This is a genomic window from Nocardia sp. NPDC050630, from assembly GCF_044457245.1.
Lineage (GTDB): Bacteria > Actinomycetota > Actinomycetes > Mycobacteriales > Mycobacteriaceae > Nocardia.
The window spans coordinates 230,687-288,357 of record NZ_JBITGN010000009.1 but is presented as its reverse complement, the minus strand read 5'-3'; the positions used below and the strand labels follow the sequence as shown (position 1 = coordinate 288,357).

47 protein-coding genes, 1 tRNA gene and 1 pseudogene (2 of these 49 running past the window's edge) are annotated in these 57,671 nt (G+C 65.8%); 33 read left to right on the top strand and 16 right to left on the bottom strand.

The genetic code is table 11. The annotated features are described in order from the left end of the window. The 7 genes from ACIBG0_RS23985 to rdgB all read left to right on the top strand — a co-directional run. Window positions 1–295, top strand: partial view of a Mov34/MPN/PAD-1 family protein gene (locus tag ACIBG0_RS23985; protein WP_397035191.1) — the 3' portion only. It extends 128 nt beyond the left edge of the window; only the last 295 of its 423 coding nucleotides appear in the window; the start codon falls outside the window, past its left edge; its stop codon occupies window positions 293–295. A gap of 33 nt (window positions 296–328) precedes the next feature. After that, on the top strand, window positions 329–601 hold the full coding sequence (locus ACIBG0_RS23980; protein WP_397035190.1) for a MoaD/ThiS family protein: 273 nt from the start codon (window positions 329–331) through the stop codon (window positions 599–601). 8 nt (window positions 602–609) lie between these two features. Then, complete coding sequence (locus ACIBG0_RS23975) at window positions 610–1,572, top strand: PLP-dependent cysteine synthase family protein (protein ID WP_397035189.1); 963 nt, start codon at window positions 610–612, stop codon at window positions 1,570–1,572. 106 nt (window positions 1,573–1,678) lie between these two features. Next, window positions 1,679–2,383: a rhomboid family intramembrane serine protease gene (locus tag ACIBG0_RS23970; protein ID WP_397035188.1), complete on the top strand. Its 705-nt coding sequence runs from the start codon at window positions 1,679–1,681 to the stop codon at window positions 2,381–2,383. A gap of 149 nt (window positions 2,384–2,532) precedes the next feature. After that, window positions 2,533–3,297 carry a cyclic nucleotide-degrading phosphodiesterase gene (locus ACIBG0_RS23965; RefSeq protein ID WP_397035187.1) on the top strand — a complete coding sequence of 255 codons (765 nt, stop codon included), beginning with the start codon at window positions 2,533–2,535 and terminating at the stop codon, window positions 3,295–3,297. Window positions 3,298–3,339: 42 nt separating this feature from the next. Then, window positions 3,340–4,110 (top strand): ribonuclease PH, encoded by a 771-nt coding sequence (gene rph / locus ACIBG0_RS23960; protein WP_397035186.1) that lies wholly within the window; start codon window positions 3,340–3,342, stop codon window positions 4,108–4,110. Continuing rightward, window positions 4,110–4,721, top strand: coding sequence for an RdgB/HAM1 family non-canonical purine NTP pyrophosphatase (rdgB, locus tag ACIBG0_RS23955; protein ID WP_397035185.1), 612 nt, complete (start codon window positions 4,110–4,112; stop codon window positions 4,719–4,721). The genes rph and rdgB overlap by 1 nt, the downstream gene beginning before the upstream one ends. 705 nt (window positions 4,722–5,426) lie before the next feature. Here rdgB and ACIBG0_RS23950 read toward each other — a convergent pair. The 3 genes from ACIBG0_RS23950 to ACIBG0_RS23940 are packed head-to-tail and all read right to left on the bottom strand — an operon-like array spanning window position 5,427 to window position 7,179. After that, on the bottom strand, window positions 5,427–5,801 hold the full coding sequence (locus tag ACIBG0_RS23950; RefSeq protein ID WP_397035184.1) for a DUF3817 domain-containing protein: 375 nt from the start codon (window positions 5,799–5,801) through the stop codon (window positions 5,427–5,429). Beyond that, complete coding sequence (locus ACIBG0_RS23945; protein WP_397035183.1) at window positions 5,798–6,253, bottom strand: transcriptional regulator; 456 nt, start codon at window positions 6,251–6,253, stop codon at window positions 5,798–5,800. The genes ACIBG0_RS23950 and ACIBG0_RS23945 overlap by 4 nt, the downstream gene beginning before the upstream one ends. A 50-nt stretch (window positions 6,254–6,303) precedes the next feature. Further along, a complete protein-coding gene (locus ACIBG0_RS23940) occupies window positions 6,304–7,179 on the bottom strand; it encodes an oxidoreductase (protein ID WP_397035182.1) in 876 nt (291 codons plus the stop codon). A gap of 151 nt (window positions 7,180–7,330) precedes the next feature. Between ACIBG0_RS23940 and ACIBG0_RS23935 the strand changes: the two genes are divergently transcribed. From ACIBG0_RS23935 to ACIBG0_RS23925, 3 genes are all read left to right on the top strand, one after another. Beyond that, the gene (locus ACIBG0_RS23935; protein ID WP_397035181.1) at window positions 7,331–7,978 is read left to right on the top strand and encodes a PadR family transcriptional regulator; all 648 of its coding nucleotides are present in this window, start codon (window positions 7,331–7,333) and stop codon (window positions 7,976–7,978) included. A gap of 224 nt (window positions 7,979–8,202) precedes the next feature. Next, the gene (locus ACIBG0_RS23930; RefSeq protein WP_397035180.1) at window positions 8,203–9,411 is read left to right on the top strand and encodes an FAD-dependent oxidoreductase; all 1,209 of its coding nucleotides are present in this window, start codon (window positions 8,203–8,205) and stop codon (window positions 9,409–9,411) included. 187 nt (window positions 9,412–9,598) lie between these two features. Next, window positions 9,599–9,820 carry a hypothetical protein gene (locus ACIBG0_RS23925; protein WP_397035179.1) on the top strand — a complete coding sequence of 74 codons (222 nt, stop codon included), beginning with the start codon at window positions 9,599–9,601 and terminating at the stop codon, window positions 9,818–9,820. Between the two features lie 15 nt (window positions 9,821–9,835). Here ACIBG0_RS23925 and ACIBG0_RS23920 read toward each other — a convergent pair whose 3' ends face one another. Further along, window positions 9,836–10,642 (bottom strand): helix-turn-helix domain-containing protein, encoded by an 807-nt coding sequence (locus tag ACIBG0_RS23920; protein WP_397035219.1) that lies wholly within the window; start codon window positions 10,640–10,642, stop codon window positions 9,836–9,838. 124 nt (window positions 10,643–10,766) lie between these two features. Between ACIBG0_RS23920 and ACIBG0_RS23915 the strand changes: the two genes are divergently transcribed. From ACIBG0_RS23915 to ACIBG0_RS23905, 3 genes are read left to right on the top strand one after another with little or no spacing between them, the layout of a single operon-like run. Beyond that, complete coding sequence (locus ACIBG0_RS23915; RefSeq protein WP_397035178.1) at window positions 10,767–11,198, top strand: hypothetical protein; 432 nt, start codon at window positions 10,767–10,769, stop codon at window positions 11,196–11,198. Further along, the gene (locus ACIBG0_RS23910; RefSeq protein WP_397035177.1) at window positions 11,195–11,587 is read left to right on the top strand and encodes a hypothetical protein; all 393 of its coding nucleotides are present in this window, start codon (window positions 11,195–11,197) and stop codon (window positions 11,585–11,587) included. The genes ACIBG0_RS23915 and ACIBG0_RS23910 overlap by 4 nt, the downstream gene beginning before the upstream one ends. Next, the gene (locus ACIBG0_RS23905; protein WP_397035176.1) at window positions 11,584–12,603 is read left to right on the top strand and encodes an NAD(P)-dependent alcohol dehydrogenase; all 1,020 of its coding nucleotides are present in this window, start codon (window positions 11,584–11,586) and stop codon (window positions 12,601–12,603) included. The genes ACIBG0_RS23910 and ACIBG0_RS23905 overlap by 4 nt, the downstream gene beginning before the upstream one ends. A 9-nt stretch (window positions 12,604–12,612) precedes the next feature. On the opposite strand, the gene ACIBG0_RS23900 is transcribed toward ACIBG0_RS23905, so the two are convergent. Both ACIBG0_RS23900 and ACIBG0_RS23895 read right to left on the bottom strand, forming a co-directional pair. After that, window positions 12,613–12,837, bottom strand: a complete 225-nt coding sequence (locus tag ACIBG0_RS23900; RefSeq protein WP_397035175.1) for a hypothetical protein — start codon at window positions 12,835–12,837, stop codon at window positions 12,613–12,615. A gap of 35 nt (window positions 12,838–12,872) precedes the next feature. Next, entirely contained in the window at window positions 12,873–13,652 is a 780-nt protein-coding gene (locus ACIBG0_RS23895; protein WP_397035174.1) for an HNH endonuclease family protein, read from the bottom strand. A gap of 616 nt (window positions 13,653–14,268) precedes the next feature. Between ACIBG0_RS23895 and ACIBG0_RS23890 the strand changes: the two genes are divergently transcribed. Together ACIBG0_RS23890 and ACIBG0_RS23885 are read left to right on the top strand one after the other, a co-directional pair. Beyond that, window positions 14,269–15,141 carry a haloalkane dehalogenase gene (locus tag ACIBG0_RS23890; protein WP_397035173.1) on the top strand — a complete coding sequence of 291 codons (873 nt, stop codon included), beginning with the start codon at window positions 14,269–14,271 and terminating at the stop codon, window positions 15,139–15,141. A gap of 82 nt (window positions 15,142–15,223) precedes the next feature. After that, window positions 15,224–16,093, top strand: a complete 870-nt coding sequence (locus ACIBG0_RS23885; protein WP_397035172.1) for an RNA polymerase sigma factor — start codon at window positions 15,224–15,226, stop codon at window positions 16,091–16,093. Here the strand turns inward: ACIBG0_RS23885 and ACIBG0_RS23880 are convergent, their stop codons facing one another. Further along, window positions 16,094–16,981 carry an oxidoreductase gene (locus tag ACIBG0_RS23880; protein WP_397035171.1) on the bottom strand — a complete coding sequence of 296 codons (888 nt, stop codon included), beginning with the start codon at window positions 16,979–16,981 and terminating at the stop codon, window positions 16,094–16,096. Between the two features lie 75 nt (window positions 16,982–17,056). Here ACIBG0_RS23880 and ACIBG0_RS23875 point away from each other — a divergent pair, with 75 nt between their 5' ends. Together ACIBG0_RS23875 and ACIBG0_RS23870 are read left to right on the top strand one after the other, a co-directional pair. After that, window positions 17,057–17,656, top strand: a complete 600-nt coding sequence (locus ACIBG0_RS23875) for a TetR/AcrR family transcriptional regulator (RefSeq protein ID WP_397035170.1) — start codon at window positions 17,057–17,059, stop codon at window positions 17,654–17,656. Window positions 17,657–17,680: 24 nt separating this feature from the next. Continuing rightward, on the top strand, window positions 17,681–18,505 hold the full coding sequence (locus ACIBG0_RS23870; protein ID WP_397035169.1) for an acyl-CoA thioesterase: 825 nt from the start codon (window positions 17,681–17,683) through the stop codon (window positions 18,503–18,505). Here ACIBG0_RS23870 and ACIBG0_RS23865 read toward each other — a convergent pair. Then, complete coding sequence (locus tag ACIBG0_RS23865) at window positions 18,495–19,640, bottom strand: TDT family transporter (protein WP_397035168.1); 1,146 nt, start codon at window positions 19,638–19,640, stop codon at window positions 18,495–18,497. The two genes, ACIBG0_RS23870 and ACIBG0_RS23865, sit on opposite strands and share 11 nt — an antisense overlap. Window positions 19,641–19,711: 71 nt before the next feature. Between ACIBG0_RS23865 and ACIBG0_RS23860 the strand changes: the two genes are divergently transcribed. Further along, window positions 19,712–20,653 (top strand): LysR family transcriptional regulator, encoded by a 942-nt coding sequence (locus ACIBG0_RS23860; RefSeq protein ID WP_397035167.1) that lies wholly within the window; start codon window positions 19,712–19,714, stop codon window positions 20,651–20,653. A gap of 90 nt (window positions 20,654–20,743) precedes the next feature. Here the strand turns inward: ACIBG0_RS23860 and ACIBG0_RS23855 are convergent, their stop codons facing one another. After that, a complete protein-coding gene (locus ACIBG0_RS23855) occupies window positions 20,744–21,403 on the bottom strand; it encodes a phosphate signaling complex PhoU family protein (RefSeq protein WP_397035166.1) in 660 nt (219 codons plus the stop codon). 159 nt (window positions 21,404–21,562) lie between these two features. On the opposite strand from ACIBG0_RS23855, the gene ACIBG0_RS23850 reads away from it, so the two are divergent. The 5 genes and pseudogenes from ACIBG0_RS23850 (at window position 21,563) to ACIBG0_RS23830 (ending at window position 24,691) form a co-directional block, all read left to right on the top strand. Next, window positions 21,563–21,958, top strand: coding sequence for a nitroreductase/quinone reductase family protein (locus tag ACIBG0_RS23850; RefSeq protein ID WP_397035165.1), 396 nt, complete (start codon window positions 21,563–21,565; stop codon window positions 21,956–21,958). Window positions 21,959–22,158: 200 nt separating this feature from the next. Further along, window positions 22,159–22,290 (top strand): annotated as a pseudogene (locus ACIBG0_RS23845) (ionic transporter y4hA); the annotation flags it as partial. A 180-nt stretch (window positions 22,291–22,470) separates the two neighbouring features. Beyond that, window positions 22,471–23,145 (top strand): hypothetical protein, encoded by a 675-nt coding sequence (locus tag ACIBG0_RS23840; protein ID WP_397035164.1) that lies wholly within the window; start codon window positions 22,471–22,473, stop codon window positions 23,143–23,145. A 47-nt stretch (window positions 23,146–23,192) separates the two neighbouring features. Further along, window positions 23,193–23,336, top strand: a complete 144-nt coding sequence (locus tag ACIBG0_RS23835) for a hypothetical protein (RefSeq protein ID WP_397035163.1) — start codon at window positions 23,193–23,195, stop codon at window positions 23,334–23,336. A gap of 323 nt (window positions 23,337–23,659) precedes the next feature. Then, window positions 23,660–24,691 (top strand): DUF418 domain-containing protein, encoded by a 1,032-nt coding sequence (locus tag ACIBG0_RS23830; protein WP_397035162.1) that lies wholly within the window; start codon window positions 23,660–23,662, stop codon window positions 24,689–24,691. Between the two features lie 130 nt (window positions 24,692–24,821). Here ACIBG0_RS23830 and ACIBG0_RS23825 read toward each other — a convergent pair whose 3' ends face one another. Beyond that, on the bottom strand, window positions 24,822–25,013 hold the full coding sequence (locus tag ACIBG0_RS23825; RefSeq protein ID WP_397035161.1) for a heavy metal-associated domain-containing protein: 192 nt from the start codon (window positions 25,011–25,013) through the stop codon (window positions 24,822–24,824). A gap of 141 nt (window positions 25,014–25,154) precedes the next feature. On the opposite strand from ACIBG0_RS23825, the gene ACIBG0_RS23820 reads away from it, so the two are divergent. Both ACIBG0_RS23820 and ACIBG0_RS23815 read left to right on the top strand, forming a co-directional pair. Next, complete coding sequence (locus ACIBG0_RS23820) at window positions 25,155–25,658, top strand: hypothetical protein (RefSeq protein WP_397035160.1); 504 nt, start codon at window positions 25,155–25,157, stop codon at window positions 25,656–25,658. Between the two features lie 11 nt (window positions 25,659–25,669). After that, a complete protein-coding gene (locus ACIBG0_RS23815; RefSeq protein ID WP_364355800.1) occupies window positions 25,670–25,828 on the top strand; it encodes a hypothetical protein in 159 nt (52 codons plus the stop codon). Between the two features lie 48 nt (window positions 25,829–25,876). On the opposite strand, the gene ACIBG0_RS23810 is transcribed toward ACIBG0_RS23815, so the two are convergent. Together ACIBG0_RS23810 and ACIBG0_RS23805 are read right to left on the bottom strand one after the other, a co-directional pair. Further along, window positions 25,877–26,599, bottom strand: a complete 723-nt coding sequence (locus ACIBG0_RS23810; protein ID WP_397035159.1) for a VIT family protein — start codon at window positions 26,597–26,599, stop codon at window positions 25,877–25,879. A 222-nt stretch (window positions 26,600–26,821) separates the two neighbouring features. Continuing rightward, a complete protein-coding gene (locus ACIBG0_RS23805) occupies window positions 26,822–27,211 on the bottom strand; it encodes a PPOX class F420-dependent oxidoreductase (protein ID WP_397035158.1) in 390 nt (129 codons plus the stop codon). 130 nt (window positions 27,212–27,341) lie between these two features. Here ACIBG0_RS23805 and ACIBG0_RS23800 point away from each other — a divergent pair, with 130 nt between their 5' ends. Beyond that, a complete protein-coding gene (locus tag ACIBG0_RS23800) occupies window positions 27,342–28,310 on the top strand; it encodes a sigma-70 family RNA polymerase sigma factor (RefSeq protein ID WP_397035157.1) in 969 nt (322 codons plus the stop codon). A gap of 397 nt (window positions 28,311–28,707) precedes the next feature. Here the strand turns inward: ACIBG0_RS23800 and ACIBG0_RS23795 are convergent, their stop codons facing one another. Then, a complete protein-coding gene (locus ACIBG0_RS23795; protein WP_397035156.1) occupies window positions 28,708–31,593 on the bottom strand; it encodes a BTAD domain-containing putative transcriptional regulator in 2,886 nt (961 codons plus the stop codon). Window positions 31,594–31,910: 317 nt separating this feature from the next. On the opposite strand from ACIBG0_RS23795, the gene bla reads away from it, so the two are divergent. Further along, window positions 31,911–32,810, top strand: a complete 900-nt coding sequence (gene bla / locus ACIBG0_RS23790; protein WP_397035155.1) for a class A beta-lactamase — start codon at window positions 31,911–31,913, stop codon at window positions 32,808–32,810. Here bla and ACIBG0_RS23785 read toward each other — a convergent pair. Then, entirely contained in the window at window positions 32,799–33,821 is a 1,023-nt protein-coding gene (locus tag ACIBG0_RS23785) for an AraC family transcriptional regulator (RefSeq protein WP_397035154.1), read from the bottom strand. The genes bla and ACIBG0_RS23785 overlap by 12 nt on opposite strands. Window positions 33,822–33,890: 69 nt before the next feature. Here ACIBG0_RS23785 and ACIBG0_RS23780 point away from each other — a divergent pair, with 69 nt between their 5' ends. Continuing rightward, window positions 33,891–35,447, top strand: coding sequence for a flavin-containing monooxygenase (locus ACIBG0_RS23780; protein ID WP_397035153.1), 1,557 nt, complete (start codon window positions 33,891–33,893; stop codon window positions 35,445–35,447). Window positions 35,448–35,513: 66 nt separating this feature from the next. Here the strand turns inward: ACIBG0_RS23780 and ACIBG0_RS23775 are convergent, their stop codons facing one another. After that, window positions 35,514–36,722, bottom strand: coding sequence for an FAD-dependent oxidoreductase (locus tag ACIBG0_RS23775; protein WP_397035152.1), 1,209 nt, complete (start codon window positions 36,720–36,722; stop codon window positions 35,514–35,516). Window positions 36,723–36,794: 72 nt separating this feature from the next. Here ACIBG0_RS23775 and ACIBG0_RS23770 point away from each other — a divergent pair, with 72 nt between their 5' ends. Next, window positions 36,795–37,262 carry a MarR family winged helix-turn-helix transcriptional regulator gene (locus ACIBG0_RS23770; RefSeq protein WP_397035151.1) on the top strand — a complete coding sequence of 156 codons (468 nt, stop codon included), beginning with the start codon at window positions 36,795–36,797 and terminating at the stop codon, window positions 37,260–37,262. Between the two features lie 50 nt (window positions 37,263–37,312). Next, window positions 37,313–38,032, top strand: a complete 720-nt coding sequence (locus ACIBG0_RS23765; protein ID WP_397035150.1) for a hypothetical protein — start codon at window positions 37,313–37,315, stop codon at window positions 38,030–38,032. A 1-nt stretch (window position 38,033) separates the two neighbouring features. On the opposite strand, the gene ACIBG0_RS23760 is transcribed toward ACIBG0_RS23765, so the two are convergent. After that, window positions 38,034–38,447, bottom strand: a complete 414-nt coding sequence (locus ACIBG0_RS23760) for a VOC family protein (RefSeq protein WP_397035149.1) — start codon at window positions 38,445–38,447, stop codon at window positions 38,034–38,036. Window positions 38,448–38,548: 101 nt separating this feature from the next. Here ACIBG0_RS23760 and ACIBG0_RS23755 point away from each other — a divergent pair. The 3 genes from ACIBG0_RS23755 to ACIBG0_RS23745 form a co-directional block, all read left to right on the top strand. Further along, window positions 38,549–38,622: transfer RNA gene (locus ACIBG0_RS23755), tRNA-Met, on the top strand. A 904-nt stretch (window positions 38,623–39,526) separates the two neighbouring features. Further along, window positions 39,527–54,136, top strand: a complete 14,610-nt coding sequence (locus ACIBG0_RS23750) for an SDR family NAD(P)-dependent oxidoreductase (RefSeq protein ID WP_397035148.1) — start codon at window positions 39,527–39,529, stop codon at window positions 54,134–54,136. A 52-nt stretch (window positions 54,137–54,188) separates the two neighbouring features. Beyond that, window positions 54,189–57,671: the 5' end (the start) of a type I polyketide synthase gene (locus ACIBG0_RS23745; protein ID WP_397035147.1), read on the top strand. Its footprint extends 7,338 nt past the window's final position; 3,483 of the gene's 10,821 nt are visible here — the first part of the coding sequence; the start codon lies at window positions 54,189–54,191; its stop codon lies off the right edge, out of view.

Genomic DNA, 57,671 nt, shown 5'->3' with positions numbered 1-57,671 from the left:
GGTCAATGCCGAGCGCTCGCCGACCTTCTACCGGTTCGATTCCGGTGAACAGCTCAAGGTGTGGCGGGCGATGGATGATGCCGACGAGACCCCGGTCGTGATTTACCACTCCCATACCGCCACCGAGGCCTATCCGAGCCGCACCGATATCTCCTATGCGTCCGAGCCGTTCGCGCATTACGTGTTGATCTCCACCCGCGATCCCGAGCAGCACGAGCTGCGCAGCTACCGGATCGTGGACGGTGCGGTCACCGAGGAGCCGGTCCGGATCGTTGATGCGTACGAGACCGTTTAGTACCCCCATGTTCGTCGAATTCGAGGAGTCCCCATGCCGGTAACCGTGTCCATCCCGACCATCATGCGTGGCCTTACCGGAGGCGAGAAGCGCGTCGACGCGCAGGGCTCGACCCTGTCCGCGCTGATCGAGAACCTCGACGCCAACCATCCCGGCCTCGCCGAGCGGCTGCTCAAGGACGGCAAGCTGAACCGCTACGTCAACATCTACGTCGACGACGAGGATGTGCGCTTCGCGGGCGGGCTCGACGCGGATGTGCCCGAGGGCGCGAGCGTCACCATCCTGCCCGCCGTCGCCGGAGGCTGATCGACCCCGTGGCACGCTATGAATCGCTGATCGCGACCCTCGGAAACACCCCGCTGGTCGGTCTGCGCAACCTCTCCCCGCAGTGGGACGGCGAAAATCCGGTGCGGTTATGGGCCAAGCTCGAGGACCGCAACCCGACCGGTTCCATCAAGGACCGGCCCGCTCTGCGGATGATCGAACAGGCCGAGGCCGACGGCCTGCTGACCCCCGGCTGCATGATCCTGGAGCCGACCAGCGGAAATACCGGCATATCGCTGGCGATGGCGGCCAAACTCAAGGGCTACCGGCTGGTCTGCGTGATGCCGGAGAACACCTCGGTCGAGCGCCGTCAGCTGCTGACCATGTTCGGTGCGGAGATCATCGATTCCCCGGCCGCGGGCGGTTCGAATCAGGCGGTCGCGCTGGCTAAGCAGATCGCCGCGCAGAATCCGGACTGGGTGATGCTGTACCAGTACGGCAATCCGGCCAATGCCTTGGCGCACTACGAGACCACCGGTCCGGAAATCCTCGCCGACCTGCCCGAGATCACCCATTTCGTCGCAGGTCTCGGCACCACCGGCACGCTCATGGGGACGGGCCGTTTCCTGCGTGAGCAGGTGCCCGGCATCGAAATCGTCGCGGCCGAACCGCGCTACGGCGAACTCGTGTACGGACTGCGCAATATCGATGAGGGCTTCATTCCCGAGCTCTACGACGAGTCGGTGCTGACCACTCGTTTTTCGGTCGGTCCATTCGACGCGGTGAAGCGCACGCGTGAGCTGGTGTTGGAAGAGGGCATTTTCGCGGGTATTTCGACCGGTGCGATTCTGCATGCGGCGCTCGGTGTCGCGCGCAAATGCGTGCGCGCCGATACCCGGGCGGATATCGCATTCGTGGTTGCCGATGGCGGGTGGAAGTACCTGTCCACCGGCGCGTACGACGGGACGCTCGAAGAGGCCGAGGAACGCCTCGACGGCCAGCTCTGGGCCTGAATTTTCACTGGCCGTTTGGTCGCGATTCGTCCCGGTATCCTCGAAAGAGCGAGTCCCTTGTCGCATATCGTCGGCGTTCGGGCCCTCGCTCGACGAGGAGGTTGCGATGACCGGTGGTTCGGGAATCGGTTCGTCGTTCGATCCGGAACGGATCGCCGCACTACGCGCCCAACTCGGGCAGTCGAGAGTGTCTTCCGGTCCGTCCGCCGAACCGAACAGCCTCAAACAGCTCTGGATGCGCGCGGGCGTCATCATCACCGCCTTCGTCGCTCTGCTCTACGGAGTCGAAGGTGTCGACAACCTCGACCACAACCAACTCGATGACAACGGCATCGAACCGCGCGATGCGGACGGCCTGTGGGGCATTCTCTGGGCGCCGGTCCTGCACCACGGCTGGGACCATCTGTTCGCCAATACGCTTCCGGTGATCGTCCTCGGCTTCATCACGCTGCTCGCGGGCATCGCCCGCGGACTCACCGCCACCGCGATCATCTGGATCGTGGCCGGAGTCGGCGTCTGGCTCACCGGCGCCACCGGATCGGTGCATCTCGGCGCGTCCTCGCTGATCTTCGGCTGGTTGACCTTCCTGATCTCGCGCGGTTGGTTCGCCCGCAATCTGGTGCAGATCGGCATCGGCCTGGTTGTACTGGCGATTTACGGCTCGGTGCTGTTGGGTGTGCTGCCCGGACAGCCCGGAATCTCTTGGCAGGGGCATCTTTTCGGGGCAATGGGTGGAGTGCTGGCCGGCTGGGTACTCTCTGGTGATGAACGTCGACACCGTCGCGGGGATCGAGCCGGAGTCAGTGCGTAACCGCGGTAATCGCGCGGTTCGCAGCGGAGTGTGGGGGATCGGCTCTTGAGCGAGCGAGTAATAGGCACTGCCGGGCTCTCGCTCGTGACAGCGCCGCGCGTTAGCGAGGCGATGTCATGAGCGCGAATTCGTCGTGGGAGCATGGGGGAATGCGCCTTACCGTCCTCGGGTGCTCGGGCAGTGTGTCCGGCCCGGACTCCCCAGCGTCGGGGTACCTACTGACCGGGCCGGATATGTCGCCGGTGGTCATCGATTTCGGACCCGGCGTCTTGGGCGCATTGCAGCGCTACGCCGATCCCGGTGAAGTCGATATCTTCCTCACGCATCTGCATGCCGATCACTGCCTGGATCTGCCCGGGCTGCTGGTCTGGCGGCGCTACCATCCGACACCCCCCGTGGGGCAGGCGATCGTACGCGGCCCCTCCGATAGCGCGGCGCGCATCGGCAATGCCTCCGCCGAGATCGGCGGCGAATGCGACGATTGGTCCGACGTCATCGATCACCAGACGTGGGTGGAAGGTGAGGCGGTCGAATTCGGGCCGGGCCATACGGTGCTCGCGCGCCGGATGTATCATCCGCCCGAGTCGTACGGGCTGCGTATCGACACGGCGGCCGGGCGGACCTTCGTCTACACCGGCGACACCGCGATGTGCGATGCGGTACTCGAACTCGCACAGGGCGCCGACATTCTCATGTCGGAGGCGTCGTGGACGCACGATCCGGCCAACCGACCGCCGGGCATTCATCTTTCCGGCGCCGAGGCGGGCATTATCGCCGCGCGCGCGGGTGTAAAAGAGCTGCTGCTCACCCACATTCCGCCGTGGACCTCGCGCGAGGATGTGATCGCCGAGGCGAAGGCGCAGTTCTCCGGACCGGTGCACGCCGTCGCACCGGGCGAAACCTTCGACATCTGACCGGCTGCCGAGCGCGGTAGGCCATGTGACTAGGCTTGGCGCGTGTCGAGACGAGCCGATGGCAGGGCGGACGATGAGCTCCGCGAGGTACGGATCACCCGTGGCTTCACCACGCATCCAGCCGGTTCGGTGCTGGTGGAGTTCGGGCAGACCCGGGTGATGTGCACCGCGAGCGTCACCGAGGGCGTGCCCCCGTGGCGGCGCGATTCCGGCCTCGGCTGGCTCACCGCCGAATACGCGATGCTGCCTGCGGCGACGCATACCCGCAGCGGGCGGGAATCGGTGAAGGGCAAGGTCGGCGGCCGCACCCAGGAGATCAGCCGGTTGGTCGGCCGGTCGCTGCGGGCATGCATCGACCTGGCGGCCATCGGCGAGAACACTATTGCCATCGACTGCGATGTGCTGCAGGCCGACGGTGGCACCCGGACCGCGGCAATCACCGGCGCGTATGTCGCGCTCTCGGATGCGGTCACCTACCTCGGTGCGGCGGGCGGATTGGCCGACCCGCAGCCGATCTCGTGTGCGATCGCCGCGGTGAGCGTCGGTGTCGTCGACGGCCGGGTGCGATTGGACTTGCCGTATGAAGAGGATTCGCGCGCCGAGGTCGATATGAATGTGGTCGCCACCGATACCGGCACCCTGGTGGAGATCCAGGGCACCGGTGAGGGCGCCACCTTCCCGCGTTCCACCTTGGACAAGCTGCTCGACTCCGCACTCGCCGGATGTGAGCGGCTGTTCGCTATCCAGAAAGAGGCGCTGGCACTGCCATATCCGGGGGTGCTGCCGCAGCCTGCCGAGTCGAAGAAGAAGTGATGTCGCGCCGCGTTCTGGTCGCCAGTCGCAATGCCAAGAAGTTGAACGAGCTGCGGCGGATTCTCGCCGACGCGGGTATCGCGGGCATCGAGATCGTCGGGCTCGGCGATGTGCCGGCCTACGACGAGGCGCCCGAGACCGGCGCGACCTTCGAGGAGAATGCGCTGGCGAAGGCGCGCGATGGCGCCGCCGCCACCGGATTGCCCTGTGTCGCAGACGATTCCGGGATCGCGGTGGACGCACTGAACGGTATGCCCGGCGTGCTGTCCGCGCGCTGGTCCGGGGTGCACGGTGATGACGCGGCCAATAACGCCCTATTGCTCGCCCAACTCGGCGATGTACCGGACGAGTGGCGCGGCGCGCGGTTCGTCTCCACCTGCGCGCTGGTGGTGCCTGGTGGCACCGAAATCGTGGTGCGCGGTGAATGGCCGGGCACGATCGGCCGGAAACCGGCAGGCGACGGTGGATTCGGCTATGACCCGCTGTTCATCCCGACCGGCAGCGATATCACTGCTGCTCAGCTGACGCCCGCAGAGAAGGACGCCGTATCCCATCGCGGTCGCGCGCTCACCCAGCTTCTCCCTGCCCTGGCGGCCCTCGCCGAGTCCTGAATCAGCGCATCGCTCGAGGCGCCGCAACCTGCGCGGATCCCGGCGACGCATGTGTGCCGCCGCGAGACGGTGTCGATTCCCCTTGGGCGGCGCGCCAGGGCTGATTCGCCGCATTCCTGAGGAGGGGTGCTGGTGCAGGTGTCATTATCGGACTCGGGAATGTGCAGCGGCAGTGCGAGGGTGCTGATCCGGCAATGGTGCGAGTCCCGAGATGGGTGTGGAAGCTGAGATGGGCGCTGTTCCGCGCCGGGTGTGGAACCTCGGACGGGGTCGGAGTCCGCACGGGTGTGGAACCTGAGATGGCGCTGTGTCCGCGCTGGGTGCGGAACCTCGGATGGGCGGAGTCCGCACGGGGGTGTGGAATCTGGGACGGGCGCTGTGTCCGCGCTGGGTGCGGAACTCGGATGGGGAGTCCACGAGGGTGCGGAGTCCGCACCGTGCGGAACCTGGGACGGGTTCGGACCAGCGACGGGTGTGGAACCTCGGATGGTGCGGAGTCCGCATGGTGTGGAACCTGGGACGGGTTCGGGGCCCGCATCGGTGTGGAAGCTGGGTCGGGTCCGGGGCCCGCGACGGTGCGGAACTTCGGTTGGGTGCGGAGCCCATGGTGTGGAGCCCGCGATGGGTGCGAAACCTGGGACCGGTCCGGAGCCCTCGACGGGTTCGGACCCTGGGATGGGCCGGAGTTCGCGGGCGCAGGGTGGGTCAGAGGTTGAAGTCCTGTTTGACCTTGTTCGCGTTGACGTGTTCGACGAAGAAGGACAGCAGGGGGATGGTGCCTGCGATGAGGGTGCCGACGGTGCGCGGGATCGGCCAGCGCACCTTTACCGCGAGGTCGGCGGTGACCAGTAGGTAGACGAAGTAGACCCAGCCGTGCACGACCGCGATCCAGTTGGGAGTGTGCACGTCGAAGCCATATTTGGCGATCATTTCGCCGGTGAGCAGCAGCAGCCACAGACCCGTCGTCCAGGCGAGTACCCGGTAGCGCAGCAGTGCGGGCTTGATCTTCGCGACGTTGGTGGCCGTCGGCTCGGGGGTGAGCGTCGTGGCGGATTCGGTCGAGTTCTCGCTGGTGGTCAACCGGCGCTCCTCTGTGTGTCGTGGGCGAGGCCCGCGTCCCGGACGTGTTGGTCGATATCTTGTGCGTGCAGCTCGGCCAGATATTTGTTGTATTCGGCGAGCACCGGGTCATCGTCGTGGGCAGCCTTGGGCCGCTCGGGCAGTAGTCCGGCCGGAATCTCGCGCGGCGCAATGACTTTCGCGCTTCGGCGTGTCTTCGCTGGAGCCGAATCAGCTTCCGGCTCCTTATCCGCTTCGGATTCCAGCCGCACGAACCGGAAGTAGGCGAACACCGCGAATCCGGCGAACAGCGGCCACTGCAATGCGTAGCCGAGATTCTGGCCGGTGCCGCTCGCGGATTCGAACCGCTCCCACTGCCACCACCCCAATGCCAAGCAGGCGAGGGCGGCCACGATCACCAGCACGATGAGGGCCGGGCGATTGTGTGCCGAGCGGCGAGGTGGAGCGGACACGCATACCACGGTACCCGTCTACTACACGGTACGTAGGAGGAGGTCGGGACTCAGAACTTGTAGGTGATTCCGGTCATGCGCTCGGATTCCTCCCACAGGCGGCGCAGCAGTTCCGGATTGTTCGACAGCTTGCTCGACGGCGAGGGCTCGACCGGACCCTGGCTCTGGAACAGCCGGTTCGGACCCCAGTAGGTAGTGGGATCGGCATCGGGCATGGTGGCCGCGAACAGGGTGGAATGGGCGGCCTTGGCGGGGGCGTGGCCGATGATGCGGATGAAGGGCTTGCTGATCCGGTCGAGTGGGGTTTCGGTCCTGGCGAACAGGTCGGTTGCCGAGACGCCCGGGTGGACCGCGTAGGAGCGCTTATCGGAGCCGGCTTCGGTCAGCCGCCGTTGTAGTTCGCGAGCGAACATGAGGTTGGCCAGCTTGGACTGGGCGTAAGCGAGGTTGCGCTGGTAGCGGCGGTTCTCGTAGTTGAGATCGTCGATCCGCAGCTTCGGGGTCTGCTTGTGCGCGATGCTCGCCAAGCTCACCACCCGATCCCGAAGGCGATCCAGCAGCAGTCCGGTCAGCGCGAAATGTCCGAGGTGGTTGACGCCGAACTGGGTTTCGAACCCGTCCTTGGTGCGCGAGAACGGGATGTTCATCAGCCCGGCGTTATTGATGAGCACATCGAATTCGTCGGTCTTGTCGACGAATGCGCGCACCGATGCCAGATCGGCCAAATCCAGCTGCGCCACCCGGACGTCACCATCGATACGGTCGGCGATCGGCTGCGCCTTGGCGACATCGCGGCAGGCCATGATCACGGTGCCGCCCTTGCTTGCCAGCGCCGAGGTCGTCTCGACACCGAGACCGCCATTGGCTCCGGTGACAATGAAGGTGCGCCCGCTCTGGTCGGGCATATCTTTGGGGTTCCACGCCATGAGCCGACCTTACTTCGGAGTAAGTTCCAGTGGAAGAGCGACACGCGAGCTGGACCAAGCTGCTCGACGAAGAGACAAGAGCCGATCACCGCCTAATACTTGTGCCCGAATACTCGCCCACGTATATTCGTATGCGAGTAAGGAGATGTCCATGGCCACGAAGCGCAAGGTGAACAATCTGCTGGCGCTGGCAGTCCTCGCGACTGTCATCGAACGGCCGATGCATCGCTACGAAATCGCCTCGCAGATGCGTGAGCGCGGCAAGGACCGCGATATGGACATCAAATGGGGCTCGCTGTATACCGTCGTGCAGAACATGGAGAAGGCGGGCTTCCTCGAGGTAGTCGGCAGTGAGCGTGACGGTGCTCGGCCGGAACGCACGATCTATGCGATCACCGATGCCGGTCGCGCCGAAATGGCGGACTGGACAAGGGAATTGATTGCCGAGCCGGAGCCGGAACACCACCGGTTCACGGCCGGACTCTCCGTCGTGGCGGCACTGCCGCCGGATGAAGTCGTCGAGTTGCTCGGCCGGCGCATCGACGCGCTGGGTCGCATCATCGAGGCTGCGCGCCGAGAACTCGATCAACTCGCGGCCGCTAATCTGCCCCGACTCTTCATTGTCGAAGCCGAATATGGCGTGGCGATGCTGGAGGCCGAGGTGGCGTGGGCCGCATCGCTGCGTGACGAGATCGGCGCGGGCACCTTCCCCGGCGTCGATCTCTGGCGGCATATGCATGCCGTCGGCATGACGCCCGCTGAGGTCACCGAGCTGGTGGAAAGGGGGATGACGGAATAACGTCCCGCGCTCGACCCGGTCTGTACCGGGCGGAGTGAATTGCCGAGACCGGGCCCGGCGGGGTGCGGCAACACCGCCGCCGAGTCCGATGTAACCGTCTCGAACCGCGTCCGCATGCGCGCACCCGGCTACAAGGCTGGCAACCACAGGATAACTGGGTGTGCGATGGGACGGTCGGTTCGGGCTTCGAAGAAACCCGTATCGCACATAATTGGAGTACACCCATGTCCACAACAGAAACGGCCATTGTTATCGGCGGCGGCATCGCCGGACCCGTCACCGCGACCGCATTGCACAAGGCGGGCATCGCCGCTCGCGTCTACGAGGCCTATCCGGGTCCGACGTACGGGATCGGCAGCGGGCTGGCATTGGCACCGAATGGTGTTGCTGCCCTTGATATTGTCGGTGCGGGTGACCGCATTCGCGAGATCGCGAGTCCGGTATCGCATATGCAGATGTCGGTCGGCGGCAAAGTGTTGCAGATGCCGGAAATGCCCGACGTGCCGTCGTTGAAAATGGTCGACCGCAACGAATTGCACCGGACGCTGCACGATCACGCGGTCGCCACGGGCGTTCCCTTCGAGTACAACAAGCGACTCGTGCGCGTCGAGGAGGACGCGGACGGTATCACCGCGCACTTCGCCGATGGCAGTAGCGCAACCGCCGATGTATTGATCGGCGCGGACGGTATTCGCTCGACGGTGCGCGGCCTCATCGACCCGAATAATCCGGGACCGGAGTACACCGGGATGATCGGATTCGGCGCGATGCTCGACAATGATTACGGAATTGCCCCGGAGACAATGGTTTTCGCATTCGGAAAGAAGGCGTACTACCTCTACGGAACCGTCGACGACAACAAGGTCATGTGGGGTGCCAATCTGCCGCACAAGGAGTATCTGTCGCTGACCGAGGCACGCGCGATTCCGGCCGAGCAATGGTTGGCCATCCTGCGGGAGACCTATGCCGAGGACACCCCGGGCGGTGAATTCGCTCGCAGAACTACCGCCGAAAACCTGGAAACGACTGGGGCCCTGCATATTATGCCGCCGGTGCCGACTTGGTATCGGGGACGCATGGTGTTGGTCGGGGATTCGGTGCACGCGCCGTCCAACAGCTCGGGTCAGGGGGCGTCGCTGGCCATCGAGAGTGCGGTGCAGTTGGCGCGCTGTCTGCGGGACCTGCCGGATCACACCTCGGCCTTCGCCGCCTATGAAGGGGTGCGACGGCCGCGGGTGGAGAGTGTCGCGGCTCGGGCGCGCAAGATCAACCACACAAAGACGCCAGGACCCGTGGCGCGCCGGATGATGTCCATGCTGATGCCGCTGCTGATCAAGGGCATGAACCCGGAGAAGACCATGGGTGTCGAGCAGCGGTATCGGATCGATTGGGATGCACCGGTACAGCAGGAGTTGGTGACTGCGAAGGCGTAGTGCTGATGCTGCCTGCCTCTTCCTGGGCAGGCGGCATTATTTCGAACCCGGAGCCGGTTCGTCCGTACCGGGCTGTCGTGGTTGGCGTCCTGATTCGGATGCGGTTGCTGCTGACGCGCCGTACCCGCTGCCACCGCGCACCGGAAACCCCTTCGCTTCCTCCGGAAACCCTGGCTGCTCAAAGGCTTTGGTTCAAGTCGCCATCAGCTTGGGCCAACTGGTCGCGCTGCTCCCGGTCCTGATCGTGCTGATCATCGGCCTTGCCCTCGACCTCACCGCCGTACTGTGGCTGGCCCTGCCGGTCGGGATCGCGATCGGGATCACCGGAGCTGTGCTCGGTGCACGTCTCGCCGAAGAACGGTTGTCCGCCCGTGGACGAGAAGTTCTTGCGGCTGTGCGGCCGCGTTGATGCTGGGCGAAAACGTCAGTTGGCTTGCGTCCGACGCTGTGCGGAGCGGCGGCGGAGGTATTCGGCGGTTCGGTCGTCGGCGGGCAGGAAGGCTTCCAGATGGAGTTCGGAGAGGGTTATGTCTACGGCGGTGGCGAAGCTGGTGATGGTGGTGATGAGGCGGAGTTCGCCGTCGGGGGCGGTCAGGCGCAGGGGAACGGCGAAGCCGAGGTGGTCGGGGCCCGGGGCGGTGGCGGGGAGGTAGCTTTCGAGTTCGGCTATGAAGTCGTCGAGGCTGGGGTCGGGGCTGCGTAGGGCCTTGGCGCGCAGGCTTTCGGTGACGTGGCGGCCCCACTCGGGAAGGTTCAGCACGCGTCGTGCCAGACCGTCGGGGTGTAGGGCGAGGCGAAGGACGTTGATCGGCGCGGTGATCAGGTCCGCCGCGGCGCCCTCGGTGAGGATGTCGAAGGCGGCATTGGCGGCGACCAGTTGGCCGTAAGGGCGGGTGACCACAGCGGGGTAGGGTAGGTGCCCTTCCAGAATGCGCTCCAATGCGACTCGCACCGGGCCCAATTCCGGTGTGTTCAAATCGGATTCGGGAAAGATCGGGGCATAACCCGCAGCGAGCAGCAGGGCATTGCGCTCGCGCAGCGACAATTCCAGCGATTCGGCCAGCCGCACCACCATGGTGCGTCCCGGGCGCGAGCGTCCCTGCTCCAGGAAGCTCAGATAGCGCTGGCTGGTGTCCGCGCGAATGGCCAGGTCGAGCTGGCTCACATGCCGTTGCGAGCGCCAGTGCCGCAACTGCTGAGCAAACGGATTCGGCTCCACCACTGTCGTCATGAATTCAGTGATATCCGACTCGCGGTATCCGCGCCATTCCCTGGAGGGAATCACCGAACCCGCATCAGGTGTCATTCCCTGGAGGGAATCGCGACACAACGCCGCGCCCGCAAAACTCGGTGCCATGAGCAACCAAGACCTGACCCGTTTCGCCGAGCGCTACATGTCCCAGTGGAACGAATCCGATCCGGAGATCCGCCGCAAGCTGATCCACGAGATCTGGGCACCCGAAGGCGCCCAGACCCTGGTCGACCCGCCGGTGGAGATCCGCGAGGCGGCGGCGAACCTGAACTTCGCCGTACCCGCCCTGCAAGTGCGCGGCCACGACGCCATGGAAGCCCGGGTATCGCGCGCCTACGAGATGTTCGTGGCTCCCGGCGAATACATCTTCGAGGTGGGTGCGGCCACCCCGCTGCCCACCGGGCTGATCGGCTTGCCGTGGTCGATGGTCTCGCGCGCCGACGGGTCCGTCGCGGGCGGCGGTTACGAGGTGATCGGGCTCGACCCGGATGGTCGGATCACCTCCGACCACCAATTCATTGAAGGCGTGCGATGACCGAAGCGACGACCTTACGGTTCAGCCGGATAGTGTGCACCGCCGACGGCGGCTCCCGATTCGTCGATGCGGAACTCGCGCTGACCGGTCGAACCGTTGCCGCGGGCGTACCCGCAATGGCGGTCGCCGGAATGTCGGCGGCGGCGACCGTAACCTACTTGCGCAGTTCGCGATTCGACAGCGAACCGCACCCCGCTCCGGCGCGCCAATGGGTCGTGATGCTGCGCGGCGTCATCGAAGTGACCACGAGCGACGGCGTTCAGCGCAGATTCGGCCCAGGCGACCTCGTCCATGTCGAGGACACCGACGGCCGCGGCCACATCACCACCGGTGTCGGAGAAGCGCCGTTCGAGGCGCTGTTCGTGCCTACCACAGAAAGCGGATCATGAACGCCATTGCCTACCACCTCGATCCACTACATGGCCTCGCCGGTTTGACCGTCCGGGACCAGGAGTTGCCGCAGCCGGGGCCGAATCAGGTGGTCATCAGGCTGCGCGCGGCCTCGCTCAACCGACGGGATCTGATGTTGATGGATGGCAGCTATCCGCTGCCCGCGACCCCGGACATCATCCCGCTGTCCGATGGTGTCGGTGAGGTTATCGCCGTGGGGGCGAATGTAACTCGCACCACACTCGGCGACCGGGTGACCGCGTCGTACTTCGTGCGCTTCGTCAATGGCCCGCAGCGGCTGGCGCATGTCGCCGAACAGTACGGCGCCAACTACAACGGCATGCTCGCCACCTATGCGGTTCTCGAAGAGGATTCGGTGGTGCATGTGCCCGAACATCTCACCGATGTCGAGGCGGCCACGCTGACCTGCGCGGGAGTCGTCGCATGGGCGGCGCTGACCACACCGGTACCGGTGTCTTCGGATCAGACGGTGCTGACCGTCGGTAGCGGTACCGTTGCGTTATTCGCCGTACAGCACGCGAAGATGCATGGTGCCAAGGTCATTTCGATTACCTCCGGCCCGGAGAAGGCGCAGCGGCTGCACAAACTCGGCGCGGACGAGACCATCGACCGCAATGCCACGCCGGACTGGGACCAGCAGGTACTCGAGCTCACCGACGGCAACGGTGTCGAACATGTGGTGGAGGCTGTCGGACTACCCACCCTGTCGAAATCGGTGCGCTCCGCGGGCTACAACGCGATGATCACCATGATCGGCGCGTCCCAGCTGCCGCCGGGACAAGCATTCGAGAATCCGTTCGTCGGACCGTATCTCGCCATCCGCCGGATAGCGGTCGGCAGCCGGGACGATTTCGAGGCGATGAACCGCGCCATCACCGCCCATCGCATGCGCCCGGTCGTCGATCGGACTTTTCCGCTCGATCAGGCAGTGCAGGCATACCGCTACTTCCGGGAGGACAATCCGTTCGGCAAGGTCGTCATCACCATGCCGTAGGCGTGCGAATCAGGCCTCGAAGGGCACGATATTGCCGGCCGCATCGCGGGTTCCGACGGTGGCTTCAATGGCGGCGGCCAACTCGGCGACGGTCGCCCAGGTGCGCGGCGGTTCCGCTTCGAGATTGCCGATGGTGTACCAGGTCTCGGTTTTGCGGTAGCGGACCAGACCTTTACCCGTCGCGTCGACGGTCACATCGAGCTCGCCGGAGACCGTCCCTTCCTCTTCGGTCATGACGGCCGCCTTGGCGGAAATCTCGATGATGTCGCTTATTTGAACTCTCCTCGACTGACGCAGTCGGCGACTGCGTTGCGCAGTGCGGTGTGTTCGGCGGGATCAACGTTCAGCGCATATTTTACTTTGATCTTGACGTAATGCTCGAGATAGCCACACCGGAATTTTCCCGGCGGCAGGTAGTTGGCGGCGTCCTGGTCACCCTTGGATCTGTTGGCCGAGGGATCGGAGGCGATCAGATTGACGGCGTCGTTGGCGATCCGGCGGCGGGTATCTTCATCACGCTTATTCGCACCCGAACGCCATGCCTCGGCCAGCGGCACGATGTGTTCGGCATCGACACCGGCCGGGTCGGTGATGAACTTGTACGGCTTGAGTTTTCCGGTCTTGGAATCCAGTACGCCGTACTGGTCCTGCCAGCCGCCCCCACGGCCGACGGTGAGTTCGCAGGTTTTCGGGTCGAGTTTCACCGAGCCCGTCGCATCGCGGAGCATCATCACGTCACGGCTGGTGCACTTGCTGTACTGCGTGAAGTCGGCGCCGAAGCCGTGCTCGGGCTTATTGGTATCCCAGTGCGGGAACTTCTCCCGGCTGTAGCCTTCCATCGACTCTTCCGGCGCATCGACGAGCTGGCCCAGCAGATCGTTGATGTCCTTGCCGGACGCCGTTGTGACATTCGCCGATCCGGACCCCTTGCCGGTCTTACCGGTCCACTCATCGAAAAAGGAATAGCCAACGGCGACAACGACAGCCAAGACAACGGGTGCGCAAACAGCGAGTACGCGACGCGCGGTGCGGGACGACAACCACTTCACAAAGATCGAACTTCCTAGTCTCGCACCGATGAATTTGTCGGGCGTCAAGCTACCTGCCGCTGATCATCCCGTATGTGATTGTCGCGTATGACGTTCGGTACAGCTAGTCGAAGAACTCGACAAGGGCGACTCGACGGTAGACACGGAACCACCCCTGACTCGGCGTGCCGGCGCTGATCCAGGGGTGGTCGTGTCACGAATGAGCTCGTGCGCGGCCGAATGAACGGGCCGGTTGTCCAGGCCGGGCGATCCGTTCTCGCGGCGCCACGAGGCTGATGAGGGAAGTCTCGTCGTGCCGCTTCGTACTGCGGATAACTCCTCGTGACGGTCTGTGTGAACTCCATTGTTCTTACGTAGAAAGACAGTAGATTATTATAGATTCCTTTGCAATCGCTTTACTTAAGTCTGAGAATCTCCTGAATGGTGCATTGGACAGTTGAAACATGTACTGCTCACATACGGAAGTTAGGTTTACCTGCGGTGGCGCTGAGCGCGGCCGTGCCCGCCCCTCCCGGATACGTGACGAGCATCACATTCAGCGGCGGTCACAACGAGGCTCAAACGTGTGTCGAAACGGATGCAGGCAGCAAAGCCGGATCCAGGAAGGACCCACATCATGGCTACCGTCGACGTTCTCGACTCGTTCATCCACTACACCGATCTCGGTGCCAGTTCGGTACCGGTGGTGTTCCTGCACGGCAACCCGACCTCATCGCACCTGTGGCGCAATGTGATCCCGCATGTCGCGGATCAAAACCGGGTGCTCGCACCGGATCTGATCGGCATGGGTGCGTCCGGGAAGCCGAACAGCGCCTACCGCCTCGCCGACCACGCCCGCTATCTGGATGCCTGGGTCGACGCGCTCGGCCTCGACCAGGTCGTCATTGTCGGCCACGACTGGGGTGGTGCGCTCGGTATGCACTGGGCGGCACGGCATCCCGAACGCATCCGGGGCATCGCGCTGATCGAAACGTTCCTGCGGCCGATGCGTTGGGACGAACTGCCGCCGCTCGGCGCCGAACTGTTCCGCAAATTCCGGACCGCTGAGGGGGAGCGAATGGTGCTGGCGGAGAATATGTTCATCGAATTCAACCTGCCGAAGGGCATTGTCGATCTGAAGCCGGAAGATCACGATGCCTATCGCGCACCCTTCCCGACGCCGGAATCGCGCAAGCCGATGTTGGCTTGGTCGCGCGAGTTTCCGCTGGACGGCGAACCTGCCGACGTTGTGGCGCTGGTGCAGAACTACGACCGGTGGGCGGCGGATTCGCCGGAGGTGCCCAAGCTCATCATGGCACTCGACAATGGTGTCGGCCTCGGTTCGCCGGAGGTTATCGCCTGGGCCGCCCAGACGTTCGCCAGCGCCGAGGTCGTCTCGGTCGGCGCGGCGGGACATCACGCACCGGAGGATCAACCCGATGCCATCGGGACCGCGGTCGCGACGTGGTTGCGCGCGCACTCGTTGACCACGGCGACCGCGAGTGCATGACTCCGGTGCGCCGCGCGGGTGCGGGGCACCCGCGCGGCGCATAGGACTTGCGTAACGCCGGATACCGCCGAAGGATTGTGCGGTGGAACCCGAGCTAGCGCACCCCGACCCGCCCACGGCCGAAATCCAGGAGCGGCGACTGGTCGATCGGGCGATTGCCGGTGACGCGGCCGCCATCTCGGATGTGGTGCGGCAGCTACAGGATCCGCTGTACCGGCTGGCGCTGCGCATGGTGTGGCGGCCCGCCGAGGCCGAGGATGCGACGCAGGAGATCCTGCTGCGCGTGGTCGGCAATCTCGCGACATGGCGGGGTGAGGCCAAGCTGCTGACCTGGGCCTACCGCATCGGTGTCAACTATCTGCTGAATCTCGAACGAAAAACGCCCCAGGAGGCGGCGCAGCTCAGCCTCGACACATACCGCGAGGGATTGGCGGACGGGCTCGCCGCCGACGACTATCGCGGACCCGAGGCCGAGCTGCTCTCCCATGAGGTGCGGCTGAATTGTAGCCAAGCAATGCTGCAGTGCCTGGTCCGCGACGAGCGGGTCGCCTTTGTACTCGGTGAAGTTTTCGAACTCGGCTCCGCCGATGCGGCCTGGATTCTGGGTATCACCGCATCCGCCTTTCGCAAGCGGCTGGAGCGAGCCAAGAAACGCATCGGCACATTCCTGAATTCGACCTGCGGGGTGGCCAATCCCGAGGCGTTTTGTCGGTGCTCTCGTCGGGTGGACAAGGCATTGGCGCTCGGCCGCGTCGATCCGAGGCGGCCGGTATTCGCCCGCCACGCGGTGAGTGCGGGCGGTCGCAGCGTCGCCGAGGTCGAACAGCAGATGATCCGACTGCACGACGCCGCCGCGGTAATCCGGCTGCACCCCGATTACGCTGCGCCGCAGGCGAAAATGGATGCGATCGCCGGATTACTGCATTCGGGCAGGTTCCCGCTGCTCGACTGACTACGCGTTGGCCGGAAAGCGGACATCGGTCAGTTCTTCGGATTTGGTCCACAATGCGGTGGCGAGGTCGGCATTCGCGGCGGCCGTGCTACGGCCGACGACCTTCGGGTGACCGCGGAATTCGAACCAGCTGTCCGGGCCGACATAGCTTCCCGGCGGCAACTCCTGGCTGGCGGCGAACAGGGTGGGCAGCGCACCGAAGCTCGCATCCTGGGCGAGCAGTTTATTGCCTACCCGCATGACCTCGTGCAGGATCCGATTGCCGGAATGGCTCTGCAGATTCGTTGCGGACCAACCGGGATGGGCGCTGAGCGCGAGTCGAGATCCCGATTCGGTGAAGCGCCGCTGTAGTTCCAGGGTGAACAGCAGATTGGCGAGTTTGGATTGCCCGTAGGCGGCGGCGGAGTTGTAGGTCCGGGTTTCCCAGTTGAGGTCGTCGAGCTCGATGCTGCCGCGGCGATGGGCCTGCGAGGAGACGGTCACCACGCGGTCGGTGATGTGTGGCAGCAGCAGGTTCGTTAGTGCGAAATGGCCGAGATGGTTGGTGCCGAATTGGCGCTCGAAACCATCCTTCGTGCGTCCGGCGGGGACCATCATGATGCCCGCATTGTTCACCAGCACATCGATATCACCGGACCAGTCCGCGGCGAAGCGGCGAATCGAGGCCAGGTCGGCGAGGTCGAGTTCGCGCACCTCGGTGCGTCCCGAAATGCTCTTCGCCGCCTCCTGGCCGCGCGCGATATCGCGCACCGCGAGCACGACTCGGGCGCCGACGCGGGCCAGTTCACGGGCTGTGACCAGGCCGATCCCACTATTGGCGCCGGTGACGATGACGGTGCGGCCGTCGAATCGGGGCAGATCTGCGGAAGTCCACTTGGGGTTCGTCATAGCGCCCAATGTAGGCAGTGACAACAAAGTAGTCAATGCCAACAATTGATTCGGATCGGATATCCTGCAGCAACCATGAGTTTTGTCCGCTCCCGCTCCTATCACCACGGTGACTTGCGCGCCGAGCTGCTGCAGCGCGCCGAGGCGACGTTGCGCGATTCCGGTGTGGACGGGCTTTCGCTACGTCAGCTGGCCCGCGACCTCGGGGTCAGCCATGCCGCGCCGAGCAGACACTTCCGGGATAAGCAGGCGCTGCTCGACGCGCTCGCACTGGTCGGCTTCGACCGGCTCGCCGGGCTGTACGGCGAGGTCGAAGCGACCGGCTCATTCTCCGAGCGGCTGCACGCCGTGGCGCGTTCCTACCTGGATTTCGCGATCGACAATCCGGCGCTGCTCGCGCTGATGTTCGCGCGCAAACACAGTCCGACCTCGGGCGAGGAAATGCTGGCGGCGGTGGGGCGGGCATTCACCGTGCCCATCGCCTTGATCGCCGAGGGGCAGGCGCGTGGCGAAGTCGTTACGGGTGATCCGATGCGGATCGGTATTGCCGCCATTGCCGCACTGCAGGGGTTGGCCACCTTTGTCGGGTCCGGGTTCGTCGAGGCCGAGAACGTGGAAGCGGCATTGACCGAAACGATTACCCAGCTGACCTATGGTCTGCGCCCCCGCGACTGAACTGCACCTACCCGAGGAGAATCGATGAGCTCGACCGTCACGGCACGCCACGCCTTCGACAGCGCGGTCACGCTGACACCGGACGGCACCGGAAACTTCAACGGTCGAACGACTCCCGAGTACGGCAATATGGTCGGCCCATTCGGCGGCATCACCGCGGCAACCTTATTGCGTGCGGTGCAACAACATCCGCATTGCCTCGGTGATCCGATCTCGCTGACCGTCAACTTCGCGGGCCCGATTGCCGAGGGGCCCTTCACTATTGCGGCGCAACCGGTGCGGACCAACCGCACCACTCAGCACTGGACGCTGTCGATGAGTCAGGACGGCGTCGTGACCACCACGGCCACCGCGGTTTTCGGCACCCGCCGCGAGACCTGGACCGCGACCGAAGCCACCGCACCTACCGCACCGCCGCCGGACACCATCGAACCGGACGCGCTGCCCGAATTCATTGCCTGGGTGGACAATTACGAAATGCGCTTCATCGAGGGCGGTATCACCCAACTCGATGGCGCTGCGGCGCAACCGACTTCCACTACCACACTCTGGGTCCGCGACCGCCCTGCCCGCCCGTTGGACTATCCGGCCCTGACCGCGCTGAGCGATGTGTTCTTTCCGAGGGTGATGCTGCGACTCGGCCGTGTCGTCCCCGCTGGAACCGTCACGCTGACCGTGTATTTCCACGCCGACACCGACCGCCTTGCCGCCCAATCCGATCAGCCGCTGCTGGCCACCGCGCGCTCCCAGCATTTCGGCAAGGGCTTCTTCGATCAGTCGGCCGAACTCTGGGCGCATGACGGTGGGTTGCTCGCGACCAGCCATCAGCTGGTGTACTTCAAGGCATGACCGGCCGGAGCAGCGGCCCGATAACAACACCGCGGATGGTCTTGGCGGCGACACCTGCCCAAGCACCGACCAATCCGACATACAGCACGACCGCGGCGACGGCGAAGATATCGGCGCCGGTGTGCCCGTAAAGCACACTGCTGCCGGTAATGCAGGTGCCGAGCGGGAACGTGAAGCCCCACCAGGTCAGGTTGAATCCCAATTCGCCCGCGCGAGCGGTCTTTACGGTGACAGCGGCGGCCAGCGCCAGCCACAGCATTGCGAAACCCCAGGTCAGGACGCCGAAGATGACCGAGAAGACGGTCAGCCCTTTGGTGTAGAGCTCGGGCAGGGCCGAGGGACCGGCATTGGCGAGCAGGCCTGCGGCAGTGACGGATTGGCCGAGCGGGCCGAGCACGAGCCAGAGGGTCGCCACCATGGGCGATTGCGGGACGCCGAAATGCACCAGGCGTGACCAGATCATGGTGGTGGTGACCAGCGCCGCGATCAGGCTCAGACCGAACATGGCCAGGCACAGCAGGATCATGGTGAGCCGCGATTGGCCTTCCGGCAGATATGGGACCAGTAGTGCCCCCATGGCGGCCGACACCATCGGCGGCACCACCGGCATCAGCCAGCCACCGAAGGCGGCATCGGGCTCGATGCGGTGCTGGGTGAACATCCGGAAGGGAATGGCGACGGCGGTCAGCAGGCCGAGCGCGGTGCCGAACGACCACAACATCCAGTCGATGGTTAGTGCGGCGTCGAGGCCGATCACCTCGCGGCCGAGTACCAGGGTGCCCCCGCCGACGGTCACCAATGCCATCGGTGGCGCGCCGTAGAAATGCATCATGATCGGGTGGTCCTTGTGGCTACGGGCTTGCTCTCGATAGCGCATCCAGTGCACGACCCAGGCGGTGCTCACAACCACCAGCAGCAGTGCGGCGAGCGCCCAGACAACCGTCGCCGCGCCGCGCAGTCCGGGCAACTGCAGCGGGAGCGTGGCGGCGGCATTGGCGACAATGCCGGTGCCCATGACGGCGGCGAACCAATTGGGTGCGAAGTGCCGCAGCGAGCGGCGCTGGGGCGCAGTCTGTCCGAGCTCGCCGAGCAGATGCCGCGGGAGTGCGGGGCGCAAGGTTGCTATGGCGGTCATATGTCCAGATTCGTCTGCGCCGGGTGGTATCGAGTAGCTACCGCGTACCTATGGATGCATAGACTCGTTCTATGCCCCTGTCGCCGCGCGTCCCCGATCTGGCCGCGCTCGACCTGTTGGTTTCGGTCATCGAACTGGGCAGTCTCGGACGTGCGGCGCAGGCGCACGGCATCAGCCAGCCCTCGGCGTCCTCCCGCATCCGCTATCTGGAGAAGTTGGTCGGGATGCCGGTGCTGGAGCGCACCACCCTCGGTTCCCGACCCACCCCCGCCGGGGCATTGATCGCCGAATGGGCACGTGGAGTTGTCGATGCGGCCAAGCAATTGGATGCGGGCATCGATACCTTGCGCGTCGAGCGTGATTCGCAGTTGCGGGTGGCGGCGAGTCAGACCATTGCCGAATACCTGTTTCCCGGCTGGCTCATGACGCTGCGCACCAGGGCACCCGATACCGCGATCGCATTGCAGTCCGGCAATTCCGTCGAGGTGGCACAGGCGGTACTCGACGGTAAGGACGACATCGGCTTCATCGAGAGCCCGCGGAATTTCCGTGGGTTGGAGAGTCATATCGTGGCCCGCGATCAACTGGTCGTCGTGGTCGACCCGCAACACCGCTGGGCCCGCCAGGGCTCTGTCGACCTGGCCGAACTCGCTCGAACCGCGCTGATCCAGCGCGAACTGGGATCCGGCACCCGGACCTGGTTCGAAAATGCTGTCGCGCGGGCCATTCCGGGCTGGGAGCCCACCGTTGCGCTGGAACTTTCCTCCACCACCGCGATCAAAACCGCGGTCGCCTCCGGTGCCGGTCCCGCCGTCCTGAGCTCCCTGGCGGTAGCCCCCGAAATCGCCGCGGGCACCCTCGTTTCCCCGACCGTCAACGGCCTCGACCTGACTCGGGCCCTGCGTGCCGTCTGGCCCGCGGGCCACCGCCTCACCGGGCCCGCCCGCGACCTCTACACCATCGCCCGCAGCACTGGAGCAGGCTCAGCTCCGGCTGCTCGCCGAGCGCAATGATCGGGCGGTCGAATGCGGCGTGGGTGACCACCATTCCACTGCGTTGGACGGAACCCTCGAACCAAGGCTCGCTACGGTCTGGACGCGGGACTAGCTGGCCTCGGAGGTTTGGGCCGTCGGCGGAATTCCGGTGTCCAGGAAGCGGATCAGGCGATCGATGCGGGTGGTGTGGTCGATACAGCGTTCGAGGTTATTGCCCACCAGGGCGATATCGATGGCGGCTTCGGTGGCGGTTCGGTCGGCCAGCGCCGAGTGGAGTCGTTGGTGGAGTTGCTCCATTGCGGGAGTACCGGATTCGGGAGTGAGGGGTTGGCGGCCGGTGGCGACCGATTCACCCGCGAGGGCGGTGTGGTGCGCGGCCAGCCGACCCATGGCGGTCAGGACATCCATAAGCGGTTGGGGCGCAAGTGATTCCGGGTGGTATTTGTAGACCTGATCGGCGACGCGGCTGATCAGCGAACCGATTCTGGACAGTTCACCGGCGATCTGGATGGCGGTGACCACATGCCGCAGATCGCGCGCGACCGGCGCCTGCAGTGCCAGCAGCACCACGGTTCTGGCCTCGCAGGCGGCGTACATCTTCTGTAACTGCTCGTCGAGTGCGAAGGCTTCATAGGTGGCGGCGAGATCGGCGTCGCCGAGCGCGGCCGTGACACGCTCGGCGGCATCGTGGGCGAGCCGACACATGAGCGTCAAATCATTGGTCAACGCGACGAGCTCGCGAGTGAATTGGGTCCGCACTCCGCACATTGTCGCTTATCGCCGCTCCGTCCCATAGAAGAATCTCGACATGATCGCCGCGATGCCTGGATGACCAGAGAAGGTGCCCGCGGCGACTCGATTGGCCACACCACGCCGTCGGGACTCGACACAGCGCTGAATGCGATCGGCCGGTGCTAGCGTCGGGAGATGGCGAACTTGCGTGATGTTCAGCACCGAGTCGTGACGACAGTTCAGCGGCGGTTGGGAAATCCGATTTTGCGCAGATTGCCGACGCAGCAGTTGCTGGAGACCGTCGGGCGCACGAGTGGGCAGCCGCGGATCACGCCGATCGGCGGTCGACGAGTAGGCAAGCAGTTCTGGCTCGTCTCCGAATTCGGTGACAAGTCGCAGTACATTCGAAATATCAAGGCCGACAACCGAGTTCGGGTACGGCTGCACGGACATTGGCACACCGGTACCGCACATCTACTGCCGGATGACGATCCGCGCGCTCGGCTGCAATCGCTGCCCAAGGCCAACAGTGCGGGTGTTCGATTGCTCGGCACCGACTTGCTGACCGTCCGGATCGATCTCGACGACTGACCCAGCGCATGAGCGCCCGATCACACGCGATCGAGTGCGCACGATTGCTGACACGATGGAAGTTACGCTCCGGGCGCTGACTTCCCGCTGGACCGTATTCATCCCTCCCGGCCGCGATCACGCTGGCCGTCACCTGGGGACGATCGCTGCCCGGCATCGCCGTTGATGTGATGATCGGCGCGGTGCTGGCGGCGGTGCGGCAGTCCGCGTTAGGGGTGGTCATCGCGCTGCTCGTCCGGCTGCCGGAAACTATCGCGGCCGTGCGTGCCGCGCGTCGCGATCAGGTGCGGATTAGTCTCGATCTCGCCCTCTGGTCCGCCATGGCGAGCATCGATCAGTCAGGCGTTGCACGAAACCGGCGATGACGCCGTCAAGGTGCGTGTCGGCATCAAATAGGGCATTACCTGCGCGAACACAGCTCGCCAAAGTTGATCTTTCGCGCTGCGATCTTCGGTAGCCTGCCAGCAGAGCTTTTCGTGAAGGTAGTCCCTACTCGGCACGAAGGCGGTGCGATGGTGGAACCTGGCACGACACCCGGCGGTGATCGCGGAACCGACAATGGGCGCGTTATGGCCATCGCGGCAGTTATCGCCGCCGCGCTCGCACTGGTGGTCGCGATCGCACTGCTGATGCGATCGAATCAGGATGCGAACAACGACGCACCGCCATCGGTGACGTCGATCGGGAAAGTGACCTCCGGCCGTCCCGTCCCCGCGCCCCCGAATCGCGCGACGACCTCGGCGGGGCAACCGGCGCGCAAGCCCGGTGATGATTGCTCGCACGAAGGGATCGTCGCCAAATGGGATATGCGCAACGGTTTGTGGGTGTGCGCGCCGCAGGAACAGACCCGGGATGCGCAGGGCCGGGCCGAACATCAGGTCGGCGACGACTGCTCGCACGACGGGATCGTCGCACAGTGGGGGCTCGGCCCCGACGGCCGCTGGAACTGCATACCGCAAGGTCAGGGCGTCGCGGAACCGCCGCCGGTCCCACAGCGCCCGCTCCAGGTCCCTGCCGATCCGAACCCCAATCCGGTGCCGCAGAATCCGAACCCCAATCCGGTCCCGGAGAATCCGAGTCCCAACCCGGTCCCGGAGAACCCGGTTCCTAATCCGCTACCGAACCCGATGCCGGTGAATCCGTTCCCCTTCCTGCCGCCGCTGCCCCCGCTGCCCGGACTGCCGTAGCCGAGGCGATGACGAAATTCGTTCGACACGGCTGAGATGCTCGATTGGTGATCGTTGTCCCCGAATTCTTCGCCGATCGTCTCGCCGAGATGGAGCCCGCGGCCCGGGTCCGGCTGGACGGTCTGCCCGAACTCGCGGCTCGGTACGCCCAGCGCGGGGAGCCTCGGTTCGCGGGCGCGCCCCTGCGCTGACCCTCTCGGCTATGCGAAAGAAACGACTCCACGCCACCCGCCCCGCCGACGCCCCTTGGCGAAACCGTCGACGTGCCAGGCCAACCGAGACCAGGCCGCCCAACTCGACCGCGCGCCGTTCCGCGCGTCGCCGCTACTGGTGAACCGCAAAGGCAGGCAGGCAGGACGTACGTTCGCTCGGTGCTGGGATCGGTTGCGGGCCAGAACGTCCGGTCCACGTTGCCATTAGACGCGTCCACGATCGTCTCAGGGTGGAACTGAGTGTGAACAAGACGTGCATGTCCGAGACCAGAATTCGGGGTCGGTGTCGATAGCGTAAGGGTATGGATCCTGCCGGTGTGCGACCGCGCATCCACGAGCTCGACGCCGTGCGTGGTTTTGCGCTGTGCGGGATTCTGGTGGTCGATATCTGGCAGCTCACCGATATGCGGGCGACCATCGGGGCAGGCATCGTGGATCCGGTACGACATGTGCTGTCCGTGCTGTTCGAGGGACGGTTCTTCCCGATCTTCTCGTTCCTGTTCGGGCTGAGCTTTTCACTGTTCCTCGACCAGGTCGCCGAGGGCGGGGACCGTCCGCGGCTGGCAGTTGCGCGGCGGCTCGGCGCGCTCGGTGTGCTCGGCTTGATCCATCATGTATTCCAGCCGGATGAGGTGTTGCTGCCGTATGCGATTGTCGGGCTGGTGGTGCTGCTGCCTGCCGCTGGGCTAGCGCGCTGGGTGATATTGCTCGCGGGGCTGGGTGTCACGATCGGGGTTCCGGTCACGATCGGCGGTGGCCTCGGGTTGGTGCCGGGCCTGTTCTTGCTCGGTATGGCGGCCGACCGTTTCGGCCTCGCGGATAACCTGCGCGATCGTGGCTGGCGGATCGCGGTGGTATTCGTTCTGGCCGTCCCTGCGGCGGTGGCGGCCGGGGTATGGGAGTACCGCACGCCGTATTCCGATCTGTGGACCGGCAGTGCGGCTCCGGTGGCCGGATTGCTCGGCTCGCTCGCCTATTTCACCGGCTTCCTGCTCTTCCTGCGCACCGAGACCGGCGAGGTGTTCGCGGAGGTGCTCGAGCCGATGGGGCGGATGGCACTGACCAATTACGTTTCGGCAACCGGACTTATCCTGGCCGCCGACCCGTGGCTCGGCCTCTCCGATTCCAATCGCTACGGCGCACTGCTCGGCTCGGCCGTCGCGATTATCGCGGTGCAGGCGCTGTGGAGCTACTACTGGTTGCGCTGGTTCCGCTACGGCCCGCTGGAATGGGGGTGGCGATGTGTGACCTGGTGGCGACTGGTGCCGAACCGCCTGACGCGAGCGGAACGCCGGAAACCCACAGTGCCGTATGGGCGCGGTCGCTCGCGTTGATACTCCGCGGTTCCTCGGGGCGATGTGCCGCCCGACTGGATCCTCGAAATGCTGATCACCGGTACAGCTTTGGGTTGATCGGCCTGAAACCCGGTGTCGTACTGGACGATACGGGCGACGGCTGGTCCGGCTACTTCGCACCGACCCCCGCGGCGCGGATGGCGTCGAGTACCTCACCGTAGGAAAGAGTGGAATTTACGGTGATGGTTTCCGAAGTGCGGTCGACATCGACTGACTGCACGCCGCCGAGGTTGTTGAGCGCGCGTTCGGCGACGACGGCGCGTTCGTCCGAGTAATCGGTCATATCGAAGGTATAGGTCATCACGACCTCCTGGTAGACACGGTCTTCGGTTCGGCGGATAACCCGATCGGCGGGTTTCAAACGCCGCGCCGGTGGGGTGTTTGATTTCGGAATTACCGGGCATAGCCAGAAAGTAATATCAACCAGCGCAACGGGATTGTCATGATCATTATCATCGGGCTCGTCGTTCTCATCGGCGCGGTAATTATCGGCGTTGCCGGAGTGGCGGCCAATACGGGCGAAGTTCGTACGTCACCCGGCGATTTCGGGGTATTCGACTATCACTTCAGCGTCTCGGCGGGGGAACTTTTCCTCTATGGGATCGCGATCGGGGCGATCGGGATGCTCGGTCTGAGCCTGCTGCTGGCAGGTCTCTGGCGTAGTTCCCGCCGCAACAGCGCCGCACGGCGCGATCTGCGGCAGTCGCGCCGAGAGCTGGCGGCCCAGGAAAAGGCCCAGGCAAAGGCGGCCGAGCAGCGTCGAAGCACCCCGCCGGCGGCGGCACCACCGCCCGCCCCGACACCACCCGCGACCAAACCCGCCGCGCAGGTCACGCCGCCGCAGGGCGGTAAGCCGGTGTGGAGCTGGAATCGGTTCATGCGCCAATCCGGCGGGTCGGCGCCGGTCGAAACATCCGACCGCACAACGGTCAAGACGACCAAGTAAAGGAAAGAACGATGATTATCCTCGGCTTGATACTTCTCATTGTCGGTTGGTTACTCGGCATCGGTCTACTCACCACCGCCGGGATCATATTGCTGATCATCGGTGCGGTACTCGCCCTCGTCGGGTCGGTGGGACGGCACCCGGTGGGCGGTCGGCGGCACTATTACTGACGTCGACGCACTGAGCACCGAGCGGGCCGAGGGTTTCCTCGGCCCGCTTCACGCTCCCGAAATTCCCGCCAATTGTCCGATGCCGTAGGTGACCGCCATCCCCAGCGCACCACCGATCACCACCCGCAACACCGCGCGTCCGCGCTTACTACCGCCGAGCCGCGCGCTGACCGACCCGGTGATCGCCAGCGCGATCAGCACCGCTGCGAATGTCACCGGAATGCGCGCTGTCGTCGGCGGCAGGATGATCGCCAACAGCGGCAGCAGCGCACCCAGGGTGAACGAGACCGCCGAGGAGGCGGCGGCGGCCCACGGATTGGTCAACTCGTGCGGATCCAGACCGAGCTCGGCCTCGGCGTGGGCGAGGAAGGCGTCGTGTGCGGTCAACTCCTCGGCCACCTTGCGCGCCGTCTCCGGTGTCAGCCCCTTCGACTGATAGATATCGGCCAGTTCTGCCAGCTCGTATTCCGGTTCTTCCTTGAGTTCCGCGCGTTCCTTGGCCAGCAGCGCCCGCTCGGAATCCCGCTGTGCGCTCACCGAAACGTATTCGCCGACGGCCATGGAGATCGCACCCGCGGAGAGTCCGGCGATGCCCGCGGTGAAAATGGCCGAGGTGCTGGTCGTCGCCGCGGCGACACCGACAACCAGTCCCGCGGTCGATACGATGCCGTCGTTCGCCCCCAGTACGCCCGCGCGCAACCAGTTCAGCCGCGACGCCATACCCTCACGATGTGGTTCGTGCGGGTGCGGCGAACCGAGCGTCTCATCCATGAGCCGCAGACTATGCGAAAGTCCGCAAAGTATCAGCTGGGTCCGTCGGCGGCTGCACATACACCGGCGGTTCCGCCACACCGAGGACGGCGACCAGGGCGAGCAGTACACCGAAAAGCAAACCAGCTCGTCATAGGCCGGGCACCGTTGCGTCGACAGTCGAATCCACCTGGACCTGACCCGAGGCGGTTCACACTCGAATCCCGGTGTGGCACAGGATGATCAGGACGGCGGGAAGGTGTACAGCTTCTCGGGCGTGATCCGCACGATCAGCCGCTCGGCCTCCGGTTCCGGCGGCGGGGTCGCCCCGTTCATGTACCGGCCGTACATCTCGTACAGCAGCGTCTTATCCGGATCCTCGGTGATATCCACCCGTCCGCGGATCTCCACATAGTGACCGTTGGTCCGGCTCAGTACCAGCAGGCTGACACGCGGATCGCGCAGCATATTCCGGGTCTTGAGCCGACCCTTGATGGTGCTGAACACCACCGTATCGTCCTCGTACTTCACGAAGATCACCGACGATTGCGGCCGGCCGTCGGCATTGGGAGTCGAGAGGATCGCGGCATGCGGTTCATCGATCAGCGTGCGGACATTGTCATCGAGTTTCATCGGGATCTCCTTTGCGAGTGGTCGGATAGGTAGACCCTGGCGATTGCCCGAAGGAATCGGGTGCGGCGATTCTTTTTGGGCGCTCGGTCGGTCTATCTCTACGAGGCCTCGAGACAGGAAGGACGCGCCCATGACGCAGGCGAGCACCGCGCATGCCGAATTCGATCGCCGCACCCAGCCGTATCGACGCGAATTGCTCGCGCACTGCTATCGGATGCTCGGCTCGCTCGACGATGCCGAAGACCTGGTCCAGGAGACCTACTTGCGCGCCTGGCGCGCCTTCGAGGGCTTCGAAGGCCGTTCGTCGATACGGACCTGGCTCTATCAGATCGCCACCAATGCCTGCCTGTCCGCATTGCGGCATCACAGCCGTCGCGTACTGCCATCCGGACTAGGTGCGCCCACAGTCGACCCGTCCGGCACTGTGGCCGTCGACCTCGAGATGCAATGGCTCGGTCCGCTGCCAGACGCACTGGTGACCGATGAATCCGACGATCCGGCCAGCGTTGTCGCCGCCCGCGACAGCCTGCGGCTCGCGCTGATCGCCTGTCTGCAACAGCTGTCCGGCAAACAGCGTGCGGTGCTGCTGCTGCGCGACATCCTCGACTTTTCGGCTGGCGAGGTGGCCGAGGTACTCGGCACGACCACCGCCGCGGTCAAGAGTTCGCTGCAGCGTGCGCGGGCCCGGCTCGATCAACTCGGCGCCATCGATGCGAATAGTCCGACCGAACCCGAGCAGCGGGCGCTGCTCGACGCATATATGTCCGCATTCCAGAATGCCGACGCCGCCGCCATCGAGCGTCTACTGCACCGCGATGCGGTTCTCGAAATGCCCCCCGCCACAACATGGTTCGCGGGCAAACGCACCTGCGTCGGCTACCTCGCCACGCAGGTACTCGGCACGCCGGGCGACTGGCTCATGTTGCCGACGACAGCCAACGGGCAACCCGCCGCCGTTGCGTACCGTCGCGAAACAGGTGGCGGTTACCGGGCTTTCGGACTCGCGGTGCTCACCACAACCGACCGTGCGATCGCCCGCATTGCCGTTTTCGGTGGCGCGAATCTGGTCACCGCATGCGGATTTGCGGCGACCATGTAGGCGCGTTCGTTGAGGATCCGATCGCTCGATCACCGAACTGTTGTCGCCGAGCCAGATCCGTCCGGCCGACACCAGTGCGCAAGATTCGACCGGCGTGGCGGACTCGTCAGATTGCGACTCGAGGTTCTTTCAGATAGCGCTGGACCGGGCGCACCGGCAACCGGTGCTGCCGGGGCGACCACGGCGTGCGCGGACTGCGTGGACCCACCCGGCGGGCCAGCAGCCGCTGTCGATGCGACGCCCGCGAATCGATCAGGACACCGCGGTTGGAAGTCGATACGCTTTGCGTACCCCTCGCACACAAGCGTCCGCACGGTGACACTCGCGACGGCGATCGCATCGACCCAGAGAATCCCAGACAACCATCAGTGACCGATAAACGATGGATAAACGCCGCCTAATCGGCGATATCGGCGGTCGGCGCGGCGCTGAAGAGCCGGTCCATGGTGGGCGGTGCCAACCCCGCACGCCGGAAGATCTCGGCGGCTTCGCCGAACTCGACCGCGGCCGGACCGGTGTATCCCTGTGCGGCCAACGCGCTCGCGTGCAGCGCCAGCGCGCGTGCTCGATCAATCGGATCGGCCGCCTTGGTGAGCAACCGAACCGCTGCTGCCGCTTGGCTTTCCGCGTCGACCAGATCGCCAGCGCGCAGCTGAATCTGCGCCAATCTGGTTCGCGCCCAACCCTCCCAGAGCCGCACCCCATTGCGCTGCGCGATCCGTACGGCATCGTGGCCGAGTTCGAGTGCGCGCTCGTGCTCGTCGCGCATCGAAAGCGTGGCCGCCAATTCGTGGGTGGCCCAACCGAGTGCGACCGGATTCGAGGCCGCCTGCGCCAGCGTGATGGCGCGGTCCGCGATCTCGACCGCTTCGTCGTATCGCCCTGCTTCGCAATAGGTCCGGGTGACCAAGGCCAGACACCAAGCCTGCATCGATCGGTCGCCGAGTTCGTGAGCGAAGCGCATCGCACTCTCGAAATGCCGACGCGATGCTTCGACATCGCCGAGTCGTCGATCGGCAATGCCGAGCAGTACCTCCGAGAGCACCGAGATCCTGCGGTCGGCATCGTCGGTTGGTGGACCGGCCGCGGCGTCGAGATATTTCAGACTCGCCTCGACCTCACCGAGTCCGACCTGCAGCAGCGCGCCGAGCGCGACCCGGATGCGGCGTTCGCTCGCGTGCGATTCGCGAATCGCGGTGTCCAGTAAGGCAGTCAGCGCCTCGGACAGTTCCCTGGCGCGGGTGCCGGCGTCCATCAGCTCGGCCATTACCCAGGCCAGATCCGCAGCCACCCGCAGTGCACGGCCACCGACCCGGGCGGCCTGTCGGTGCAGCGCGATCACCACGGGTCGTTCGACGTCGTTCCAGACCTGTCCCTCGGAACCGCTGGCGAACTGCCGACCTGGCACTGTGGTCGGGACGAGCAGGCGCGTGGTGTTGCTGTAGTCGATGGCGCTCAACAGGTTCTTCGCACCCGCGAGGTAGTAGTCCAGCAGCCGGACCAGCACCGCCGACTCGTCCTCGTCGGCGACGCTTTGGGCGAAGAGCCGCAGCAGATCATGGAATCGGTAGCGGCCGGGCACCGTCGTCTCGAGCAGGCTCACATCGACCAGCGATTCGCATATCCGCTCGGCCTCGGACTCCGCGATGCCGAGCACCGCGGCCACGCCGTCGATCGGCAGATCCGGGAAGTCGACCAGTGCGAGCGTGCGAAAAGCCTTGGCCTGCTGCTCGTTCAGTTGCCCGTAGCCGAGCCGGAATGCGGCCTCGACGCCGAGTTCGCCGGTCTCCAGCACCGCCAGCCGACCCTTTTCATCGGCAAGTCGCGCGGCGAACGATCCGATCGTCCACTGCGGCCGCACCGCTAGTCGCGCGCCGACGATGCGCACCGCCAACGGCAGGCAACCGCACAGCGCGACGACCTCCCGTGCCGCGTTCTCCTCGGCGGCGACGCGTTGCACGCCGAGGATGCGGATCAGCATCGCCATGGCCTCATCGCGCTCGAGCACGTCGAGGCGGGTACGGCGCACCGCGGGCATCTCGGTCAGCGCCGAACGACTGGTGATCAGCACCGCGGTGCCGGGTGTTCCGGCCAGCAGCGGCGTCAATTGCGCACTGCCACACGCATTGTCGAGCACTATCAGCATGCGCTTGCCCGACAGGCGGGTGCGCAGTTCGGCCGCGCGATCATCGACGGTGCGCGGGATCTCGCCCTCCGCGATGCCGAGCGCACGCAGGAATCCACCGAGCGCGTCACCGGGTGAGGTCGGCACCGGATCGACGCCGCGCAGGTTCACATACAGCTGTCCGTCCGGGAAGTGGTCGCGCACGGAATGGGCCACATGCAGGGCCAACGTGGTCTTGCCGACGCCACCCATCCCACCGACCGCCGAAATGGCGACCGCGCTGGCGCCGCCGGTCAACTGTTCGGCAATGCGCTGCACGAGTTGCTCGCGACCGGTGAAATCGGCGATATCCGGCGGCAGTTGCGCGGGCACGACCGGCTCCGGGCGATAGCCGTTGTGTCGCGGTGTCGGCATTTCGGCACGCAGGATGCGTTCGTGCATCGCGGTCAACTCCGGTCCGGGTTCGACTCCGATTCCGTCGATCAGATCGCGACGGGCGCGCGCGAACACTTCGAGCGCCTCGGCTTGGCGGCCGCAGTGATACAGCGCCGCCATGAGCAGCGCCCGGAACCGTTCGCGCAGTGGATGCTCATCGATCAGCGGACCCAGTTCGGCGACCGCGTCGCCAGCACGGCCGACCTCGATATCGAGGGCGAACCGGTCCTCGAGAATGGCCAAGCGCCACTGCTCGAGGCGGATGCGGTGGCGTTCGACGAAAGGTCCGGCCAAGCCGCTCAGCGCGGGGCCACGCCAGCGGGCGAGTGCGTCGATCAATGCCTCGCGTGCCGCATGCGGTGACTCGCCGCGCACTCGTTCGGCCGTTGCCACCAGGACCTCGACCTCCTCGATATCGGTCGAGCCCGGCGGGATCCGCAACGCGTAGCCGTCACCGACCGAAACCAGCACCGTCGACGGTGCGCGCGAAATCCGATCCGGTTCCAGCACCCGACGCAATTGCGCGACATGGGTGCGCAGTGCGGCAATGGCGCGAGGCACTGGATCCTCGCCCCAGATGCCCTCCACCAATTCCGCTGCGGTGACCGACTTTCCGGCACGCAGCAGGAGCGCGGCCAGTACCGCGCGACGTTGCGGAGGTCCCAATTCGAGCGGCGTCTCCCCACGCCACCCGCAGACCTCACCCAGAACGGAAAACTGCACTGACCCGACCTCCCGGACCAGGGAGCATACGCGCGCATCCGGCGAACGGCTCGTTCATTCCTTGACTATTCGATGTTCATCGAACCCTGCTAGTGCGATCGCTGGGCGATAGGTGGCCGATCAGGCGAGATTTCAGCACAGATCCGGCCGCTCGCGGCGGATTTGCGGCTGACCGACGATCTGCCGTGGATGACCTGATTGGCGCTGCATGGCGAGCCGCTGTCGGACCGCTACGCTGCGGCGATATCGATTTCGATATCGGCTTTCGGCCACGTCGGTCTTGGACAGGCGGATCGGCACTGTGCTGTCGTGTCGCCATGACAAAGATCGATAGACGTGGGGTTCGCATGGGCCTCGTCCTGGCGACAACGGTGTTGCTCGGCGCATGTGGGACCGAATCGAAGGATCCGGACCCGGCGCCCGCCCGGATGGGCCAGTTGGCGGGTATCGAGCAGCAGCATCAGGCCAGGCTCGGGGTCTTCGCGGTCGATACCGGTTCGGGGAGGACTGTCGGCTTCCGCCAGGACGAGCGGTTCGCGATGATGTCGACATTCAAGACGCTCGCATGTGCCGCGCTTTTACGCGAACATCCGCTTGCCACAGGGTATTTCGATCAGATCATCCACTTCACCCAGGCGGATGTGGCGGCCGCGGGCGGTTCGGCGGTCACCGGCGCCCGGATCGACAGCGGTATGTCGGTATCGGAACTGTGCGATGCGGCGATTACCCGCAGCGACAATGCCGCGGGCAATGAGTTGCTGAAACTGCTCGGCGGTCCGCAGGCGCTGACACAGTTCCTGCGGTCCATCGGCGATCAGGTCTCCCACCTGGACCGCACTGAGCCGACGCTCAATACCGCCGTGCCCGGCGACGAGCGCGACACCACCACACCCGCGGCGATCGCGGCCGACTATCGGGCGCTGACGATCGGCGACGCGCTTGCCGCGCCCGAGCGTGCACAGTTGACGGATTGGCTGATCGCCACCACCACGGGTGGCACTCGCATTCGCGCTGGCCTGCCTGATGATTGGAAGACCGGCGACAAGACCGGCACCGGTGACTACGGCTCGGCCAACGACGTCGCCATCACCTGGCCTGCCGGTGGCGCCGCACCGATCGTGATCGCGGTACTGACCACCCATTCCAGCCCAGATTCCCAGGCGGACAACGCATTGGTCGCCGCGGCAGCCGAAGAGGCGGTCGCGCTACTGCGGTAGCCGGTGTTGCGCGCCGTCTCGGCGAACGGCGGTAGGCGTTGCGCCCCACCATCTTCGGCAGCATCGGGTGAACGTGGCCTGTTCGGACAGTCCGATGAGCGAGGCGACCTGACTCATCGGCATATCGGTGGTGGTCAGGTAGCGGCGGGCCTCGTCACGGCGGACCGTATCCAGGATAATGGCGAACGACGTGTCCTCGGCGGCCAGGCGGCGCTGCAAGGTGCGTGGATGGATTGTCAAAAGCCTTGCCACGGCGGTGATCTCCGGTGGGGAAGTACCCAGTAGTTGTTGTACGGCGGCGCGGACCTCGGTTTCGATGGCGGCATCCGCGCCGCCGGACTGTTCGGCCAGGAATGCCATGGCCAAACGATGCAGATTCTCGTCGCCGCCGCTCAGCGGCCGGGTCGCCAGGCTGATCGGCACTCGCAACACCGCCGCGGCACGCTCGATCCGCACGGGTGCGCCGAAGAACTCCTCATAGATCCGGATCGGCGCGGGGGGTCGGTACGGCAGTTCGACCGAGCGCAGCCCGTAGCGCACATCCACCAGGCGTTGAAATGTGCGGTGCACGAACGCGAGTCCGAGATCGGTGCCTTGGACCGGTGTCGGCGCGCCGGGTTGAACGCCATAGCGCAGGGCGGTCACGCTGCGATCGCCATACGGGTCGGGCGCGAGCGTCAGGCTGAGCGAGCGCGCGTGCAGGAACAGATAGCGCGAACAGCATTCGAGGGCATCGGCGAGCGTCGGTGAATTGCGGATGGCCAGGGCCAGCGGGCCGAGCATATCCAGATCTTGTCGATGCGAAATGCGCAGGCCGAGATCGGGGCAGTCGAGCCGCTGCGCGGCCAACTCCAGCGCCGCGGCGACCGCCTGATCCGGTACCAGCAGGTCATCGGCGTCCAGGGCGGGGATCGGCAGCCCGACGGCGGTGGCGAATTCCTCGGCATTCCCGCCCAGCTCGGCCACCGTCGCGCGAAATCCGCGCAACCCCGCGGATCGAATCACCGACATGTCGCTCAGAATCAAATACTTGTCGCGCAAAGTCAAGAATCCGGTCCATTGCCCTCGCAGACTGGAGCGATGAGGTCAGCATCGCGCGGCGATTCGATAAGGGACAGTGGTCGGGTGACGGGTGGGCCCGAGACGGCCGTAGTTGCGGACCACCTCGATGTCGTAATCGTCGGTGCCGGGTTATCCGGCATCGGCGCAGCGTATCGGCTGCAGACCGAATGCCAGGGCAAAACCTATGCCGTGCTGGAGGCGCGCGAATCGCTGGGTGGGACGTGGGATCTGTTCCGCTACCCCGGAATTCGCTCGGATTCGGATATGTTCACCCTCGGCTATCCCTTCAAGCCGTGGCGGGACGCGAAGTCGATTGCCGATGGGCCGTCGATCCTGCGCTACGTCGAGGAGACGGCCGTGGAGTTCGGCATCGACCGGCACATCCGCTACGGCACCAAGGTGGTCGGGGCCGACTGGTCCACCGCAACGGCGCGCTGGACGCTCACCCTGGAGCAGCGCGATGCTGCCGGTGGCACCACTCAACGCACGCTGACCTGCGATTTCCTTTATGCCTGCGCCGGGTACTACAACTACGATCAAGGCCATTCCCCGGAGTTTCCTGGCATCGACTCATTTGCCGGACAGGTCGTGCATCCACAGTTCTGGCCCGAGGAGCTCGACTACGCGGGCAAGCGTGTCGTGGTCATCGGCAGTGGCGCGACGGCGGTCACACTGGTGCCGGCCATGGCCGACCGAGCCGAGTCCGTGACGATGTTGCAGCGCTCACCGACCTGGATCAGCGCCGTTCCCGGCCGGGACAAGCTGGCCGACAAGATTCGCGAGAAGCTGTCGCCGCAGTTGGCGCACCGCGTGATCCGCACCAAGAAAATCCTGTTCAGCATTGGTTTCTATCAGTATTGCCGCCGGCGCCCGGAGGCCGCGCGCAAGCTGCTCACCGGCTTGACCACGCGAATCCTGAAGGACCAGCAGGCCGTTGCCGAACACTTCACGCCCGAGTACGACCCGTGGGATCAGCGGCTGTGCGCCGTACCCGATGCCGATTTCTTCAAGGCGATGAAGAAGGGTAAGGCGCAGGTCGTCACCGATCACATCGAAACGTTTGTGCCCGAAGGAATTCGGCTGAAGTCCGGTCGCATCCTGGAGGCAGACATCGTGGTTACCGCGACCGGGCTGCAGTTGCTGGCCTTCGGCGGTATCGCGCCGCGGGTCGATGCGGAGACGGTGAACCTGTCGGAGCAATTCGTCTGGCAGGGTGCGATGCTCACCGGCGTCCCGAATTTCGCGGTCTGCATCGGCTACACGAATGCCTCATGGACGTTGCGTGCCGACCTGACCTCGCGATTGGTTTGCAAGGTCATCAACCACCTGGATCGCAATGACTACGCGGCCGTGGTGCCGAGGCCGGAGGGCAAGCTCGACGAGCGTCCGCTGCTCGATCTGGCCTCCGGCTATATTCAGCGCTCGGTCGGCGAGTTCCCGCGGCAGGGGGATCGGCATCCGTGGAAGGTGCGGCAGAACTATCTGCTGGACTCGGCCACGACCATGCGCACGAGTCTGCACAAAACGCTGGCTCCGATCCCGCGCTCGGCCGTCCGTCTCTCGGTTACCCGCTGAACCGCGTCATCTCCGGTGGACACCTCGTAAAACGTGCACCTGTGCGGGGTGCTCGCGGGATTTGCGTCAGCAGGGCACCTGCTGGGGTGTCCAGTCGATCCGATAGTCGAACATCCAGTTCAGCGGGGCGACACCGGCTTTGGCCGCTTTGCGTAGGAAGTACGGGGTGAGCAGGCCGACCAGTAGCCGGGTGAGCCCGTTGGATGCCTTGTCGCTGGTGGTTTCCGCACCATAGGCGACCACCTTCTCGACGCGCTCGCGGCGGCGGTCCTCGAAGGCGGCCAAGGCCGCGCCGGTATCCGGGATATCGCGCAGGCAAATCGCCAGCGTCACGGCATCTTCCACCGCCATGGACACGCCCTGGCCGGAGGAGGACGCCACGGCGTGCGCGGCATCGCCGACAATGACCATATTGTCGTTGTGCCACTTGGTGACGGTCGGCAGGTCGTACTGGTTGAAGGCGGGGACGAAGGTGTCATCCGCGGTGGCCGCGACGATCCGGGCGGCGGGGCCGCGATCCGCTGCCAGCAATTCGATGAGCCGCGCACGCCAGTCCACTGACTCGGCCGGTGAAAGCTCCTGTGTCCGGGGCATATTGGCGAACCACCAGATCTCACCGTCCGGTGCGACGAAATAGCCGAAGAATGCCTTCTTGCCGAAGATCATGCTGTACACGCCGGGCCGCAACCCGAGTTCGCTGTGCAGCGTCCGGTCGGTGACGAATCCGCCCAGGCCGTAGATGCCGAGGAAGTGCGCCTTCGGTGCCGCCGGGTCGATGATTTCCCTGGTGCGGGAGCGGATTCCATCGGCCCCGATCAAGACGTCGGCGTCGATTGTGGTGCCGTCGGCGAAGGTCGCACGGACGCCGTGGGTCGTTGATGTCGCGTCCACCAGTCGCTTGTTGTACTCGAACCGCACACCCCGCCGCGTCGCCTCGGCATTCAGCGCTCGATACATATCGCGCCGCTTGATGCTGTGCGTGACGGTGCCGTCGGGCAGTGTGCCGCCGATCGGCATATCGGTGATGTGCTTGCCGCCGCTGGTCGCGAACGACAGCGTGGCCGTCGGGTGCCCGATCTCGGTCACCACGTGATGTGCATCCAGCAGCGCCAGCGCCGACAGTCCGTTGACCGCCACCGTCAGATACGCGCCGATCTGCTCGGCCGCTGCCTCGGCATATGCCTCGCACACAACTGGCTCCAGCCCCGCCTGCTGCAATGCCATCGCGGTGACCGGTCCGGCGATCCCGCCGCCGATGACCAGTGCCTTCTTCATGGTGTCTCCTGTCTTGGCTCTGCTGTATCTTGATTATCAAGACATCAGTAGTTTGACGATCAAGAGGCTTGAATGTCAAGAGAAAATTCTGAGCTGACAGAACTGCGCGCCGAGGTCGGCAGGCAAGCGCAGGCGCTCCAAGCCGCGGTCGATGCCGTGGACCAAGCGGCTGCGACCAACCTCGGCGTCAACCGCACCGATCTGCGCTGTTTGGAAATTCTGTGGCACGGCGAATCCACACCCGGCGCGCTCGCCGCCGAGCTGGGTCTGACCAGCGGCAGCGTGACCACTATGCTGGACCGCCTAGCCAAACTCGACTACGTCGTCCGCCATCCCGAACCGGGGGACCGCCGCAAGGTCGTCATCCGCATCACCGACACCGCGATGACCAAGGTCATGCGGATCTACGGGCCGATCGCCGAGGAGGGTGCCGCCGAGGTGTCGCGCTACAGCGCGGCGGAACTGCGCCTCGTCCTCGACTATCTGCGTCGCTCACGTGAGCTGCAGGAGCGCCACCGCACCCGGATCGCGGAGCTCTGAAATACCTTCCGAAAGTGGGTGCTCACGGCGACAGCTGACATGATCACCCCATGATCGATTTGCGTAACGCGCGATGGGCAGTGGCGATGGCGGCCGGGGCGGTGCTCGTCGCGGGCTGTGGCAGCAGCAAGGACCACTCGGCGGATCACTCGAATTCCGCGGCGCCCACCACACCCCGCGACCAGTTGGTGCTGAGCCAGGAGGAATTCCCCGCGGGCACAAAGAAACTCGACCTGCCACCGGAGCAGCTGCAGTCCACGGTCGGCGACCTCACCGCGACCCAGCAGAACGCCACCTTCACACCGGCGGAATGTGGTTCCACCCAGCAGGATCTCGGCGCGGCGACCAAAGAACTGCTCGCGCAGTCATCCATCTCCGCGGCGACCGGTAAGTCGGGGCAAATCTTTGTCGAATTCGTTTCCGGGCGGACCGGCGATCTGCAACGGATTGCGGAGGGCAACAAGCGCTGTGGTTCGGTGGAGGTGGTCGCGACCTACGATGGCCATCAGGTCACCGCGAGCGAGCGCGTTACGGATCAGGCTGTGCCGCAGGAATTGAAGGGCGCGAACGCGATCGCCTACCACGCGACCAGCACCGCGAAAACCGACGCCAGCGACAAGCCGCTGACCCAGAACGCATACCTCGGTTACGCCGAAGTTCGCGGCATTACGGTCGCGGTTCGCATTGCCGCGCTGGATGATTCGCTCGACCAGGCGGCCTTCGATCAGTTCTTCGTCGCCGCTGTGCAGAAGGTGCTGAAGGCGGCCTAGCCTACTTGCGGACGATCAGTTCCAACGCGATATTGTCCGGATCCCGGAACTCGAGGATATAGCTGAACCCGATGTCCTTGATATCTTCGTGCGCGACCCCGCAGGCATCGAGATGCGCTGCGGCCGCTTCCAATTCGGCCAGTGAGTTCAGCGGGAACGCGAGATGGTCGAGCCCGACCCGGTTTTCGTCGAAGCTATCGGTGCCAACCGGCCGCAACCCGATCATCCCGTGCTCCATCCGATAGATCACCCCGCCGAACAGGAACCCGAGCTGCTCCCGCGTCGCCTCGTCCGCATCGGCGGGCACCTCCAGCGCAACCGGCCATCCGAACACCTTTTCGTAGAACGCCCGTGACCGATCGATATCGCAAACCGTCAGTCGCACATGGGCAATGGCACTAGTAGCAATCGGCATACCCCCATGCTCGCATCTACTTCCGATTACCCGCCGGTTATCGGCTCCCACCAGCGGTTTAGGTAACCACCCGCCCCATGCTGTAGCGTTATCCCTACCGACGCGGGGTGGAGCAGCTCGGTAGCTCGCTGGGCTCATAACCCAGAGGTCGCAGGTTCAAATCCTGTCCCCGCTACAAAGGGAAATGGCCCGGAACGCATTGTTCCGGGCCATTTTTCGTTTCCGCCTCCGAGTAAGGGTTCGCGTGGACATCGTCCAGTCGATAATCCGCACCGCTGACCAGTGCGGCGTGGTCCATCCAGGGCGGCACATGTCCACTTGGGCGGTGGTGCCAGCAAATCCTGGGTTTGTTCAACATTGGATTTGTTTTTCGATTCAGCAGGCGGCATCTTCGGCAAAGGTCTTGGCCCGTGGCAAACGATCAGCACGCGGAGTGGTTGGACTTCCCATGTTTGGAAAATTCTCTCCGACGAGGTCTGCTATTTCTGGTGTAGCGACGCCATGAGGAGACCAATGCTTTACGCCGCACAATCCCACCGGGGTCGACTGGTGATCACCGCCTCGATCGAGCCGGTGGCTCGCCCGCGGTCGCGGTAACCATTGGGAAGCTACTGGCCGGTTGACAAGGTCAAGAGCGCCAAATTACTGTTCAATACGATGAATCGTGTTCTACTGGTCGAAAATCTCAGGGATCATTGCGCTGATCCGCATCGCTGTCGCATAGGCGCTATACATGCACCTCGCGGCAGATATTTCGGGCACCACGCGTTCTTATGTGCGCGCTAGGTCCTCCGGTGTGCTCACGTAGCACTTCGGCCATCAGCATTATTTGCTGATAATTTGCTCTAACATGCCCGGCGGCACACCATGTCCAGCCTGGCCTAGCCTGCGCCATCTCCTCGCCGGCCCAAGTCGCTTGCGGAAGACGCTCCGCATCTCCAAGGCTCTTCGCTGAGCCTCGACCGAGTCGAAACCGTTATGTCCGGAGCAGGAATCGTCTGATTCCTTTGCTGCAGACAAAAACACACCCGTCCAGGTTTTAGGGCGGGTCCCAGCTGCCTTGGGAAGGATGTTCAGAGGTGACCGGATCGGCGTTCGAGGTCGCTATCGTCGGCATGTCCTGCAGACTGCCGGGGGCGGCCGATCTCGACAGTTACTGGCAGTTGCTCAGCGAGGGGCGCGCCGCGATCGGCGCAGTCCCTGCGGGGCGGGCGAGCATCGCCGAGCGGGCCGGATTCGTCGACACCGTAGCGGAGTTCGACGCGGACTTCTTCGGGATCTCGACCGATGAGGCGCGGGCAACCGACCCGCGGCAGCTGCTGGCACTGGAGTTGAGCTGGGCGGCGCTCGAGGACGCTGGCCTGGCCGCCACGGCGCGCGATGCCCGGCGGTGCGGTGTGTTCCTCGGCTGCACCGGAACCGATATCGCCGAAATCGCGAATCCCATCTCGAACTACTTCGGGTTCAGCGGCCCGAGCATCCTGGTCGACAGCGCCCAGGCGTCCGCGCTGGTCGCGGTTCATCTGGCATGTGAGAGCCTGCGCAGCGGCGAGAGCGACATGGCCCTGGCCGGTGGACTGAACCTGGCGCTGGCCGACGGATTCGTGCGCGGCGAGGGCGGCGGCATTGTGGCGCTGAAACCCTTGGCGCAGGCGGTCGCCGACGGCGACCGGGTTCATGCCGTGATCTGCGGAAGTACGGTCGACACGGGCAACGAACGCCGCGAGCTGAGCGCACCGAGTCGCGATGCGCGGGCGGCGGCGATTCGCGCCGCTCTGACCGCGGCAGGTTTCGAGGCGCCGTCGGTGCAGTACGCCGAATTGCACGGCATCGGAACATCCGCCGGCGATCCGATGGAAGCCGCCGCGCTCGGCGAGACCTACGGTGTGCGCCCGGCGCGGGAAGCGCCGCTGGCCATCGGATCGGTCGAGACGAATATCGGGCATCTGGAAGGTGCTTCCGGTATCGCGGGCCTCATCAAGACCGTGCTCTGTCTGAGCCGCCGGGAACTGGTGGCCAGCCTGGACTTCGAGCCGCCGAATTCGCGGATTCGGCTCGCGGACTTGGGCTTACGGGTGGTGACGGGCACCGAGGACTGGCCCGTGGCCGACGTACGCAGGGCAGCTGTGTTGTCGTTCGGTATGGGGGGATCCAACGCCCACGTGATCGTGGAGGAGGCGCCCGCCGTCGGGGCCGCCGCGTCCACGGTGGACAGCAAGGCCGCTGCGGTGCCGTGGGTGGTGTCGGCGCGCAGCGAGGACGGGGTGCGTGCACAGGCAGCCCGGCTGCGGGAGTGGCTACTACGCCATCCCGAGCTGGATGTGGTCGATGTGGCGCATTCACTGCTGGCCATGCGAGCCCAAATGCAGTGGCGTGGAAGCGTTGTCGGGCGGGATCGGGCGGAGCTGCTGGACGGTTTGAAGGCCATGGCCGACCCGACCGCGCCCGCTATGGCGACCGAGCCGACAACTGGGCGGGCCGAGCAGCGGCGGGTCGCGTTCGTCTTCCCGGGGAATGGCAGCCAGTGGGAGGGGATGGCTCTCGGACTGCTCGATTCGGGTGGGGTTTTCGCGGAGTCGATCGCGGAATGTGAAGCGGCGCTTGCGCCCTACGTGGACTGGTCGCTGACGGCGGTGCTGCGTCGCGAGGTCGATGCCCCCTCGCTGGATCGCGTGGATGTGGTGCAGCCGGTGCTGTTCGCGGTGATGGTGTCACTGGCCCGGATGTGGCGGGCGGCCGGTGTGCAGCCGGACGTGGTGATCGGCCATTCCCACGGTGAGGTCGCCGCCGCGCACGTTGCCGGTGGACTGTCGCTGTCCGATGCGGCGCGTGTGGTGGCTCTGCGGTCCCGGGCACTGGCCGATGAGCTGGCCGGGCAGGGTGGTATGGCCTCGATCGGACTCGGCGCGGATGCCGTCCGAGAACGTCTTTCGGGGTATGGCGACCGGCTGTCGTTGGGGGCGGTGAACGGACCGGCGCAAAGTGTTATCTCCGGTGACGTTTCGGCGGTGCAGGAATTCCTCGCCGACTGCGCCCGCGACGCTGTATGGGCCCGCCGGGTTCCAATCGATTACGCCTCGCATTCGACGGCGATCGAGCGGATTCGCGATCGGCTGCTCGCGGAACTGGCACCGATTCGCCCGCAATCGGGATCGGTGCCGTTCTTCTCCACGGTATCGGCCGAGCGGTTGGATACGGCGGACCTGGACGCCGAATACTGGTATCGGTCGGAGCGGGAACCGATTCGATTCGCCGATGCCGTTATGGCGCTGATCGGGGACGGTATCACCGGCTTCATCGAGGTCGGCCCGCATCCGGTGCTCACGATGGGTATCGCCACGACCGCCGAGGCGGCAGGTGCGGCCGAGGACGTATCCGTTGTCGGCTCTTTGCGGCGCGGTGCGGGCGGTCCGGAACAGTTCATCGTGTCGCTGGCACAGGCCTACTGCGCCGGTATGCCGGTGGATCCGCGCGCGCTGGTCTCCGGTGGGGCGCGGGTCGATCTGCCGCCATACGCGTTCCAGCGCCGTAACTTCTGGTCCGGTGCGCTGGTCACTTCCGGGGGCTTCCCGGAAATTTCCGAGGGCCGAATTCCCGAAGACAGGGCGCGGACCGATGCGTGGGACGACAGCCCGCTGGCCCGCAAACTCCTGGCCGCCCCCGAATATCAGCGTGACACAGTAATTCTCGATATCGTTCGTGAGCATGCCGCCGCCGTACTAGGCCACGATTCGGCCCGATCAATTGACCCCGAGCTGCCGTTCACCGAGTTCGGCATTGATTCGGTCAGTGGGGTGCGGCTGCGGGACAGGCTGATGCGGGCCACCGGTGTGCCGCTGCCCGCATCGCTCATCTTCGACCATCCGACCGCGAGTGCGGTCGCGACACTGTTGCGAGCCCGGGTCACCGGAAACGAACGGGGCAAGCACCGGGTATCGCGGCGCGCGAGTACGGACGAACCGATCGCGATCGTCGGCATGGGCGCCCGATTCCCCGGTGGTGTGCGGTCCGCGGAGGACCTGTGGGACCTGCTGACCGCGGGCCGAGATGTGATCGGCGAATTCCCCACCGACCGGGGTTGGGACCTGGACCGGCTGTTCGACCCTGACCCTGACAAACCGGGCACGGTCTACACCCGCCACGGTGGATTCCTCAGCAGCGCAGGCGATTTCGACCCAGGCTTTTTCGGCATCAGCCCACGCGAAGCGCTGGCGATGGATCCGCAGCAGCGGTTGCTGCTCGAGACATCGTGGGAAGCCCTGGAAGACGCGGGTATCGACCCGACGTCGTTGCGGGGCAGCGATACCGGCGTATTCGCCGGTGCTTGCTCATCGGGTTACTCGCGACGGGTGACCGGCGACCTGGAGGGCTTCCGGCTGACCGGCACGTCGCACAGCGTCATCTCGGGCCGTGTCGCGTACGTGTTCGGCCTGGAAGGTCCGGCGGTGACGGTGGATACCGCGTGCTCGTCGTCGCTGGTCGCATTGCACCTGGCGTGCCAGGCGCTGCGCCAGGGCGATAGCTCGCTGGCTCTCGCCGGTGGCGTAACGGTCGCGGCCAGCCCATATCTGTTCGTGGACTTCGCCCGCCAGCGCGGCCTGTCGCCGGATGGCCGCTGCAAGGCGTTCTCAGCTGCCGCCGACGGTGTGTCGTGGTCGGAGGGTTCGGGCGTCCTTGTGCTGGAGCGGCTTTCGGATGCGCAGCGGCTCGGACACAACATCCTGGCCGTTATTCGCGGTAGTGCGGTGAATCAGGACGGCGCGAGTAACGGTCTGACCGCGCCGAACGGTCCGTCGCAGGAGCGGTTGATCGCGCATGCCCTCGCGAATGCGGGGATCTCGGCGGCCGATGTGGATGCCGTGGAGGCGCACGGGACCGGCACGACCCTGGGTGATCCAATCGAAGCACAGGCCTTGATCGCGGCCTACGGGCAGGATCGTGGCGACCGGGAACCGCTGCGGATCGGTTCCTTGAAATCGAATATCGGCCATACCGTGGCCGCGGCAGGTGTGGCCGGTGTGATCAAGATGGTGCAGGCCATGCGGCACGAGCGGTTGCCGAGGACACTGCACGCCGAAACACCGTCGCCGCATGTGGATTGGGCCGCGGGCGCGGTGCGTCTGCTGACCGAATCCGAACCGTGGATCGCCGGAGTTCGGACGCGTCGGGCGGGTGTGTCGTCGTTCGGTATCAGCGGCACAAACGCGCATGTGATCCTCGAAGAAGCGCCTGCCGCACCGGTAGCGGCCGCCGAGGACGACACCCAAATCACTGTGGCGGTCACGCCGTTGCTGGTGTCGGGTAAGGGCGAGGCGGGTCTGCGTGCCCAGGCTGCCCGGCTGCGGGCGTGGTTGTCGGAGCGGCCGGAGATCGACATCTCGGATGCGGCCCATGTACTGGCGACGTCGCGGGCGCAGCTGGATTCGCGCAGTGTGGTTCTCGGTCGCGATCGGGGCGAGTTGCTCGAGCGATTGGCGGATCTCGCCGAATCGGGTACCGGTACCGGTGTGATCGGCGGCGTCGTCGGTTCGGGGCAGACGGCATTCTTGTTCACCGGTCAGGGTGCACAGCGGATCGGTATGGGTGCGGGCTTGTACGAGTCGTTCCCGGTATTCGCGGATGCGTTGGATTCGGTGTGCGCCCAGTTCGATCCGGTATTGGAGTGCTCGCTCAAAGCGGTCATGTTCACCGGCGTAGCTGGTGGCGATACCGGTGTCGCGGTGCTGGATCGGACGGAGTTCACCCAGCCCGCGCTGTTCGCCTTCGAGGTGGCGCTGTATCGCTTGCTGGAGTCGTTCGGCGTCACCCCGAATGTGTTGATCGGCCATTCGATCGGAGAAGTCGCCGCCGCGTACCTCGCGGGCCTGTGGTCGCTCGAGGACGCGTGCCGGTTGGTGGCGGCGCGCGGACGTCTCATGGGTGCGTTGCCCGAGGGCGGAGCGATGCTGGCCATCGCGGCGTCCGAACCGGAAGTCAACGATGTTGTCGCCCGATACCCCGACCGAGTGTCGGTCGCCGCGGTGAACGCGCCGGCGGCTCTGGTGATCTCGGGTGACGAGGACGCGGTCGGCGAAATCGAGGCACGATTCGCCGAGCGTGGCGTGAAGACGTCGCGGCTGCGGGTCAGCCATGCCTTCCACTCGCATCGGATGGAGCCGATGCTGGGCGAATTCGAGTCTGTGGTCAAGGATTTGACGTACAACCGGTTTCGCGTGCCGTTGGTTTCGAATGTGTCGGGTCGGCTTGCTGGTGACGAAGTGACCGAACCCGCCTACTGGGTTCGGCAGGTGCGGGCCGCGGTGCGATTCGCGCCGGGCATCGAGACGTTGATCGCCTCGGGTGTGCGTCGATTCCTGGAAGTGGGGCCCGATGCGGTGCTGGCGGCGATGACCCGGCAGACGCTTGCGCAGGACGCGGAGTCGACCTCGGTTGTGGCCGCGGCCGCGCGCCGGGATCACGATGAGCCCCAACAGTTCGCGATGATGCTGGCACACGCGCACACATCCGGGCTGCGGGTGGATTGGACGCCACTGCTGCGTCGCCGGGCGATAGGACGAGTTCCCCTGCCCACGTACGCTTTCCAACACCAGCGCTTCTGGCTGCCGCCGCGCCCCGAAGTCACCGGTGACGCCCTTGCCCACCCGTTGCTCACCGGTGTGGTGCCGGTAGCCGGTACGGACGAGTTCGTTTTCACCGGCCGGTTCTCGCTGGCGACCCACCCGTGGGTCGCCGACCATATGACCTACGGCACCGTGGTGCTGCCGAGCGCGGCCCTCGTCGAGTTCCTGCTTGTCGCGGGCAGCAGCATAGATTGCGGCGTCGTCGAGGAGTTGACCCTGGAGGCTCCGATACCGCCGACGGAAGACGATGAGGTCGAACTCCAGGTGTCGGTGCGGGAGCCGGACCAGGCCGGGCGACGGCAGTTCAGCTTCTACTTCCGCCAGGGTGGTCGCCGAGCGGGCGAATGGGTGCGCAACGCCAGCGGTGTACTGGCGCCCTCGCCAGACGGCGATGACGCGCTGCTGGACCAGTTGCGGGACGAAACCTGGCCGCCGATCGACGCCGAAGCTCTCGACCCGGCATGGATTCCCGAGCGGATCGCCACAGTATCCGGACTCGAGTACGGCCCGGCGTTGCTCGGTGTCAGCGCCGCATGGCAGCGGGGTGCGACCGTCTTCTCCGAGGTCACCCTGGATACGGCTGCCGCGCCCGAACCGGAGCGATTCGATCTGCATCCGGCGCTGCTCGATCTGGTGATGCACGCCGGGCTGGCCGGGCTTCTGTGGCGCGATCAGGACGGCGATCCGGACACCGGCCGGTTGCTGTTCCGCTGGGGCGGAGCGCGGCTGCACCGGCCGGTGGCCAGGGCGACGACGCTGCGGGTCATCGCCACGACGCGCGGACCGGAGACGATTTCCCTTGCGGCCACTGATGATTCGGGACGGCCCGTGGTGTCCGTCGACGCGGTCGTCATGCGGCCCTATGACGTGAAACAGCTGCGCGGCACCCTGGCCGGGGATGTCGCCGACCTCTACGAGGTCCAGTGGACGCCCGCGTCGGCAGCGACACCGAGTGTGTCCGCGGACCGGATGGCCGTACTCGGTTCGGAACCGGTTGCCGGAATCGGCACCTGCTATCCAAGTCCCTCGGAACTCACTGCGGCACAAGAGATTCCAGATGTCGTGATCTGGCATCCGCAGGACAGCGCCGCGGCCGACGATCCGGCGTTCGTTCGCGAGTACCTGGAAATGGTGTTGGCGACGGTGCAGTCCTGGCTGGCAGAGGATCGTCTGGCCGACACCCGGCTGGTCGTGGTTACCGCGAACGGTGCCGCGCTGCCGGGCGAGGCACCAGATCTCGCCGCGGCGGCCGTCTGGGGCCTGATGCGCAGCGCCCAATCCGAATATCCGGGCCGGTTCATTCTCCTCGACTCCGACCCGTCGGCAGTTGCGCCCATGGATGACTCGACATTCGTCGGTGCGGTGCTCGTGGCGGGCGAACCACAGGCCGCGGTGCGCGCCGGAGCAGTGCTCGTGCCCAGACTGGTGCGAGCGCGAGCGGAGCACGATGCCGACCCGTCGCCCGACCAGCACCCCTCATCGACGCGCTCCGCGACGCCGTCGTTCGGCGCGGGCACCGTCCTGATCACCGGCGGCACCGGTGGCCTCGGCGCACTGGTGGCTCGACATCTGGTCACCGCGCACGGGGTCCGCCACCTGCTGCTGGTGTCCAGGCGTGGTGAAACTGCCAGCGGTGCAAGAGAACTGGTGACCGAGCTGTCGGCATCCGGCGCTACTGTCGCGGTGGCGGCCTGCGATGTGGGCGATCGAGAAGCCCTCCGTTCCCTGCTCGATTCGATAGCGGCCGAGAATCCGCTGACCGGCGTGGTCCATGCGGCCGGTGTCCTCGACGATGGCACCCTCGCGGGCCTGACCACCGCGCAACTGCGGCGGGTATTCAGCTCGAAGGCCACGGCGGCATGGCACCTGCACGAACTCACTCGCGACCGCGCCCTGTCGGCCTTCGTGCTCTTCTCGTCTATCGCGGCAACGATCGGATCGGCGGGACAGAGCAACTACGCGGCAGCCAATGCCTTCCTCGACGCGCTGGCGCACCGTCGCCGTGCCGACGGGTTGCCCGCGATCTCACTGGGCTGGGGGCCTTGGAACTCCGCTGGCGGCATGACCGGTGGCTTGGACCGCGGCGCCGTCGCCCGCTGGGAAAGGCTCGGTCTGCACGCACTCGGGAACGACGAAGGTCTGCGGCTGTTCGATGCGGCCACCGGTCGCGCCGTCGCGCACTTGGCGGCGATTCGGTTCGACCCGACCGAGCTGCGGCGCGAAGCGGGCACTGGTGCGGTGCCCACGGTGCTGCGCGGTTTCCTGCCCCGCACCACGAACCGGACCGCGGCCGCGTCGAGTTCACTGGCCACACGACTGAGCCGGGTACCGCGGGCCCAACGCGCCGAGGTGGTGCTCGATCTGGTTCGGGAGCACGCGGCGGCCGTGCTCGGACACGGTTCCGCCGAAGACATCGGCCCCGGCGAGCGATTCGACGCACTGGGATTCGACTCGCTCGGCGGCGTCGAATTCCGCAACCGGCTGGCGCAGGCCAGCGGAGTCCGGTTGCCGTCCACCCTGGTCTTCGACCACCCCACCGCCGCGGCTGTCGCCATCCTGCTGCACTCCACGATCGAGGGAACGGATTCCGGTTCCAGGACGGCACCGGTTTCGCGCCGCGTGGGCGTGGACGAACCCATCGCGATCGTGGGCATGGCCTGCCGGTTCCCCGGCGGCGTCGAATCGCCGGATGCGCTGTGGGATCTGGTTGTTTCCGGCCGGGATGCGACCGCGGAGTTCCCGGCGGATCGTGGCTGGGATCTGGAGCGGCTGTTCGACCCGGATCCGGACAAGCCGGGGGCGGTCTATACCCGTCGCGGTGGATTCCTTTATGACGCAGGTGATTTCGATCCGGGCTTTTTCGGGATCGGTCCGCGCGAGGCGACGGCGATGGATCCGCAGCAGCGGTTGCTGCTGGAGGTGTCCTGGGAAGCGCTCGAGCACGCGGGAATCGACCCGACGTCGTTGCGCGGCAGCGACACCGGTGTCTACACGGGCGTGATGTACCAGGACTACGAGGCCGTGACGGGTAAGGCCGGGCCCGAGGTCGAAGGGTATGTCCTGACCGGCGGCCTGGGGAGCGTGGCTTCCGGGCGGGTGGCCTATGCGCTGGGGCTGGAGGGCCCGGCGATGACGGTGGATACCGCCTGCTCGTCGTCGCTGGTGGCGCTGCATCTGGCCTGCCAGGCGCTGCGTCAGGGGGAGAGTTCGCTGGCCTTGGTCGGTGGCGCGACGGTAATGGCGACACCAATGGTTTTCCAGGAGTTTTCGCGGCAGCGTGGTCTGGCCCCAGACGGCCGGTGCAAGTCGTTCTCGGCCGCGGCCGATGGTGTCGCGTGGTCCGAGGGTGCGGCGGTGCTGATCGTGGAGCGCCTGTCGGATGCACGTCGGCTGGGCCACGACGTATTGGCCGTAGTACGTGGCAGTGCGATCAACCAGGACGGCGCGAGCAATGGCTTGACGGCGCCGAATGGCCCGTCGCAGCAGCGGGTGATCGCGGCGGCGCTGGCGAATGCCGGGTTGAATCCGCGCGACGTGGATGTGGTCGAGGCGCATGGTACCGGAACGGCGCTGGGCGACCCGATCGAGGCGCAGGCGCTGATCGCCACCTACGGGCAGGACCGTGCGGGAGAACCGCTGCGTCTTGGTTCGCTCAAGTCGAATATCGGCCACGCGCAGGCGGCGGCGGGTGTGGGCGGTGTGATCAAGATGGTGCAGGCGTTGCGTCACCGAACTCTGCCGACGACGCTGCACGCGCAGGAGCCGAGCCCGCACGTGGACTGGTCTGCGGGCGATGTCCAACTGTTGACCGAGGTGCAGGCGTGGCCGGTCGGCGACAGGGTGCGCCGGGCCGGGGTGTCGTCGTTCGGGATCAGTGGCACCAATGCGCACGTGATCATCGAAGAGACACCGGCCCAGGCGGTTTCGACGCCTGAGCATGGTGCGGCCGGGCCGGACATCGATGTCGCCGTGGTGCCGTGGACGGTGTCGGCCAAGTCGCAGGAGGGTCTGCGGGCGCAGGCCGAGCGGTTGCGGGCGTGGTTGGCCGATCGCCCGGAGCTCGACATCTGGTCGGCGGCACGGTCATTGGTGGACTCGCGAGCATTGCTGGACCGACGGGCGGTCGTCGTCGGCCGGGATCGGGACGAGCTGCTGGTGGGTCTGGCGGATGTGGCGGCGGGTTCGCCGGGCACGATCGAGGGGACGGCGGGTTCGGGGAAGACGGCCTTCCTGTTCACCGGGCAGGGTGCGCAGCAGGCTGGTATGGGCGCGGGCCTGTACAAGTCGTTCCCGGTGTTCGCGGCGGCCTTGGACGAGGTTTGCGCGCAGGTCGATCCGCTGCTGGGCCGGTCGCTGAAAGCTCTCATGTTCGCCGGTACCGAGAGCGTGTTGGATCGGACCGAGTTCACCCAGCCAGCGTTGTTCGCGTTCGAGGTGGCGTTGTTCCGTCTGATCGAATCATTCGGTGTCACACCGGATCTGCTGATCGGGCATTCGATCGGGGAGTTGACCGCGGCGTACGTGGCGGGGGTGTGGTCGCTCGAGGATGCGTGTGCGCTCGTTGTGGCGCGCGGTCGCTTGATGGGGGCCTTGCCGGAGGGCGGTGCCATGCTCGCGGTCGCGGTCCCGGAGGACGACGCGGTGCAGGTGCTCGCCGGGTATGACGGGCGGGTGTCCTTGGCGGCGGTGAACGGTCCGTCGTCGGTGGTGCTGTCCGGGGATGCGTCCGCGATCGACGAACTCGCTGATCGGTTTGCCAGGCAGGAGGTGAAAACCTCCCGGCTACGAGTGAGTCACGCGTTCCACTCGGTATTGATGGAGCCGATGCTCGACGAGTTCCGTTCGGTCGCCGCGCGATTGACGTATCGCGAGCCGTTGTTGCCGATCGTGTCGAACGTTTCGGCGGTCGTGGTCGCTGCGGAGCTGACCGATCCCGAGTACTGGGTCGAGCAGCTGCGGGGATGCGTCCGGTTCGCGCCGGGCATCGACACCCTGGTCGAGGCGGGTGCGCGGCGATTCGTGGAGATCGGACCGGATGCTGTGCTGGCCATCATGACTCAGCAATGCCTGGTCGAAACCCCCACTGTCGAAGCCAAATCGACAGTGGTCGCGGCCGCCCGACGCTCGGTGGACGAGCCGACGCAGTTCGTGACCGCGCTGGCGCAGGCCGCCGTCGTCGGCGTAGAGGTGGACTGGACGCCGCTGTATGCGGGGCGCTCCACGCATCGGATGATGTTGCCTACCTACGCGTTCCAGCATCGACGCTATTGGGCGCGGCCGGTCGACGCGCCGGACCTGTGGCAATCGGGCCTGGACGATGCGGGGCATCCGCTGTTGGGCGCGATGCTGCGGTTGCCGGACTCCGAGGATGTGGTGTTCACCGGGAGGCTGTCGCGAGCCGGTCATCCTTGGCTGGCCGATCATGCTGTCACCGGGGTGGTGTTGCTGCCCGGCGCCGCGCTCGTGGAGCTGGCCCTGCACGTGGGAGCAGTGGTGGACTGCCCGCGACTGGCGGAGTTGGTGATCGAGGCGCCCCTGCCGATACCGCCCACCGGGGTCGTCGACTTGCGGGTCGTAGCGGGCGGACCGGATGACACCGGCGCACGGACGGTATCGATGTACTCGCGGTCGAACGGCGACAATTCGGGCTATCCCAACGATGCTGCGGGACAATGGATTCGCCACGCTGTCGCAACGGTCACCATCGGCTCGGACACGCCCGCGGTGGACTCGGGTCAGGTGAGCTGGCCGCCCGCAGAGGCGACGGCGATAGCGATCGATCACGCCTACGCGGATCTGGCCGGGCGGGGCTATGAGTACGGTCCGGCGTTCCGCGGACTGACCGCCCTGTGGGGGCGCGACGGTGAGGTGTTCGCCGAGGTCGTACTGCCGGAGTCCGCACGATCGGACGGCTCGGCTTTCGGTGTGCATCCGGCATTGTTGGATGCCGCGCTGCACGCGATCCTGCTCGGTGGGCTGGTTCCCGAGACCCGGGCCGGTGCGATCGCGGTCCCGTTCTCGTGGGAGAACATCGCCTTGTATGCGACCGGCGCGACCACGGTGCGGGTCCGTGCTGCCGCGACCGGCTCCGGGACTGGAGCTGAGCGGATCACCGTAACCCTGGCCGACCCGGCGGGCATGGCCGTGGCCGACATCGGTGCACTGACGCTGCGGACATTGTCCACCGATGCGCTCGGTTCGGCACACCGTCGCACCGACGGCATCGGCTACGAGCTGAACTGGGTCGCATTACCCGAGCCTGCGGGTGCGCTCACCGCGGCCGCCTGGAGTGCCGCCGATGATGGTGAGACCGTGACGATCGCGGGCCGGGACGCGACGGTGTTGCGACTCGACGATCAGCGATGGAATGAGCTGTCGCGCACCGGTTCTCCGGCCGTCGACGGCAATCTCCCCGTAGCAGTGCGGGATTTGGTCACCGACCTCGCGGCGCAGGTGCGGCGGCGGCTGACGCAGGACCGGCTCATCGTCGTGGTGACCCGGCAGGCGGTCGCGGTACATCCCCACGAGCCGGTGGACCTGTCGACGGCAGCCGCGTGGGGTCTGCTGCGTACCGCGCAGAGTGAGAACCCCGACCGGATCATCCTCGTCGATGTCGAAGACTGGCCGGACTATCGGCCCGCTGTGGCCATGGCCTCGGCTGCGGGCGACGAACCCCAGCTGGCCCTGCGGAACGGTAAGGCATACGTGCCGCGCCTGAACCGTGGTGATCCGAACGCTCTCGACCTCGCGTCGCGACATGCCAAGGCATGGGCGCTGACTCTGCGCGACAAGGGCACATTGACCGCGGACAACTTCACCTTCAGCGACCATCCGACCGCATTGGAACCGCTTGCGGCAGGACAGGTCCGGGTGAGTATGCGGTCGGTCGGCCTCAACTTCCGGGATGTACTGATGGCGCTCGGCACCTACCCCGACAAGGCTGGTCGGCCCGGCGGCGAGGGAGCCGGTGTCGTGTTGGAGGTCGCACCGGATGTGACCGAATTCGCGCCTGGCGACCGGGTTTTCGGGTTGGTCCCGGGCGTCGGATCGGTGGCGGTGGTCGATCGCCGACTTCTTGCGCCGATGCCGCGTGGTTGGTCGTTCACTCAGGCCGCGGCGATTCCGATCGTCTACGCGACCGCCTACTACGGCCTGGTCGACCTGGCCGATGCGCAACCTGGCGAGACGCTGCTGCTGCATGCGGCGACCGGTGGTGTCGGCCTGGCGGCCGTGCAACTCGCGCGGCACCTGGGCCTGCGGTTATTGGTCACCGCCAGTGAGCCCAAGTGGAATGTGTTGCGCGATTCGGGGTTCGACGACGCTGAAATCGGTAACTCGCGCACGTTGGATTTCGAGCAGAAGTTCCTCGACGCCACCGACGGTCGCGGTGTCGACATCGTATTGGATTCGCTGGCAGGCGAATTCGTGGACGCGTCATTGCGACTGCTGCCGCGCGGTGGCCGGTTCGTCGAGATGGGCATGCTGGACCGGCGGGATCCGGTCGAGGTGGCCGCCGCGCATCCGGGGGTCGACTACCACAGCTTCATGCTGATGGAGGTGGGTCCCGATCGGCTGCACGAGATTCTGACCACGCTGGTCGAGCTTTTCGAGGCCGGGACTCTGGCGCCGTATCCGACCGTCGCGTGGGATATGCGGCAGGCGCCGCAGGCCTACCGGTACCTGAGCCAGGCCCGGCATATCGGCAAGAATGTGCTCACCGTGCCGGTGCCATTGCGGCCCGAGGGCACTGTTCTCATCACCGGCGGCACCGGAGGATTGGGCGCGGTGGCCGCACGACACCTGATCACCGTCCATGGTGTGCGCAGGCTGGTGTTGGCGGGTAGGCGCGGTCCCCAAGCCCCCGGCGCGGCCGAACTCGCCGCCGAGCTGACCGCGCTCGGTGCGCATGTCGACGTGGTCGCGTGCGACGCGGCCGATCGAGCCGCACTGGACGCGGTGTTGGCGGCCATACCGTCACAGCATCCGTTGACCGCTGTCGTGCATGCCGCGGGTGTGCTTGCCGACGGTCTGCTCGCCACCATGACGCCGGAGCAGATCGCGAAAGTGTTGCGGCCCAAGGTGAATGCGGCCTGGAATCTGCACGAGGCGACCAAGGATCTGGATCTGTCGGCGTTCGTGCTGTACTCCTCGATCGCGGGCTTGATCGGCAATCCGGGACAGGCGAATTATGCGGCCGCCAATGTCTTCCTCGATGCGCTGGCGCAACACCGGCAGGTGACCGGTCTGCCCGCGACGTCGGTGGTATGGGGGCCATGGGAGCAGAGCGGCGGTATGACCAGCACGCTCGGCGCGGCCGACCTCGCCCGTTTGCGGCGCGAAGGTCTCCTTCCGCTGGGCGACGAGGACGGCATGGAGTTGTTCGACGCCGCACTGGCGGGCGGGCAGTCGGCGTTCGTGGCGGTCCGGATCGACCGGACCGCTCTCGGCGAGGCACATCCCGGTGATGTGCGCGCGGTCATGCGTGGCTTGTCGCGGCCAGCGCACCGCCGGGTGGTCGATACGACGAGCGCACCGTCGGCGGCATCGAGTGGCTCCGTGTCCTTGTCGACGCAACTGCGCGGCCGCTCGACCGCCGAACAGGAACGCGTCATCCTCGACGTGATCCGGGCCCAGGCCGCGGCCGTGCTGGGACACACCAGTGCGGACTCGACCCCGCCGGACAAGCCGTTCAGCGATATCGGGTTCGACTCGCTCGGCGTGATGGAATTCCGGAACCGGCTGAAGTCGGCTGTCGGCGTGCAGTTGTCCGCGACCGCGATGTTCGACTATCCCACCCCGGAGGCGCTGGCCGGTTTCCTCCGGCAGGAGATCGTTCCGGTCGACGACCCCGCGGAACGTATCGCGGCCGAGATCGAGTCGCTGGCGCGCAGTTGCGCCACGGCCGAGCTCTCGGCTGTGGACCGGTCGGATATCGCGAGCAGGTTGACCGCACTGTTGCGTGAGCTCGAAGGCAAGGACACCGACGGATTCGACCTGGATGGCGGCGCCGACAGTCTCGAATCCGCGGACGACCGCGAGCTGTTCGAATTCATCGACCAAATCAGTTGAAGCAAGTTCCGCGACCACCTCAGCTGAGCAAATACGATCTGGAGTTCCACCGATGGCCGACAACGACGAGCTACGCCAGTATCTGAAGAAGACCGCGAAGGAGCTCTACCAGACCAAACAGCAACTGCGCGCGCTCACCGACCGGTCGCGGGAACCGATCGCGATCGTCGGTATGGCTTGCCGGTATCCCGGTGGCGTGCGCTCCGCTGAAGACCTGTGGCGGATGACGGCGGACGGTGTGGATGCCATCGGGGACTACCCGACCGATCGAGGCTGGGACCTGGAACGGCTGTTCAACCCGGATCCCGATGTGCCGAACGGCATTTACACCCGTGACGGTGGGTTCCTCGACGCCATCGGCGAGTTCGACGCGGCCTTCTTCGGGATCGGCCCGCGTGAGGCCGCGGCGATGGATCCGCAGCAGCGCCTGATGTTGGAGGCGTCCTGGGAAGCGTTGGAGGATGCGGGAATCGATCCGGTGTCGTTGCGCGGCAGCGACACCGGCGTCTTCGCCGGAGTCATCCATCAGAATTACGGTCCCCGCATCGGCTCGCCGAATATCACCGCTGAGACCGAAGGCCATGCCTATCTGGGTGTTTCGAACGCTGTGCTGTCCGGGCGGATCGCGTATACGTTCGGGCTCAAAGGTCCGGCGATATCGGTCGACACCGCCTGCTCGTCGTCGCTGGTGGCATTGCATCTGGCGTGCCAGGCCCTGCGGCACGGCGATACGTCGCTGGCGTTGGCGGGTGGGGTGACCGTCATGTCGGATCCAGCCTTGCTGATCGCGTTCGCGCGTCAGCGTGCGTTGTCGCCCGATGCGCGCTGTAAGGCCTTCGCGGCGGCTGCTGATGGAACCGGATTCTCAGAGGGGCTCGGAGTACTTGTGCTGGAGCGTCTTTCGGACGCCCAGCGGCTCGGTCACACCGTGCTTGCGGTGGTGCGTGGGAGTGCTGTCAATCAGGACGGTGCGAGCAACGGCCTGACCGCGCCGAACGGTCCGTCGCAGGAACAAGTGATCGCGGCCGCGTTGGCGAATTCCGGCCTGTCCCCGTCGGATATCGACGCGGTAGAGGCGCACGGCACCGGCACGATGCTCGGGGATCCGATCGAGGCTCGGGCACTGATCAGCGCGTATGGCACGCGGCGCGAGGGCGCGCCGTTGCGTTTGGGGTCGTTGAAGTCGAATATTGGTCACACCTCGGCTGCCGCGGGCGTGGGCGGCGTGATCAAAATGGTTCAGGCCATGCGGCACGGCGTGCTGCCGAAGACGTTGCACGTGGATGCGCCGACACCGCATGTGGATTGGTCCGCGGGAACGGTGCGGCTGCTGCGGGACAATGAGCCGTGGCCGGTGGGGGATCGGATCCGGCGAGCCGGGGTTTCGTCGTTCGGAGCCAGCGGCACCAATGCCCACCTCATCCTCGAGGAAGCGCCCGCGCCTTCGGTTACCGTGGCGTCGGCGCACGAATCCGAGCCCGAGCCGGACACGAAACCCGTTGTGGCCGAAGTCGTTCCGCTGTTGATATCGGCCAAGTCCGACGAGGCCCTCCGTGCCCAGGCGGATCGACTGCGGCAGTGGTTGATCGACGAACCCGACGTCGATGTGCGGGATATGGCGTATTCGCTGGCGACCTCGCGGGCACAGCTGGACTGTCGCGGTGCGGTCGTGGGACGTGACCGGAACGAACTGCTCGCCGGTCTGGCCGATCTGGCCGCGGGTGCGCACGGCACGATAGAAGGGGATGCCGGTTCCGATAGGACGGCGTTGCTGTTCACGGGGCAGGGTGCGCAGCGGGTTGGTATGGGCGCGGGCCTGTATCAGGCGTTCCCGGTGTTCGCGGCCGCGTTGGACGAGGTCTGTGCGCAGTTCGATCCGCTGTTGGGTCGTTCGCTGAAAGAGCTGGTGTTCGCCGACGCCGAGGGTGTGTTGGATCGGACCGAGTGCACCCAACCGGCGTTGTTCGCGTTCGAGGTGGCGTTGTTCCGGCTGATCGAATCATTCGGGGTCACACCGGATGTGCTGATCGGGCATTCGATCGGTGAGTTGGCGGCGGCGTATGTGGCAGGGGTGTGGTCGCTTTCGGACGCCTGCACGCTGGTGGCGGCGCGCGGCCGGTTGATGGGTGCCCTGCCGGTGGGCGGCGCGATGCTCGCGGTGGCGATCGGCGAGGGCCGAGCTATCGATATCGTCGCCGATTTCGCCGACCGGGTGTCGATCGCGGCGATGAACGGTCCGTCGTCGACGGTGTTGTCCGGGGACGTCGATGCCATCGGTGAGATCGAGCGGCTGCTGTCCGCCGAGGGTGTGAAGACGAATCGGTTGCGGGTGAGTCATGCGTTCCATTCGGCGCGGATGGAACCGATGTTGGCCGAGTTCCGTTCGGTCGCCGCAGGGTTGACCTATCGCGAGCCGTCGCTGCCGATCGTTTCGAATGTTTCGGCGGTCGTGGTCGCTGCGGAGCTGACCGATCCTGAGTACTGGGTCGAGCAGGTGCGGGGGTGTGTCCGGTTCGCGCCGGGGATCGCTGTTCTGGTCGAGGCAGGTGTGCGGCGGTTCGTGGAGGTCGGACCGGATGCGGTGCTGGCGGCAATGACGCGTGGCTGTCTGGCCGAGCGTCCGGAGGTCGAGTCGGTGTCGTCGGTGGCGGCGGCTGCTCGGCGGTCGGTCGATGAGGTGGAGCAGTTCGTCACTGCCCTGGCGCAGGTTCATGTCGCGGGTGCGCGAGTGGACTGGTCTGCGTTGTTCGCCGGGCGTGCGGCGCATCGGATTCCGTTGCCCACCTATGCCTTCCAGCGTCGCCGTTTCTGGTTGTCGGGCGCCGTCGACGCATCGCCGTCGCCGACGGATCATCCGATCCTGACCGGTGTGGTCGGGTTGGCTGGTACCGACGAATGGTTGTTGACCGGTCGGTTCTCGCTGCGTACTCACCCGTGGATCGCCGATCATAGGACCTACGGCGTGGTGGTCGTGCCGAGCGCGACGTTCATCGAGTTCCTCCTCGTCGCGGGTCGCCGGATCGGTTGCGGGGTGGTCGAGGAGCTCACCTTGCAGGCGCCGATTCTGCCGACGGCGGACGACGAGGTCGAGTTGCAGGTGCTGGTGCAGGCGGCGGACGAGTCCGGGCGGCGTCCGTTCGAGTTCTATTTCCGCACGTCTTCCGATGCCGAATGGATCCACAACGCCACCGGTGTGCTCGGTGCTTCGTGGGATGGTGATTCGGCGCTGGTGTCGCGGCTGCGGGAGGAGCAGTGGCCGCCGGTCGATGCCGAGGCTGTGGACAGTGCGGGACTGCCGGAGCGAATCGCGAAGCTCGCCGGGCTCGAGTACGGTCCGGCGTTCGTCGGCGTGCGCGCCGCGTGGCGACGCGACAACACGGTCTTCTCCGAGATCGTGCTGGACACCGATGCGGCGCCGGAGCCGGGACGCCACGACCTGCACCCCGCCCTGCTGGATATGGTCATGCACGCGGGGTTCTCCGGGTTGCTGTGGCGCGATGGGGATTCCGATCCCGATACCGGCAGGCTGCTTTTC

What these genes read in the sequence shown, in the direction of transcription:
- ACIBG0_RS23855 (WP_397035166.1), bottom strand. Translation starts at nt 21,403, where the DNA reads ATGTGCGGAGTGCGGACCCAATTCACTCGCGAGCTCGTCGCGTTGACC.
- ACIBG0_RS23820 (WP_397035160.1), top strand. Translation starts at nt 25,155, where the DNA reads ATGATCATTATCATCGGGCTCGTCGTTCTCATCGGCGCGGTAATTATC.
- bla (WP_397035155.1), top strand. Translation starts at nt 31,911, where the DNA reads ATGACAAAGATCGATAGACGTGGGGTTCGCATGGGCCTCGTCCTGGCG.
- ACIBG0_RS23965 (WP_397035187.1), top strand. Translation starts at nt 2,533, where the DNA reads ATGCGCCTTACCGTCCTCGGGTGCTCGGGCAGTGTGTCCGGCCCGGAC.
- ACIBG0_RS23860 (WP_397035167.1), top strand. Translation starts at nt 19,712, where the DNA reads ATGCCCCTGTCGCCGCGCGTCCCCGATCTGGCCGCGCTCGACCTGTTG.
- ACIBG0_RS23915 (WP_397035178.1), top strand. Translation starts at nt 10,767, where the DNA reads ATGAGCAACCAAGACCTGACCCGTTTCGCCGAGCGCTACATGTCCCAG.
- ACIBG0_RS23765 (WP_397035150.1), top strand. Translation starts at nt 37,313, where the DNA reads ATGATCGATTTGCGTAACGCGCGATGGGCAGTGGCGATGGCGGCCGGG.
- ACIBG0_RS23900 (WP_397035175.1), bottom strand. Translation starts at nt 12,837, where the DNA reads ATGACCGAAGAGGAAGGGACGGTCTCCGGCGAGCTCGATGTGACCGTC.
- ACIBG0_RS23920 (WP_397035219.1), bottom strand. Translation starts at nt 10,642, where the DNA reads ATGACGACAGTGGTGGAGCCGAATCCGTTTGCTCAGCAGTTGCGGCAC.
- ACIBG0_RS23850 (WP_397035165.1), top strand. Translation starts at nt 21,563, where the DNA reads ATGGCGAACTTGCGTGATGTTCAGCACCGAGTCGTGACGACAGTTCAG.
- ACIBG0_RS23780 (WP_397035153.1), top strand. Translation starts at nt 33,891, where the DNA reads ATGAGGTCAGCATCGCGCGGCGATTCGATAAGGGACAGTGGTCGGGTG.
- ACIBG0_RS23935 (WP_397035181.1), top strand. Translation starts at nt 7,331, where the DNA reads ATGGCCACGAAGCGCAAGGTGAACAATCTGCTGGCGCTGGCAGTCCTC.
- ACIBG0_RS23775 (WP_397035152.1), bottom strand. Translation starts at nt 36,722, where the DNA reads ATGAAGAAGGCACTGGTCATCGGCGGCGGGATCGCCGGACCGGTCACC.
- ACIBG0_RS23980 (WP_397035190.1), top strand. Translation starts at nt 329, where the DNA reads ATGCCGGTAACCGTGTCCATCCCGACCATCATGCGTGGCCTTACCGGA.
- ACIBG0_RS23760 (WP_397035149.1), bottom strand. Translation starts at nt 38,447, where the DNA reads ATGCCGATTGCTACTAGTGCCATTGCCCATGTGCGACTGACGGTTTGC.
- ACIBG0_RS23875 (WP_397035170.1), top strand. Translation starts at nt 17,057, where the DNA reads ATGAGTTTTGTCCGCTCCCGCTCCTATCACCACGGTGACTTGCGCGCC.
- ACIBG0_RS23785 (WP_397035154.1), bottom strand. Translation starts at nt 33,821, where the DNA reads ATGTCGGTGATTCGATCCGCGGGGTTGCGCGGATTTCGCGCGACGGTG.
- ACIBG0_RS23830 (WP_397035162.1), top strand. Translation starts at nt 23,660, where the DNA reads ATGGATCCTGCCGGTGTGCGACCGCGCATCCACGAGCTCGACGCCGTG.
- ACIBG0_RS23770 (WP_397035151.1), top strand. Translation starts at nt 36,795, where the DNA reads ATGTCAAGAGAAAATTCTGAGCTGACAGAACTGCGCGCCGAGGTCGGC.
- ACIBG0_RS23970 (WP_397035188.1), top strand. Translation starts at nt 1,679, where the DNA reads ATGACCGGTGGTTCGGGAATCGGTTCGTCGTTCGATCCGGAACGGATC.
- ACIBG0_RS23940 (WP_397035182.1), bottom strand. Translation starts at nt 7,179, where the DNA reads ATGGCGTGGAACCCCAAAGATATGCCCGACCAGAGCGGGCGCACCTTC.
- ACIBG0_RS23890 (WP_397035173.1), top strand. Translation starts at nt 14,269, where the DNA reads ATGGCTACCGTCGACGTTCTCGACTCGTTCATCCACTACACCGATCTC.
- ACIBG0_RS23840 (WP_397035164.1), top strand. Translation starts at nt 22,471, where the DNA reads ATGGTGGAACCTGGCACGACACCCGGCGGTGATCGCGGAACCGACAAT.
- ACIBG0_RS23930 (WP_397035180.1), top strand. Translation starts at nt 8,203, where the DNA reads ATGTCCACAACAGAAACGGCCATTGTTATCGGCGGCGGCATCGCCGGA.
- ACIBG0_RS23880 (WP_397035171.1), bottom strand. Translation starts at nt 16,981, where the DNA reads ATGACGAACCCCAAGTGGACTTCCGCAGATCTGCCCCGATTCGACGGC.
- ACIBG0_RS23905 (WP_397035176.1), top strand. Translation starts at nt 11,584, where the DNA reads ATGAACGCCATTGCCTACCACCTCGATCCACTACATGGCCTCGCCGGT.
- ACIBG0_RS23910 (WP_397035177.1), top strand. Translation starts at nt 11,195, where the DNA reads ATGACCGAAGCGACGACCTTACGGTTCAGCCGGATAGTGTGCACCGCC.
- ACIBG0_RS23810 (WP_397035159.1), bottom strand. Translation starts at nt 26,599, where the DNA reads ATGGATGAGACGCTCGGTTCGCCGCACCCGCACGAACCACATCGTGAG.
- ACIBG0_RS23815 (WP_364355800.1), top strand. Translation starts at nt 25,670, where the DNA reads ATGATTATCCTCGGCTTGATACTTCTCATTGTCGGTTGGTTACTCGGC.
- rdgB (WP_397035185.1), top strand. Translation starts at nt 4,110, where the DNA reads ATGTCGCGCCGCGTTCTGGTCGCCAGTCGCAATGCCAAGAAGTTGAAC.
- ACIBG0_RS23805 (WP_397035158.1), bottom strand. Translation starts at nt 27,211, where the DNA reads ATGAAACTCGATGACAATGTCCGCACGCTGATCGATGAACCGCATGCC.
- ACIBG0_RS23870 (WP_397035169.1), top strand. Translation starts at nt 17,681, where the DNA reads ATGAGCTCGACCGTCACGGCACGCCACGCCTTCGACAGCGCGGTCACG.
- ACIBG0_RS23800 (WP_397035157.1), top strand. Translation starts at nt 27,342, where the DNA reads ATGACGCAGGCGAGCACCGCGCATGCCGAATTCGATCGCCGCACCCAG.
- ACIBG0_RS23825 (WP_397035161.1), bottom strand. Translation starts at nt 25,013, where the DNA reads ATGACCTATACCTTCGATATGACCGATTACTCGGACGAACGCGCCGTC.
- ACIBG0_RS23865 (WP_397035168.1), bottom strand. Translation starts at nt 19,640, where the DNA reads ATGACCGCCATAGCAACCTTGCGCCCCGCACTCCCGCGGCATCTGCTC.